The organism is Microbacterium sp. SLBN-154 (assembly GCF_006715565.1).
Lineage (GTDB): Bacteria > Actinomycetota > Actinomycetes > Actinomycetales > Microbacteriaceae > Microbacterium.
Map to the genome: position 1 here is coordinate 1 of NZ_VFNL01000001.1, position 54,204 is coordinate 54,204.

Genomic DNA, 54,204 nt, shown 5'->3' on the forward strand with positions numbered 1-54,204 from the left:
AGACGACCGTCGTCCGCGAGCGTCACGAAGTCGACCGGCCGCCGACTCCCCAGGAGGCCACCGCCCTCCTCGCGGCACGACTGGAGGCGTGGCGCGAAGGCGTGCTCGCCGATGCCGCGATCGCGGGGATCGGCCTGGCCGTCCCGGGCCTCGTCCGCGCCTCCGACGGACTGGTCCGCGACGCCCCCCACCTGCACTGGCGCGATGTCCCCCTCGGCGACCTCGTCGCCGAGGCGACGGGCCTGCTCACCCGGGTCGCCAACGACGCCAGCCTCGGGGCGATGGCCGAGCACCTCTTCGGCGCCGCCCGCGGGGTCGACGACGTCGTCTACCTCAACGGCGGCGCGAGCGGCATCGGCGGCGGACTCATCGTCGGCGGGGTCGCCGTCGGAGGCTCCGGCGGATACGCGGGCGAGTTCGGTCAGAACCGTCCGGGTATCGCCGACGGAGCAGACCGGCTCGCCGCCGACGGCGTCCTCGAGGACGAGGTCAGCAGATCGCGGCTCCTCGCGGCCGTCGGGCTCGATTCCGCCGACGAGCCGACACTCGCCTCCGCGCTCGCCGATCCGCCCGATCCCGGCAGCCGCGCCGCCGTCTCCGCCGAGGTCGAGCGGCAGCGCCGCATCCTGTCCACCGCTCTCGCCAACGCCGTGAACGTCCTGAATCCCTCCGTGGTCGTGCTCGGCGGGTTCCTGGCGACCATCGCCGACGTGGACGTCGACGACCTTCTCGCGCGCGTGCGCGCCCAGGCGATGCCGGCCGCGACGGAAGACCTGCAGCTGCGCCTGGCCTCGCTCGCCGAGGATCGGCTGCTCATCGGCGCGGCCGAGGTCGTCTTCGACGGGCTCCTGGCCGATCCTTCGAGCGTTCCCGAGCTCCCCGAGCCCGCCGCTTTCGGCGCCGAGGTCACCGCGGCGGCGCCGTCGTCCCCCTGACCACCAACCGCGTCGCGAGCCCCACGTGCGTGGCGTCGAGCGTCTCGCCGTTCATCAGCGCGACGAGCATGCCGGCGGCGGTCGCGCCGAGTCCCTGCATCGGCTGGCGCACGGTCGTCAGCGACACCGGTCCCTGCGTCGCGTCGGGGATGTCGTCGAAGCCGATCACCGACAGGTCGTCGGGGATCCGCAGTCCCATCCCGGCGGCGACGTCGATGACGCCGAGGGCGGACAGGTCGTTCGCCGCGAAGACGGCGGTCGGCGGGCGGTCCTGGCCGAGAAGGCCGCGTGCCTGCTCGCGCACGACGTCGGGCTGATACATCCCGACCCGCACCAGCGACGGGTCGTAGGCCACCCCGGCATCCGACAGCGCACGACGGTACCCGGCATCCCGCAGGATGGATGACCGGAGATCGGGGCGACCGGCGATGAAGCCGATCCGCCGGTGGCCGAGTTCGAGCAGGTACCGGGTGGCCTCGCGGGCACCCGCGAAGCTGTCGGATTCGACCGTCGGCAGGTCGGCTCGACCGGTGTGGGGGTCGACGGCGACGATCGGCACCTCGGCGCTCGCGCCGACCACGGTAGGGGTGACCATGATGACCCCGTCGATGAGGGTTCCGCTCAGCCGGCTGAGGGAGCGGCGCTCCCACCCTTCGCCGTTCTGCTGACGCGAACCGCTGTAGGCCAGGAGGTCGTAGTGCGAGTCGCGAAGGGCTCGCCCCACGCCCTTCATGATCTCGGCGCTGAACGGCTCGAAGTCGGCCACGAGCACCCCGATCACGCCGGTCCTGCGTGATCGCATGCTCGAGGCGACCAGGCTCGACTCGTAGCCGAGCTCGGCGACGACCTGCAGGACGCGCTCGACGGTGTCGGGGGCGACGCCGTAGCGACCGTTCACGGCTTTCGACACCGTCGCCGCCGAGACGCCCGCCGCGCGGGCGACGTCGGTGATGGTCGGACGGGATCCCATGGGGGGATGCTAGCGCCATTGAAACTGTTTTCGAAAACGTTTGACACTTTTCCTTCCGTTACGAAGACTGGACGCCGTCCGGGTCCCGACAGCAGCCCGGATTTCGCAGCACCTCGAGGACCGAGAGTGCACCTCAAGGAAGAGAACAGGTGAATCACATGAAAGCCAGCAGAATCACAGCGGGCGCAGTGTCACTGCTCGCCGGCGCGCTCGTGTTGAGCGCATGCGCCGGTGGAGGCGGAGGCGAGTCCGCTGACGGCAGCGTGCAGATGACCCTCTGGCAGAACTCCACCACCGGCCCCGGCCAGGAGTTCTGGGCGAACGCCATCGAGGCGTTCGAGGAGGAGAACCCCGGCGTCACCATCGAGATGCAGTCGGTGCAGAACGAAGACCTCGACGGTCTGCTGCAGACGGCGCTGAACGCCGGCGACCCGCCGGACATCTTCCTCCAGCGCGGCGGCGGCAAGCTCGCCGACATGGTCAACGCCGGCCAGCTGAAGGACCTCACCGATCTGATCTCCGACGACGTCCGCGCCGAGATTCCCGAGGGCGCGTTCGCCGCCGAGACCTACCAGGACTCGGTGTGGGCGATGCCGCTCTCCGTTCTGCCCGGTGGCTTCTTCTACAGCGAAGACGCGTTCGCCGCGGCCGGGATCGAGGAGACCCCCACCTCGATCGACGAGCTCGAATCGGCCGTCGAGGCGCTCAAGGAGACCGGCATCGCGCCGATCGCCCTCGGTGCCCAGGACGCGTGGCCGGCCGCTCACTGGTACTACTTCTTCGCCCTCCGCGAGTGCAGCCCCGAGGTGATCGAAGAGACCGGCGACTCGAAGGACTTCAGCGACGAGTGCTGGACGCGCGCCGCCGAGAACCTCCAGGACTTCGCCTCGATCGAGCCCTTCAACGAAGGCTTCCTCACCACGCCCGCCCAGCAGGGCGCCGGCTCGTCGGCGGGCCTCGTGGCCAACCGTCAGGCCGCGATGGAGCTCATGGGCGCCTGGAACCCGGGTGTCATCGCCTCGCTCACGCCGGACGAGCAGCCGCTGCCCGACCTGGCGTGGTTCCCGTTCCCCGAGATCGAGGGTGGCGAGGGCGAGCCCGGATCGATGATGGGCGGTGTGGACGGCTACTCCTGCGCCGAGCAGGCTCCCGACGAGTGCGCCGACTTCCTGAACTTCGTCGCCAGCGCCGACCAGCAGAAGCTGTACTACGAGGCCTTCCAGTCGCCGCCGGTCAACACCGTCGCCCAGGAAGAGGTCACCGAGCCCTACCTGCTGTCGATCCTCGAGGCCTACAACAACGCCCCGTTCGCGTCGCAGTGGCTCGACACCGTCCTCGGTCAGAACGTCGGCAACGCGCTGAACGTCGCGGTCGTCGACATGCTCGCGGGCAACAGCGACCCCGAGCAGTTCATCCAGTCGGTCAACACGGCGGGTGCGCAGGGCTGACATGACCGTTCGCGAGATGTCCACCACGGACTCCGATCTCGCGCAGCACGACGGGGGCGGCGCCACGCCGCCCCCGTCCGTGCGGCGGGACAAGGGTCGTCCGCGCAGCCTGGGCTGGTCCGGCCGGCTCGAAGTCCTCCTCATGGTGGGCCCCGCCGTCGCCTTCTTCGTCGGCTTCGTCATCCTCCCCGTGGTGATGGCGGCCTACTACGGATTCTTCCGCTGGTCGGGGTTCGGCCCCGCCACCGACTTCGTCGGCCTGCAGAACTACTTCGTCATCTTCAGTGACCCGAACTTCCAGGCGGCGCTCGGGCACAACGCCTTCATCGTCGTCGCCTCCCTGGTGATGCAGGGCCCGGTGGCACTGCTGCTGGCGCTGCTGCTGAACCGCAAGATGCGCGGTCAGTCCGTCATCCGGGTGCTGATCTTCGTCCCCTACGTCATCGCCGAGGTCGTGGTCGGCACCGGCTTCAGCCTCCTGCTGGCCACGCGCGGGGCGCTGAACGGCTTCCTGGAGAACGCCGGGCTCGGGTTCCTCGCGGCGGACTGGCTCTCCGACCCGGCGATCGCGATCTGGACCCTGATGGCGATCCTCACCTGGAAGTACGTCGGCTTCGCCGTCATCCTCTTCCTCGCGGGTCTGCAGTCGATTCCGGAAGAGCTGTACGAGGCCGCCGCGATCGACGGGGCGTCGTACTGGCAGATCCAGCGGCGGATCACCCTGCCGCTGCTCGGACCCACCGTCCGCATCTGGGCGTTCCTGTCGATCATCGGCGCGCTGCAGCTGTTCGACCTCGTCTACATCATCTGGGGTCAGTACGTCGCGTCGGTCGCCGGCACCAACACCATGGCCATCTACATGGTCGCCACGGGCCGCAACGCCGGGAACTTCGGCTACGGCAACGCCGTCGCCGTCGTCATCTTCCTCATCTCGCTGGCCGTCGCCCTGGTCTATCAGCGCTACGTGCTGCGACGCGACACCGCCGGCGCGATCACCGAAAGGGGTGCCGGATGAGCACCATGACCATCACCACCCGCGTCGCCGGGCGACGCAGCAAGGGTGCGCCGGCGAAGAAGCTTCCCTGGGGCCCGCCGAGCGTCTACTTCATCGCCCTCGTCGTGATCGGGATGATGCTCGGCCCGGTGCTGTACATCATCATCGGAGGGTTCCGCAGCAACTCCGAGATCACCGTCAACCCGGCGGGGCTTCCCACCGAGTGGCGCTGGGAGAACTACGCCAGCGTCCTGGCGGCCCCGCAGTTCTGGACGCAGGTGGGCAACTCCACCCTCGTGGGGCTGGCGACCACCTTCGGGGCGGTCGCGCTCGGGCTCATGGCCAGCTACGTGATCGCCCGATACAGCTTCCGCGGCCGCGGCGCGCTCTACGCCCTGTTCGCGGCAGGGCTGATGTTCCCCATCACCGTCGCGATCACGCCTCTCTACATCGTGATCCGCAACCTCGGCCTGATGAACAGCCTTCCGGGCGTCATCCTGCCCCAGATCGCGTTCGCGCTCCCGGTGACGATCATCATCCTGGTGCCGTTCCTGCGTGCCATCCCCGACGAGATCCAGGAAGCCGCCTACATCGACGGATGCGGGCGACTGTCGTTCTTCTGGCGGATGGTGCTGCCGCTGTCGATCCCCGGCGTCATCACGGTGGCGATCCTGGCGTTCATCGGCAGCTGGAACGCTTATCTGCTCCCCCTGTTCATCCTGAACAACGAGGCGGCCTTCACCCTCCCCCTGGGTGTACAGCAGTTCTCCTCGCAGTACTCGGTCGACACCGCACGGGTGCTGGCGTTCACGTCCCTGTCGATGCTCCCCGCGCTGATCTTCTTCAGCCTGTTCGAGCGTCGCATCGTCGGCGGCCTGACCGGCGCCGTCAAGGGCTGACGCCTCCTCCCCTCGTCGACATCGAAGAAAGCAGCATCGTGACACTCCCTCCTGCCCTCTCGGCATCCGAGCGCGTCCTGGACCTCGTCCGCCGCATGACCCTTGAGGAGAAGCTCGGCCAGCTCGTCGGCTTCTGGATCGATCAGGGTGATGAGGTGGTGGCCCCGCTCGCGGGCGAGATGAAGACCTCGACCCGGTTCGAGGATGCCGTCGTGCACGGCATCGGGCACTTCACGCGGGTCTACGGCACCCGCCCGGTCGATCCCATCGCCCGGGCGGAGTGGCTGTGGAACGAGCAGCGTCGGCTGCAGCGTGAGACCCGGCTGGGCATCCCCGCGCTCGTGCACGAGGAGTGTCTCACCGGACTCGCCGCATGGCAGGCCGCGACGTTCCCCACCCCGCTCGCGTGGGGCGCGGCATTCGACCCCGACCTCGTGGCAGAGATGGGCCGCCTCATCGGCGGGTCGATGCGGGAGCTCGGCATCCACCAGGGACTCGCGCCGGTGCTCGATGTCATCCGCGACCCGCGATGGGGCCGGGTCGACGAATGCATCGCCGAAGACCCCTACGTCGTGGGCACGATCGGCACCGCGTACGTGCGGGGACTGCAGGATGCGGGGGTGCACGCCACCCTGAAGCACTTCGTCGGCTACTCCGGCTCGCAGGCCGGTCGCAACCACGCGCCCGTGCACGCGGGCCCCCGCGAGATGGCCGATGTCTTCCTGCCGCCGTTCGAGATGGCGGTGCGTGACGGCGGAGTGCGTTCGGTGATGAACTCCTACGCCGAGATCGACGGCGTGCCCGTCGCCGCCTCCTCCGAATACCTCACCGAGCTGCTGCGCGACCGGTGGGGCTTCGACGGCGTGGTCGTCGCGGACTACTTCGCGGTGGCCTTCCTCCACACCATGCACCAGATCGCCGCCGACCTCGGCGAGGCGGCGCAGCTCGCGCTCGAGGCCGGAATCGACGTCGAGCTCCCCACGCTCGACGCCTACCCCGCGCTCATCGAGCGCGTGCGCTCCGGCCTCCTCGACGAGGCGGTGATCGATCGGGCGGTGACGCGGGTCCTCACGCAGAAGGAGGAGCTGGGTCTGCTCGACGCCGATTTCGACACCCCGCCCCGGCAGATCGACCTCGACAGCCCCGCCCACCGCCGAGTGGCGCGCCGGCTCGCCGAGGAGAGCACGGTGCTGTTGACCAACGACGGGATGCTGCCGCTCGGCCCCGGCGCGCGCCGGATCGCGGTCCTCGGGCCCAACGCCGACAGCGCGGAAGCCCTCATGGGCTGCTACTCGTTCGCCAATCACGTTCTCGCGCACCACCCGGGAACGGCGATGGGTTTCGAGATCCCCACGGTGCTCGAGGCACTGCGCACCGCGCTCCCCGACGCGCACATCTCCCACGAGCCCGGGTGCGACGTCGAGGGGGACGACCGGTCGCGGATCGCGTCGGCGGTCGATCTGGCAGCGGCGAGCGACGTCGCGGTCATCGTCGTCGGCGACCGCGCGGGCCTGTTCGGCCGCGGCACGGTCGGCGAGGGCAACGATGTGGAGTCCCTCGACCTGCCGGGCCTGCAGCGAGAGCTCGTCGAGGCGGTCGTCGCCACCGGCACCCCGGTCGTGATGGTGCTCCTCACAGGGCGCCCCTACGCCATCGCGTGGGCGGTGGAGGGCGAGCGCTCCCCGTCCGCCGTCGTGCAGTCCTTCTTCCCCGGGGAAGAGGGCGGCGCGGCGCTCGCGGCGGTCCTCACCGGTGCGGTCAACCCGTCGGGCCGGCTGCCGGTGTCACTCCCCCGCTCGGCCGGCGCGCAGCCCTACACCTACCTGCACCCGCTCCTGGGGGGACCCTCCGATGTCACCAGCGCCGGCAATGCGCCCGTGCTGCCCTTCGGGCACGGTCTCGGCTACACCGCGTTCGCCCGCGAAGACCTCACCGCCGATCGGTCGGTGGCCGCCGGCGGGAGCTTCACGGCCACGGTCACGGTGCGCAACGCCGGCGAGCGCAGCGGCACCGACGTGGTGCAGCTGTACGCCCACGATCCGGTCGCCACGATCACCAGGCCGCAGGCCCAGCTGCTCGCCTACCAGCGGGTGACCCTCGAGCCCGGCGAAGCGGCGACGGTCACGTTCGAGGTTCCCACCCAGCGGCTCGCTTTCAGCGGACGCGACCTCACCCGGATCGTCGAACCGGGCACGATCCACCTGTGGGTGGGAGCGTCGGTCGCCGAACGCGAGACGACGGCGACGCTCGAGATCACCGGAGAGGTCCACCCCGTGGGGGCAGGCGATCCGCGGATCGCGACCGCCCGCATCACGCCTGCGGCGGCTTCCCACGGCAGGGTGCCGACCTCCGCGGCCGCCGCCGTCCGCTGACAGGCGGAACGTCGAGGCACCCACACGCGGGCGCGCGGGTATACCTCCGACGCCGGGCCGTCAACCCACTGGGCTGACGGCCCGGTTCGGCGCAGGGTGGAGCGTGAAGGAGGTTGTCATGACTTTCGCTGCACTCCCTCTTCCTGAGGAGACACCGGGCTCCACCCCCGCGGAGCCCCTCGTCCCGACGCCGGACGAACCGACCGCTCCGAACCCGGCGGAACCGAATCCGCTCCTTCCCCCCGAGCGCTCCGCCGCACCGCTCGGGCGGGGGTGACCCGCGCATGGGCACCATCTTCTACGGCGGCTCGGCGACGCCCATCCACATCGAGGACCGGGCGCTGTCGCACCTGAAGGTCGTCATCGCCACGAAGCTCCGCCGCGACGAGAGTTTCACCGTCTCGTGGCGGCACCCGGATGACGAACCGACCGGGCGCAGCACGATCTGGCTGCACCCGTCGATTCCTCTGCGTTTCGTCTTCGACGAACCTGAGCAGCCGACCATCAGCCGCGCCTGGATCGACGAGCTCGTTGGCTCGGCCAACTCGAGCGGCGGCATCACGCTGATCACCGAACACATGGACGCCTCGAACGAGAACGCCCCGGCGCACATCGCCGAGCTGCGCGCCCTCCGCTGACACACCTGTCTGCGGCCGCCTCCCGCACGCGGGCGCCCACACCGACCCGCGAGCCCTCGTCGCCACACGAGCCGTCAGAAAATGCGGTTCGGATGCCGCGGACGCAGCGTTCGTCGACGGGTCGCGGTCGATCGGGCGCGACGAGCGGCCGGGCACGACGAGCGGCCGGGCGCGACGAGCTGCGGGGCGCGACGAGCTGCGGGGCCGTCCCCGCCCTGACGCAGGAGCGTCCGCCGCGGGAGTCAGCTCAGACCGCGGGGGGCCGAACCCGGGCTCGGCGGGTTCTCTTCCTCTGCCGGCTCGGGCGAGATGCTGAGGCCGTTCGGGCCGCTCGCGGCGAGCATGAGCTCCTCGATCCAGAGGCGGTTGATGCGCGGATTCCGACTGCCGAAGAAGTGGAACTGCATCGGCACCGACGGATGCATCCAGAAGCTGCGCCGTCCGCTGCCGTCGCCGATCTCGACGTCGAACATGAACGACTCCGACCGGCGCAGCTTGTTCATCACGACGATCCGGAGGTGAGCGAGCGTCCGGTCTTCGATGTCAACGGAGTTCGCCATCGTGTCGTAGATGAACCTACCCATGATCAGATCCTAGTCAGTCCGGTGCCCGCAGCGGCGTCGACCACCCGCCGCTACAGCGGCTTGCCCCCGGTCACGGCGAGGATGGCGCCGGACGTGTACGACGCGTCATCCGAGGCGAGGTAGACATATGCGCCCGCGAGCTCCACAGGCTGGCCCGCACGCCCGAGGGGGGTGTCGGAACCGAAGGAGGTGAGCTTCTCCTCGTCGAAGCCCGTCGCAGGGATGAGCGGCGTCCAGATCGGCCCGGGAGCGACGGCGTTGACACGGATGCCCCGCTCACCGACCTCCTGCGCGAGCGCCTTCACGAACGCCACCTGCGCCGCCTTCGTCATCGCGTAGTCGATGAGCCCGGGCGAGGGTTGGAACGCCTGGACCGACGACGTGACGATGATCGACGCTCCCGCCCTCAGCCGCGGCAGGGCGGCGCGCGCGGTGAAGATCAGCGCATAGAGGTTGGTGCGGAAGACGCGATCGAACTCCTCGGTGGAGAGGGTCGCAAGACTGTCACGATCGGCCTGGTAAGCGGCGTTGAGCACGACGATGTCGAGACCGCCCATCCGCTCAACGGCCTCATCCACGATGCTCGTCGCGAACCCTTCGTCGCGCAGATCGCCGACGAGCACCGCGCCGGTGCGACCGGCGTCTTCGACGAGGGAGACAGTGCCCGCGGCATCCTCCTCCTCTTCCGGCATCGCCGTGATCACGACGTCCGCCCCCTCGCGCGCGAACGCGATGGCCACCGCCCGGCCGATGCCGGAGTCACCGCCGGTGATGAGGGCGCGTTTGCCGGCGAGCCGGCCAGAGCCCACGTAGCCGGTCTCGCCGTGGTCGGGGGCGGGCGTCATCTCATCGATGGTCCCGGGCTGCTCCTGGCCCTGGGGCGGGAATTCCTGCTCGGCGCGATCCGACATGGGGTACTCCTCGAGGTCGACGGGGGATGTCGCCTCGACGCTCGTCGCAGATGAGCGCGTGGGCGAGGGGGTTGACAGACGGATGCCGCGCGGCTCACCCGCGCGCGGGCCGACGATGCGGGATCGGCACCGGGCGGCGGGGTCCGGCGCTGCCGCACGACAGCACCTCCACGGCGGTGCGGAGGACATCGTCGAGGCAGCCGAAGTGGTGGGGTGCGCGGATACCCCGACCCCAGATCACGTCGACCCCGAACGCGACGCGCGTCACGATCGCGATCACGCCGCGGGGGTCGCCGTCGGGCAGGGCGCGATCGCAGAGCTGCCACGAGTCACCCGACACCGGCGTGAACTCGAAGAACCTTTCGCTGAGGTTGTACATGGCTTTCACCTCCCGTCGATGGTGCGCCCGGAGGGGCGGCGTCACCCAGACCCTTGACAGCGGGGATCGGACCACTTCCGCGGCTGCACCTCCCTGCCGCTACCCCGCCTCCCCGAGGCCGTCAAGCGGGTGCGAACCGAGCTCTGGCGCGCCAGGCTGGGCGACAGCCGCGGTATCGTCCATCGACGGCACCGCCCCCGGGAAGGGAACACCACATGACCACGAACCAGCCGCACGACGACGACCAGGCAGCCTCCGTGAGCCCGACGCCCGCCGGCGGCGGCGGTGCCGACTCCGGCGCGGCGCCGGCGGTCGCCCCGGAGGGCACGGGTTCCACCGACGCCGAGGCGTCCAGCCAGAACGACATCGCCGGCGTCGGCCCCCGCGGCGGCGAGTCCGACGGGGTCGGCACGCAGGACGCCCCTCTCGAGGATCAGAACGCCACGACACTGAGCGAAGAGGTGCGGGGCATCCTCGTGCAGACCCGGGCCGACATCCAACTGGGCAACGCCCGTGAAGACCAGCTGCGTGACATCCTCTCCCGTCGCCTCCGCGACGCCGGACTCGATGACGACGTCGACCTCGACGCCCTGGTCCGAGAGGTGGAGAGTCCGTCGGACGACGACACCGCTCCGGGCGTCCACCCCTGATGGACGCCGTCGAGGCGCTCGCACAGCGAGCCCAGGATCGCGGGGCACGGCTTGCCGTGGCCGAATCGCTGACCTGCGGCCTGCTCGCCTCGACGATCGGGAAGGGCGAGTCGGCGCAGGAGTGGTTCGCCGGGGGTGTGGTCTGCTATGCGCTCGATGTGAAGGAGCGCGTTCTCGGGCTCGAACCGGGTACCGACCCCTGTTCGCCCGAGTGCGCCGAGCAGCTCGCCCGCGGCGTGAGGCAGCTGATCGTCGCCGACGTCGCCGTCTCGGTGACGGGCGTGGGCGGTCCGCAGCCGTCGGACGGACACCCTGCCGGCACCGTCTATGTCGGCTGGGCGGATGACGCCGGCACCGGCCACCGGATGCTGGAGCTCGACACCGATGACCCCGGCGAGGTGCTCGAGGCGAGCGTCGACGCGGCCCTCGAGGTCTTCCTGGAGCGCCTCGCCTGACCCCGAGGGTGCACTCCCTCCCCCCGAGGGTGCACTCCCCACACCCGAGGGTGCACTCCCTCCCTCCGAGGGCGCACTCCCTCCCCCCACCCGAGGGTGCACTCCCCGCACGCAAGGGTGCACTCCCTCCCCGCGATGGGATCCTGTCGTGTCACTCATGTCATCCACTGTCCCGCCGTCGGACGGGTCGGTCGACCCCGTTGACATCCTGGTGGCGCCGGGGAAGGTCCGTCCCGTCGCGCGCGCAAGGGCGATTCCGCCGGCCAGGCGGCGCTGTATCTGTCGTCGAACGGATGCCCCGTGCACCTCGTCGTGCGCGGCGACGACCTCTCGGCGCGCATGTCGAGTTACCTCGTCGACCGCCTCACCGATGACCCGCGCGTCCAGGTTCACACCCGGTCGCACATCGTCGGTCTCGAGGGCGACCGGGGGCTGCGCAGAGTCGCGATCGACAGCGTGGGCGAAGTCGATGCGCGCGGCCTGTTCTGTTTCATCGGCGCCGACCCCGCCACGGCCTGGCTCCCCGACCTCGACCGCGACGACGACGGCTTCGTCCGCACGGGCACCGACATCACCGTGCAGTCGCTGACGCGGTGGCAGGCGATGGGGCGCGAGCCGCTCCCTTTCGAGACCTCGCTCCCGCGCATCTTCGCCGCCGGCGACGTGCGACGCGGCTCGATGAAGCGCGTGGCCGCAGCGGTCGGAGAGGGATCCAGCGCCGTCGCCTCGGTGCACCGTGCCCTGGCGGGATGACCGCGCCCCCGTTCGCCGGAGAGGGAACCCATGAGTGAGACAGCCATCGATCCGCAGGCTCCCCCGAGCGGCGACGGGTGCGTGGAGTGCCTGGCGCACGACGGTTGGTGGGTTCACCTGCGGCGGTGCGCGGCCTGCGGGCACGTGGGATGCTGCGACGATTCGCTCGGCCGTCATGCGACGGACCACTTCCGCGAGACGGGGCACCGCGTCATCCAGAGCTTCGAACCGGGCGAGGACTGGTTCTGGGACTATGTCGACGAGCGCATCGTCGACGGGCCCGCGCTCGCGCCGCCTCGCAGTCATCCCGACGACCAGCCGGCGCCCGGGCCGCGGGGTCGCGTCCCGCTGAACTGGAGGCAGATCCTGCAGGATCGATGACACGATCGCTCACGTCGCGTAGGCATCGATGAGGAGAGGACCCCGGATGCCGCGGAATGCGTCGAGCAGAAGGCCCACCGTGCGCGGGCCCGCCGTGGTGATCTGCAGGTCATAGGGACCCAGCTTCTCGAGCTTGCCGCTGCGCAGGCGCACGACCTCCCAGCCGGCCTCACGCAGGAGTCGGTCCTTGCGCCGGTCGGAGTCTTCGCGGGCGCCCACGTGCTCCAGGCCGAACCGGCCGATCGTGTCGTACTCGACGGCGATGCGCAGCTCGGGCAGGACGAGGTCGGGCCAGACCTCGCGGTGCTCGAAGAACGGGCGCGAGACGCGGACCGCGGTGTGACCTCGCGTGACCGCGAGCGCGCCGAACAGCCGTTCGTGCAGCAGCGCCTCCGCCGCCGACGCGGGCTTCGGTGCACACGCGCTGGCGAAGGAGGTGCCCGACGGCAGATCGGGGGTCTTCTCGCAGATGCGGCGGGGCCGGGTGCGGGGTCGTTGCGGACGTGACGCGCGGGCGCGGGCCGGCGCCGCGAGCGTCGGCGGGGGCGAGGGCGAGGACGGGGGCGAGGGCGAGAGCGAGGGCGGAGCGGCCTCGATGCCGGGCGCCATCAGCGTCAGTGCCGGGAAGGCACCGCGCCCCGTTGCCGCGTCGAGGCACTCGGGACACCAGGCCGACCGTCGGCGCACACGCCCGGGACGACTGCGCTGCTCGGCCGGGGTGGCGGCGAAGAGGTGTCCCGCGTCGCACTGCCACCGCAGCAGCACGTCGGCGGCCGGGGGGATCTGCGACAGCGCGATCCCGGCGTTGAGGTCGGGGTGGTACTGGCGCGCGACGGCAGGGTAGGCGGCCCACGCCTCGCGGTAGGTGCCGACCGCGTACGGCACCTCGGCGCCCCGCGAGAACTGCCGTCTCGCCCACCACAGCTCCACCCTCTCCGCCATGGCCGCGAACCTAGCGCGGGCATCCGACACGGCCGGCCGTGGTGTCGTAGACCGGACGTATCGTGTCGCCATGGGGATCAGGCGGGTGATGCCGGGGCCGTGCGTGCTGTGCGGCGCGCGTCGGGGCGATCGCCGGAACGGCGAGTGGTTCTGCTCCGTGTGCGACTGGCGGGTGGGAGATGCCCCCGATCCGGACCTTCCGTCGCCGCGGGTCGACGTCGTGTACTACCTCGGGTACGCCGAGCGGGTGAAGATCGGCACCACCCGTGAGCCCCGCGCGCGCCTCCGCGCGATCATGCACGACGAGCTGCTCGCCTTCGAACCCGGCGATCGCACCGTCGAGCGCTCACGGCACGACCTGTTCGCCCACCTGCGTGAGGGGGGCGAATGGTTCACCTCCGCGCCCGAACTCCTCGCGCACATCGGCGCCCTTCCCGGCAGCGTCGATCCGTGGGGCTCGTATGCCCGATGGGTCAGCAGCGCGCACCGGGAGCGGCTGTGACGGCCGTCATCCCGCCGCCTCCCAGACATCCCGCGCCTTGAGCGTGCGCACCGTCGTGACCGGTCGCGTGGCGAGCACCACCTTCCCGCGCGCGTGGAGCTTGCCCAGATCGGCGTAGGCCTCGGCCACGTCTCCGAGCGCATAGAGCCCCGACACCAGCAGCGTGAAGGCGCGCTTCTCGGCGAGCTGGGCCACCCGTTCCAACAGGGACGTCGCCTGGGCGACCGACTCGGGGTCGTCCTGCAACAACCGCACCTCGGCGTCGCGACGGTCTTCGCTCGAGCGGTAGCGCGAGGGCGAGACCTCCAGATCCTCGGCGAGCGCGCGACCGTCCTGCCCGAAGTTGTCGATCATCGCGGTGATGGGCTTTCCCGCGGCCTTGCGGATGCGGTCGGCGATGCCCGGCCCATAGAGCACCGGCTTGATGCCGAGCTGCCGCAGGTAATCGAAGTTGCGCTCGCCGCACGTGCCGATGACCGTCGCTCCGCGGTATCGCGCGATCTGCGCCTCGATGCTGCCGACACCGCCCGCCGCAGCCGACACCACGATGGTGTCGCCCTCGCCGATGCGCACCTGGTCGAGGATGTCGAGAGCCGTCGCTCCCGCGAGGAAGAGTCCGCCGGCGGCCTCCCACGACACGGTGCGCGGCTTCTTCACCAGAACCGACGTCGGCACCGTGATCGCCGAGGCGTGGGCTCCCGCGCGGACGTGCCCCACGACATCCGTCCCCTTCGGAAAGCCCTGGACGTCCTCTCCGACCGCGACGACCGTGCCGGCGAAGTCGCTCCCCGAGCGACGCGGGAACGGGTCGTTCGCGAACGCGTCCTCGCGGCCGCTGCGGATGAAGCCGTCGATGTGGCTGATGCCCGCGGTGATGATCTCCACGGTGACCTCGCCGCGACCCGGCGGTCGGAGCTCGGTGGTTCGCACCTCCAGGACATCGGCATCGCCTGTGCGGTCGTACTCGACCACCGTCGCTTCCGTCAGCTTCTTCGCCATGCCGGTCCCCTTCCACCATCGCCGAGCCGGGTGGCTCGGCGGACACCATCGTCCGCGTCACAGAGGTATTCGGTCCGAAGCACCAGAACGGATGCATCGTGTCCGCGAATCGCCGGAGTCGGCCCCGTTCACGCCAGTGCGTCGACCGCATCAGCGGGTTGGTCGGCGGTGAGAAACCGGATGAAGACCGCGATCCAGCCGAAGATGAGGGCGAAGACGATGATCTCGAAAGCCGTGAGGGTGAAGTAGCCGGTGACGAACAGCACCACCGAAACCAGCAACGCGACGAGGAACAGCCCTGCGGCCCGGAAGTACGCGGGGGGCAAGCCGCGCATGAGCCAACGACCTCCGGCCAGAAGGCCCAGGAACATCGCCGCCAGCCCCATCGCGCAGAGGTTGTGGACGAGCAGACTGAGATTCACCGGAACAGCCCCGACCCCCGCGAGCATGAGGCCCATGATGACGAACAGCGTCGGCACCACGCGCCAGCGCGCTCTCGGGTCGAGACCACCGGACGCGGCCACCGATGCAAGGTCGTGGGCGACGTAGACCGCGAAAGCCGTGACGAGGAGCCCGCCGACGATCAGGGTGCCGTTGAACACGACGCTCGAGAGGTGCCAGAAGGTGCCGAGGTGGCTGAAGTGGATCTCCCACCAGTCAGGGTCGGGAGTCGTGACCATGGCCGTGAGGGTCCCGACAACGACGAACGCCAGCAGCAGCGACGACATTCGCCGCGTCGTCATCCCGGAAGCGGACAGATACACGAGATAGGCGGTCATGCCCGTCGCCGTCCCCATCAGCACGGCCGACCAGAAGGGTTCGACCTGCCAGCCGATCATCCCCGCGCTGAGAACGAGAAAGACGGCGACGGCCGCCAGCGCCGCGAGTCCTGCATGCACGAGCGACACCGCCACCGCGTTGACACCGAATCGCCACGACGACAGCACCAGCCCCCGCTCGTGTCCACGGGTCTTCCGGGCACGCCAGTAGCCGACGCCCGCCGCGCAGATCGCCGTCACCGCGCAGGCTGCCGCCGAGATCCACCCGAAGGAGCCCTCACCGGCGAGGGGCCGGGGCGCCCCGAACCATCCCAGAAGGAGACCCAGCGCACCGCCGGATGCCGCGGCTGCCACGAAGGCGTAGAACGCCTCGCTCTCCACCCGCACCCGGGCGGTCGCGACGACGGGGACCATGGGCTCAGCGGCGGACGATGTCACGGCATCCCCTTCGACGAGGTGAGTGAGGTCACCGTACCGCCGCGCCGTCTCGGCCGGTAGAGTCCGGGTGCGCCGACCGCGCGGGCGATTGACGGAGGATGACGTGAGCGAGTCGTGGCCGCTTCTGGGTGACCCGCACGAGGTGACCGGGTTCATCGAGCCGATGGTGTGGGGGCGGTCGCGCTACACCGTGCTGCGGGTGCCCCCGGCCCTCGTCGCCGCCGCCGAGGACGCGGCGACGCGGCGGGTCGCCGGGCGGCTGGAGGATGTCGCGGTGAACCTGGCGCTGACCCGCGCCCCGGTGATCGACGACACCTTCGTCTGGGCGGGTTCCTCCCTGCTGCGCCGGCTGCGCCTGGAGACCGGCGACCCTGTCACGGGGTGGCTCGCGCCGGTCGACCCCGACGACGTCCCGGTGCCCGACGACCTCGCCGAGGCTCTCGATGCCGCCGGACTGCGGGAGCGATGGGATCTGCAGCCCCCGGCCGCCCGCCGCCGTCAACTCGTGCCCGTCGACGGCGCGGGCACAGCAGCCACGCGCGCCCGTCGGATCGAGGCGCTGCTGCGCTCCCTCTGAAACGTCCGCACGCATCGCCCTCGCCGGGCAGCCGGCACTCAGCCCGGGATCGCGAGGTCCATCACGGTCCGCGCCGACGGGAGCGCCCTGTCCACCCGATCGCGCAGCGGCTCGCGTGCGTCGTCCTCGAGCCAGCCGACGAAGGCGGTCCGGTACAGGGCGAACCCGATGGCCGCGAGCAGCTCTGCGTCAGCCTCGGTGTAGCCGCGCGCGGCGATCGCCGCAGCGATCTGCGGCTGCCACGCAGCCTGTTTGGCGAGCTCGCGACCGGTGAGGGCGACGTCGGTCTTGATGATCGCGTGCCGTTCGCGCAGGCGCGTCCGCTCCGGCTCCATCCTGTCGGCCAGCGCGCCGAGCGCGTGGCGCATCAGCTCCTCGGCGCGAAACGGCGGCTCGAGCGATGCGATCGCAGCGAGCAGGAGGGGAAGCAGCTCGTCCTCCTCCGTGAACAGCACCTCCTCCTTGTCGCGGAAGTGCCGGAAGAACGTGCGCGGCGTGACGCCCGCCGCCGTGGCGATCTGCTCGACCGTCGTCGCGGCGAAGCCGCGCTCGACGAAGAGCGAGATCGCGGCGTCCACGAGTCGCTCGCGGGAATCCTCTGGCCAACGCGGCATCCGCCCACTCTACCCTTGCGTCACATTGTGACATCATCTATTCTGCCGCTATGACACAGAGTGACATCACACCCACCGTTCTGCTGACCGGACCGACCCGAGGCATCGGCCACGCCATGCTCGAGCGCCTCCTCGCCCACCCCGCGCGACCTCGCCTGGTGCTCCTTGCGCGCGATCCGCGCGCGCTCGATGAGGCCGTGGCCAGGTCGCGCGATGCGGGCGCCGATGTCCGCGGCATCCTTCTCGATCTCGCCGACCTCGACTCCGTCCGCTCGGCGCTCGAGGAGATCGCCGAGCTCATCCGCACGGGAGAGCTCCCCCCGCTCGATGCGGCGATGCTCAACGCCGGCGGGCAGTTCCTCGATCGTCGTCACACGAGCGCTCAGGGGTACGAGCTGACCTTTGCGATCAACGTGATCGCCCAGCACGCCCTGCTGCGAGGACTCCAGCCGCTCCTCGGCCCCGGGGGCCACGTCGTCCTCGCCGGCTCCTCCACCCACCGCGGCAAGCGCCGGTCTTTCGGGCTCGTCCCCGACCCCGTCTGGCAGGAGCCGGCCGAGCTCGCCCTCACCGATGACACACCCCGTGGGGGGTTCCGCATCGAACGCGAGCGGGGCGGCATCGCCTACGCGACGAGCAAGCTGGCGCTCGTCACCCTCGCGCACCCGTGGGCGGCGCGATTGGGCGCCTCGGCCCAGCGCCTCAACGTCTACGACCCCGGGCTCGTCGCGGGCACGGGTCTCGTGCGCGGCATGCCCGCCTACATGGACTGGGTGTGGCGCAACGTCATGCCGGCGATGTCGGTCCTCCCGGGGGCGACGACACCGCGAGGCACCGCCCGCCACGCCGTCGCTCTCGCCCTCGGCGACCGGCACGCCGACAGGAATGACGCCTACATCGAGATCGGTCGCGAGACCCGCGCCGAGGCGGTCACGTTCGACGCCGGGCGGCAATCACGCCTGTGGTCGTGGCTCGAGGCTGCGACCGGAGCACGGGCGGACCGCGCGCAGGTCACCCCTCGCGCTGCGGACTGACGCCGTCGCCGACGCGCGACAAGAGGTCGCCGAGCACGATGAGCTCGGCCTCGGACAGCCCCGCGAAGTGCCGACGCATCTCGGCGACCACTCCGGCCTCGAAGACGTCGACCTCGGCGCGCGCGGACGGTGAGAGCCGGATGACACGTGAGCGCGCATCGGTCGGATGCGGCGCCTGCTCGACGAGACCCGACTTCCTGAGCCCGTCGACGAGTTGTGTGACCGCGCCGGCGGTGATCCCGAGGCGCTGTGCGAGCCGGCCGGGCGTGACCGGCTCTGCCGTGTGCGACAGGAGGAACATCGCCTCGAGCTGGGAGGTCGTGAGCATCAGCGAGGCGAAGGGTCGCCGCCGGGCGTCGCCGAGCAACCGCCGCGCTGACACCACCCCTTCGAGCACTCTGCCGATCGCGGTGTCGCGGTCATCCATCCTCACGCACTCACGAACGGCATCGTCCCGACGAAGGTCCGGTCGTCTACCTGCGTCAGGAGGAAATCCGCAAGATCGTCGCGGCTGATCTGCGTGCTCGCATTCACGCCGACCCAGCCGACCCGGTACGACCCGACTCCGGGCTTCTCGGTCAGCCGCGGCCCGCGCACGACGGTCCAGTCGAGCCCGGAAGCGCGCAGCACCGCGAGGTGGCCCTCGGCATCGGCGAGCACAGAACCGGAGAGGGTCTTGAGGAGGAACCGGATGACGCGATCGGCGGCCTTCGGCCTGTCGTGCTCGTCGTCGCGCAGACCTCCGCCCGAGAGGGTGACGATGCGGCTGACACCGGCCTCACGCATGGCTTCGACGATCACGCGCGTGCCGTCGGTCTGCAGGGTGGGCGGCGAGCCCTTCACCTGACCGAACAGGCTGAGGACGACGTCGGCGCCGCGCACCGTCTCGGCGACCGCGGCGGGGTCGCGGACGTCACCGGGGACGACGGTCAGGAGCGGCGAGGTGACACGGAGCGCGTGGGGGTCGCGGACGAGAGCGCGCACGGAGTGGCCGGCGGCGAGCGCACGGTCGAGGACGCGTCGCCCCGTCTTCCCCGTGGCGCCGAAGAGGGCGATCGTGGTCATGGCTTTACTTTAGTGGCTAAAGCAGATGGCGGGCGCGGTAGCGTGTGACGCGTGACGGGTGATGTGATCCTGGCTGTCGACCTCGGGGGCACGAAGGTCGAGTCCGCTCTCGTCGTCGCCGATGGAGCAGGGGCCGGCGCCGTCGTGCCGGGTTCTCGACACCGGCTGCCCACCGGACGCGCCATCGGCCCCGAAGCGCTCACCGGCGCCATCCGGTCCGTCACCACCCGGAGCCTGCAGGCTGCGCCCGCCCGCGTCTTCGGCGCCGGCGTGGGAGCCGCGGGCCCGATCGACCTCGTCCGAGGCACGATCAGCCCGCTCAACATGCCCGCGATCCACGATTTCCCCCTGCGCGACCTGGTGGAGGACACGGCCGGCGCACCCACCACCCTGCGGCTCGACGGCACGTGCATCGCGCTGGCCGAGCACTGGCTCGGAGCGACGCGCGGCGCGACCACCTCGCTCGGCATGGTCGTCTCGACCGGCGTCGGCGGTGGGCTGATCGTCGATGGCCGCCTGCTGTCGGGAACGACGGGCAACGCCGGCCACATCGGTCAGGTCCACGTCGTCGAGCCCGCCGACCACCGCACCGACCGCGAAGGGACGACCCTGGAGGAGACCGCATCCGGTCCTGCGACCGTCGCGTGGGCCCGGCGACAGGGGTGGCGGGGCGACCGGGGCGAAGACCTCGCCGCCGCCGTGGTCGCCGGCGACCCGATCGCCGAGGCCGCCACCCGGCGCTCGGCCGAGGCGGTAGGACAGGCGATCGCGAGCGTCTCGGCGCTCCTCGACCTCGACGTGGTGGCGATCGGCGGCGGATTCTCACGCGTGCGCCCCGACTACCTCGACCTCGTCGACGCCGCGGTCATCCGGTGGACCGTGCTCCCCCGCACCCGACCGATCATGGTGCGACCGTCGGGCCTGTCGACGGACGGACCGCTCCTCGGCGCCGCGGCGCTGCGCGCCCGCGCCGACCTGCTCTGACGCCCGTCGCCCCCTCCCTCTCCGCGCGCCCGCCCGGGAACCCCGCCCTTCCCTCCTTCATCCGTCGGATATGTACGCCTGAAGGCTCTGAAGGCGTACAAATACGACGGATGAACAAGAGGTAGGCGCGGCAGGATGCGGCGAGCGCGCCGCCGCGGTGCGCGGCGGCGGGCGAGCCGACCTGGGGACGCGCGATCGTGGCGCGCAACCCGACCCCTCCGACCCTTCATCCGTCGGATATGTACGCCTTGAGGTCCCAAAGGCGTACATCCGCGACGGATGAACGGGCCGCTGCCCCGTCGCGGGGCACGACGGATGAGCGGGGCGCAGCCGCGCCGCGGGGCGCGACGTCACACGTCGTAGTCGACGACCACCCTCTCAGTGGTGGGCCGCGACTGGCAGGTGAGGATGTAGCCCGCGGCGATCTCGTCGGGCTCGAGCGCGTAGTTCTCGTCCATCGTGACCGCACCGTCGACCAGGCGCGCGCGACAGGTGCCGCACACGCCCCCCGAGCACGAGTACGGCGCATCGGGCCGCACCCGCAGTGCCGCGGCGAGGACCGTCTCGCGCGCGTGGACCGGCGAGGCGACGCTCGCGCTCTGCCCGTCGAGCCGCAGGTCGATGCGATGCACCGGCTCGTCGGCCCGCGGACGCGGGGGCGGGGCGACCGCCGATGCGGAGGAACCCTCGACGCCGGTCGTGAACAGCTCGAAGCGCACGCGGTCGCGCGGCACCCCGGCATCCGTCAGTGCCGTGCGGCACCGGTCGACCAACTCCAGCGGCCCGCACAGGAACCACTCGTCCACCGTGTCGGGGAGGACGACGTGGGAGAAGATCCCGCGGATGCGCTCGTCATCGAGGCGTCCCGACAGGAGAGGCGCCGCCCGCTCCTCCCGCGAGAAGACGTGGTGCACCGCCAGCCGGGTGGGGTAGCGGTCTTTCAGGTCGGCGAGATCGTCGAGGAACATGACGTCGGCCGAGGAACGGTTGGCGTATACGAGGGTGAATCGCGACGACGTCGATCGACCGAGCACCGCGGTGGCGAGCGCCATGATCGGGGTGATGCCCGATCCTGCGGCGATCCCGGCGACGCGGGCGCCATCGAGGTCGGCGAGCGAGGAGGTGAAGGAGCCCTGCGGACTCATCACATCGATGTGCGCGCCAGGCTGGAGGCCGGTCTGCGCCCAGGTGGAGAACCGGCCGCCGACGTCGCGCTTGATCGCCACGCTGATCGACCCAGGGGTCGGCGGCCGACACAGCGAGTACGACCGTCGCAGTTCGTCGCCGTCGAGGTGCGCACGCAGAGCGACATGCTGGCCGGGGAGGAAGGCGTACTCGTCGTCGAGCTCGGGCGGCACCAGGAAGGTCACCTCGACCGCGTCGTCGGTGAGCCGGCGCACCCCGCTCACTTCAAGGGTGTGGAAGCGGGCGCGACGGCGGGATCCCCCGCCGCGGGTATTGGCGAGGAGGGTTTCGGCGACCTCGTCGGTCGCGCGGGCGGTGCTCACGGCGAGGCTCCTCAGTGCACCTTGAAGTGGTCGAACGGCTCGCCGCACTCCTGGCACTCGTACAGTGCCTTGCACGCCGTCGACCCGAATCGCGACACCTCGCGGGTGTGCAGCGTTCCGCATCGGGGGCACGCCACGCCGAGCGTGACGGGGATCGGGCCGCGCACCGCCGCCCGACCGGCGGGCGGGGCGATGCCGTAGGCCCGCAGTTTGGTCTTGCCGTCCTCGCTCATCCAGTCGGTCGTCCATGCGGGGGCGAGCGTCAGGCGCACGTCGACGCGGGCGAAGCCCGCACCGGTGAGGGCGAGCACGACGTCGTCGCGGATGGCGTCGACCGCGGGGCATCCGGAGTAGGTCGGGGTGAGCGTCACCGTCACCGTGTCGCCGTCGACCGCGACGTCGCGGAGGATGCCGAGGTCGGCGATGGTGAGCACCGGCACCTCGGGGTCGGCGACGGCGCCGGCGATACGCCGGGCGGTGTCGAGGTCCGGCGCGGCGGTGGTCTTCGGGATGTCGCGGGCGGTCACCAGGTCGCTCCCGGGTGCGCGCGGGCGAGGACCTGCATCTCGGCGAGGATCGCGCCGAGAGCGGGGAACGGGATGCCGCGGCGGCCGCCTCCGCTCGAAGGGGCCACGTCGGGGCGGTCGAGCTCGGCCTCGGCGAACACCGCGTCGAGAACCCGGTCGACCTCGTCGCGCAGCGTCGACGGCCGCACCGCGATGCCGGCGGGCCCGTCGATCGGGGGCTCGTCACGGAAGAGCTCGCCGACGTACGGCCAGATATCCGCGACGGCCACGATCATGCGGCGTCGGGACTCGTCGGTGCCGCCGGCGAGCCGGAGTGACCACTGCACGGCGTGATCGCGGTGATACTCGACCTCCTTCACCGCCTTGGCGGCGATCGCGGCCAGCGTGGCGTCGGGAGAGGACTGCAGCGCCGAGTACAGGGCGAACTGATACGTCGACGCGATCAGCTGACGGGCGATCGTGTGCGCGAAATCACCGTTCGGTTGGCAGAAGAGCCACGCGCAGCGGAACTGGATGTCGTCGCGCCAGAACGCCAGATCGTCTTCGCTCCGTCCGTCGGCAGTGCCGGCGTAGCGGAGGAGGGAACGTGCGTGGCCGAGCTGATCGAGCGCGATGTTCGCCAGCGCCACATCCTCTTCCAGCTCGGGAGCCTTCGCGACCCACTGTATGAGCTGCTGCGAGAGGATCAGGGCGTCGTCACCGAGCCACAGGGCGTACTCGGCCACATCGCGCGTGGCCGGGACGGTGTCGCCGCCGAGCAGCTCAGCGGCGAGCTCATGCTCGATCACATCCACATGCGGATGAGGCTCGGCGTGCGGGTGCGCGTCGACGGCGGTGTGAGGATCGGTCACAGGTGCGGCACCCCCTCGGAGGCGGTGTAGTACGACGCGTGGCGGAAGTTCTTCCCTGACGACGACTCGAAGAACGCTCCCTTCGCGTCGGGGTCGCTGGTGGTGATCGCCTCGGCCGGGACCACCCAGACCGATGTGCCCTCGCCCCTGCGCGTGTAGAGGTCGCGGGCGTTCCGCAGCGCCAGTTCGGCGTCGGGCGCGTGGAGCGATCCGACGTGAACGTGGCTGAGGCCCCGCCCGGAGCGGACGAACACCTCGAACATCGGCCAGCTCTCGCGGTCGGACGATCCCGGCGTCGGCATCACGCCACCGCCCGCTCGGTGGTTGAGCGAGCGGAGCGAGACGAAACCTCCGCCCGCTTCTGCGCGTACGCCGCCGCAGCCTCGCGCACCCAGGCGCCGTCGTCATGCGCGGCCTTCCGGTGGCGCAGCCGCTCGGCGTTGAGCGGGCCCCGGCCGGCGAGCACCTCGCGGAACTCGTCCCAGTCCAGCTCGCCCGTGTGCCAGCGCTGCGCCTCCTCGTCCCACCGCAGCTCGGGATCGGGCAGGGTGACACCCAGGATCTCGGCCTGCGGCACCAGCATCCCGATGAAGCGCTGACGCAGGTCGTCATTGGAGAACCGCTTGATCTTCCACGCCATCGATTGCGCCGAGTTGGGGGAGGCGTCGTCGGGCGGTCCGAACATCATCAGCGACGGCCAGTACCAGCGGTTCACCGCCTCCTGCGCCATCTGCCGCTGCTCGGCGGTGCCCTGCATGAGGGTGAGGAGGATCTCGAACCCCTGCCGCTGGTGGAACGACTCCTCCTTGCAGATGCGCACCATCGCCCGCCCGTAGGGGCCGTACGACGCGCGGCACAGGGGCACCTGGTTGCAGATCGCCGCCCCGTCGACGAGCCAGCCGATGGCGCCCATGTCGGCCCAGGTGGGTGCGGGGTAGTTGAAGATCGAGGAGTACTTCGCTTTGCCGTCGATGAGCTGCTGGGTCATCTCGTCGCGAGTGATGCCGAGGGTCTGCGCGGCGGAGTAGAGATAGAGGCCGTGGCCCGCCTCATCCTGCACCTTGGCCAGCAGGATCGCCTTGCGCTTGAGGCTCGGAGCGCGCGTGATCCAGCCGCCCTCGGGCTGCATGCCGATGATCTCCGAATGCGCGTGCTGCGAGATCTGCCGGATGAGGGTGCGCCGGTAGGCGTCGGGCATCCAGTCCCGGGGTTCGATGCGCTGATCGGCGGCGATGAGCGCATCGAAGTGCTGCTCCTCTGCGGTGAGGTCCGTCATCGTCGACTCCTTTACAGACCGCTCGTTCAGTAATTCTAGGCCGCCGCCGTCTCGACGGCAACCAGCCGCCCACACGCCCCCCCCACCCCACACCGCTCGCCTGTCGCAATCGGCCGCACCCGACCGCACAACGTGACAGGCGAACCACCCGCGCCGCCACCCCACACCGCTCGCCTGTCGCAATCGGCTACGCCCGACCGCACAACGTGACAGGCGAGCGGATGCTACGGCCGAGCGTCAGGCGTCGTCGAGGCGCCGATCGGTGCGGCGGGCGTGCCCGCGGAACTCGGCGACCACCGCGCCTTCGGCGTCGGTCACCGTGACGTCGTAGAGCCCGGTCCTCCCCCGGGTGACGCGGTGATGCGCCTCCGCGGTGAGGACGTCACCCGGCCGCGTGGAGCGGAAGAAGACGATGTCGGCGCCGACCGACACGGTGATGGGACCGTCGGGCTCGTTGCAGGCGACGGCGAAGGCGGTGTCGGCCAGGGCGAACACGACGCCGCCGTGCGTGATGGCGAAGCCGTTCGTCATGTCGTCGCGCACCGGCATCCGGATGACCGCCCGCCCCGGCTCGTCGACGATCACCTCCATGCCGAACGCGTGGAAGGTGCGGTCCTGCTCGAGCATCCGTCTCACACCGACGCCGCCTCCTTCGCGACGAGGGTCAGCACGTCGTAGGTCGCGACGATCTCGTCGCGCTGGTTGCGGATGACCGCGTCCCACCGCACCTCGCCGTACTCGTCGGTCTCGCGCGGCGTGATCTGCTTGGCGGTGAGGATGACGCGGATCTCATCGCCGGGCGACACCGGCGTGACGAAGCGCAGGTTCTCGAGGCCGTAGTTGGCGAGCACCGGCCCCGGCGCCGGGTCGACGAACAGACCCGCGGCCCACGACACCAGCAGATATCCGTGGGCGACGCGGCCGGGGAAGAACGGGTTGGCGGCCGCTGCCTGCTCGTCCATGTGGGCGTAGAAGGTGTCGCCGGTGAACCGGGCGAAGGTCTCGATGTCGTCGAGTGCGACCTCCCGGGTCTCGGACGCCACCTGGTCGCCGATCCGCAGTTCGGCGAGCGATTTGCGGAAGGGATGCGTCCCGCCCGGCTGCGACCCGGCGCCGGCGTGCCACACCCCGGTGAGCGCGGTCAGCATCTCGGGTGAGCCCTGCACGGCGGTGCGCTGCATGTGGTGGAGAACAGCGCGGATGCCGCCGAGCTCCTCCCCGCCGCCCGCGCGGCCGGGCCCGCCGTGGACCAGGTGCGGCACGGGCGCGCCGTGCCCGGTCGAGGTGCGCGCGTTCTCGCGGCTCAGGAACAGCACGCGGCCGTTGAAGGCGGCGATCCGGGTCATGAGCTCCACCGCGACATCCGGATCGTTCGTCGCGACCGACGTCACCAGCGATCCGCCACCGCGGTCGACGAGGTCGGCCGCCTCGGCGAGGGAGGCGTAGGGGAGCACGCTCGCGACGGGCCCGAACGCCTCGATCTCGTGGACGGCCGGCGCCGTCGCATCCTCGAATCCGACGAGGATGGGCGAGACGAACGCCCCCTCGGGCGCGAGGCCGACCGAGCCGTCGGCATGCACGACCTCGGGGGCGTCGAGCGACCCGAGGAGCAGACGGCCCCCGGCATCCTGCAGCGCCCGCACCTGCCGCACCACCTCGTCGCGCTGCGCGCGCGAGACCACGGGTCCCATCGTGACGCCCGCACCGCGCGGGTCGCCGATCACGACCTTCTCGGCGATCTTCTCCCCCAGTGCGGTGACGACGGCGTCGACCGACGCCGCGGGAACGATGGCCCGGCGGATCGCGGTGCACTTCTGACCCGCCTTGGTGGTCATCTCGACCAGCAGCTGGCGGACGTACGCGTCGAACTCGGGGGTCCCGGGCGCGGCGTCGGGGCCGAGCACCGAGGCGTTGATGGAGTCGGTCTCGGCGGTGAATCGCACGCCGTCGGGGGTCTGCTCGCGCAGGCGCACCGCGGTCGTCGCGCTGCCGGTGAAGCCGACGAGGTCGCCGAGGCGCAGCGCGGCGAGGATGTCGGGGACGCCGCCGCTCACCAGCTGCAGCGATCCGGCCGGGAGGCGTCCGGTCTCGGCGAGCATGCGCACCCATGCTTCGGCGATGTAGGCGGTCGGCGAGGCGGGCTTGACCACGGTGGGGACGCCCGCGAGGAATGCCGGGGCGAATTTCTCCAGCGCGCCCCACACCGGAAAGTTGAAGGCGTTGATCTGCACCGCGACCCCCGGAAGGCGCGTGTAGACATGCCGGCCCAGGAACGATCCGTCCTTCGAGAGCGGCTCGACCGGCCCGTCGACGTAGACCTTCGCGTTCGGGAGCTCGCGGCGCCCCTTCGACGAGTACGTGAACAGCACGCCGATGCCCCCGTCGACGTCGTTGAGCGAGTCGCGGCGCGTGGATCCGGCTCGCTCGGAGAGGACATAGAGCTCGTCCTTCCGCTCCTGCAGCACCAGGGCGAACTCCTTCAGCAGCACCGCCCGCTGGTGGAAGGTCAGCGCACCGAGGCTCTCCTGCCCGACGGTGCGGGCATGCTCGAGCACCGCGGCGAGGTCGAGGCCTCGGGTGCTCAACCGCACGACCGGTTCGCCGGTCGAGGCGTCGAGGATCTCCGCGGCATCCGGATCCTCCGCCGGCGCCCACCAGCCGTCGCGGATGTAGCTGGGAAGGATGTCGGTCACGGCGTGCTCCATTCGTAGAAACCGCGCCCGGTCTTGCGGCCGAGGTGGCCCTCGGCGACCATCCGGCGCAGCAGGTCGGGCGGGGCGAAGCGGTCGCCGAGGGTGGCCTGCAGCTCCTCGGCGATGGCGAGGCGGACGTCGAGTCCGACGATGTCGGTGGTGCGGAGGGGCCCTGCGGGATGACGGTAGCCGAGCTCCATGGCCGTATCGATGTCTGCCGGGCTCGCGACGCCGGTCTCGACCATGCGCATGGCCTCGAGGGCGAGGGCGAGGCCGAGGCGGCTGGAGGCGAAGCCGGGGGCGTCACGCACGACGATCGGGGTCTTGCCGATCGCCGCCACCCACCCGCGCGCGCTCTCGACGACCGCGGGTGCGGTGGTGTCGCCGACGACGATCTCGACCAGGCGCGACGCGGGTACGGGGTTGAAGAAGTGCAGCCCCAGAAAGCGGGCGGGGTCCTCCAGCGCGCCGGCGAGCGCGGCGATGCCGATCGACGAGGTGTTGGTGGCGAGCACGGCGTCGCCCGCGACGACCGCCTCGATGCGCGCGAGCGCGTCGCGCTTGAGCATCCGGTCTTCGGGCACGGCTTCGACGACGAGACCCGCGCCCGCGAAGTCGGTCACGTCGGTGGAGAGGTGGACGGATGCCGCGAGCGCCGCCTCCGAGCGGTCGGTCGCTCCGCGGCGGATCGAATCGCCGATGCTCGCGAGGATGCGACCGCGCGCCGCCTCGGCCGCCTCGGGGTCGCGCTCGACGACCGTGACCTCCGACCCGGCGAGCACGAACGCGTGGGCGATCCCGGCCCCCATCCGTCCGCCGCCGAGCACCGCGACCCGCGGTGGCGCCGCAACGGGACCGGTCGGGACGTCGGGGCGGGGCGCTGCCTCTGCGGCATCCGTCATCGGGCTCTCCGTTCGAGGAAGGCGGTCATGCGGCGGATCTTCTCCGGGCTTTCGAACAGCTCGGCCTGCAGTTCGTTCACGAGCGGGGGCTGGTCGCGCGGCTCGGCGCGGAGCACCTGCTTCGTGTAGCGGGTGGCGAGGGGATCGTTCCGCGTGATGCGGTCGGCGAGGACGTGCGCGGCGGGGAGGAGGTCGTCAGCCGGATGGAGGGCCGACACGAGCCCCCACGACAGGGCCTCCTCGGCGTCGAGGATGCGTCCGGTGAGGAGCATCTCCGCCGCGCGTGCGTCGCCCACGATCGCGGGGAGACGCCACGTCGCACCGGCGGCGGCGATGATGCCGAGGCCGGTCTCGGGGTTGCCGATCTTCAGCGTCGGCGTCGCGATGCGCAGGTCGGCGGCGTAGGCGAGCTCGGCTCCGCCCCCGAGGGCGTAGCCGTCGAGCGCCGCGATCACGGGCATCGGCAGGGCGCGGATGCGGGTGAAGACCGCCTGGTTGATCGCCCGGCGCGCGTCGGCGGCGCGGCGGTCGCGCAGCTCGGCGATGTCGGCACCCGAGGCGAACACGCCACCCGAGCCGGCGAGGAGGAGGATGCGGGGTTCACGCTCGAGCTCGGCGCAGACTGCGTGCAGCGCGTCGACGGTGGCCTGGTCGATGGCATTGCGCACCTCGGGGCGGTCGAGGGTGACGACGCTCCGGTCGCCGGCGTGCTCGACGCGCAGGGGTGGGCGGGTCATCCGGGGCCTTCCGCTTCGTCGCGAATGTGTTGCAGACCGATCGTTCAGTAATTCTGTCAGGCGGCGGTGCCGCGTGCAACGACGGGCCGGGGTCAGGTGCCCAGGGCGCCTCCCCATTTCCGGAGCACCCGGACGAGGGCATCGCGATCAGCCGCATCGAGCGAGCCGAGGAGACGGCGCTCGTTCTCCATGTGCGCGTCGAAGGCGCGGTCGATGAGAGCGCGCCCGTCGTCCGTGAGCGCGACGACCCGGCCGCGGCCATCGACGTCGCTGCCGCGGCGGCGCACGAGCCCCGCCGACTCGAGCCGATCCAACCGCTTGGAGACGGCTCCGCTCGTGACCATCGTCTGAGCGGCGAGTTCGGTCGGATTGAGCTCTCCGGAGCGACGCAGGGTGGCCAGCACATCGAACTCGCCCTCTCCGAGCCCGAACTCGCGGTACAGGCCGATGAGCTGCTCGCGTACCGCGTCGTTGACGCGCGCGAGCCGCCCGATGACCTCGATCGGCGATGTGTCGACATGCGGTCGCGCCGCGAGCCACTGGGCCCGGATGCGATCGACGTGGTCCCCGCGTGTTTCGGACATGGGTGGATTCTATCTTCCGTGGAAGCTATGATGTCTTCCGTGGAAACTAAATGGCGATGGCTGCTCGTGACGGCGGTGGCCCCGATCAGCTGGGGCGCGACGTACTACGTGACGCGGCACTTCCTCCCGGCGGACGCCCCCCTCTGGGGCGCCGCCCTGCGGGCGCTTCCCGCGGGTCTTCTCCTCCTTCTCATCGCGCGGCGTCTGCCGCGCGGCGCCTGGTGGGGGAAGGCCGTGATCCTCGGCATCCTGAACTTCGGCGCGTTCTTCGTGCTCGTCTACCTCGCCGCGCAGCTCCTGCCCACCTCGATGGCGGCATCGGTGATGGCCCTCGCGCCCGTCGTGCTGGGGATCATCGCGTGGCCGCTCCTCGGGCAGCGACCGACAGCCGCAGCGGGCGTGGCCGTGCTCGTGGGCGTCGTCGGGGCCGTCCTGCTCATCGGCGCGGCCACCGGCGGCATCGACCCCCTCGGCGCAGCGGTGTCGCTCACCGCGCTCGTGCTGTCATCGCTGGGCGCGGTCCTCACCACCCGGTGGCGCGATGACCTTCCGCTGGTGGCCACGACGTCCTGGCAGTTGATCGCGGGCGGCGCGATCCTCCTGGCCATCGCGATCGTCGTCGAGGGACCGCCCCCGGCGGTGTCGGTGAGCAGTGCGACGGCGTACGCGGCCATCGCGATCGTCGCGACGGCGCTGGCCTTCCTCTGCTGGTTCGCAGGGCTTCGCCACCTCTCCGCCTCCACCGTCGGCACCGTCGGACTCCTGAACCCGGCCACGGGGGTGATCCTCGGAGTAGCGCTCGCGGGCGAGTCGCTCACCGCGCTGCAGATCTTCGGCCTGGTGCTGATCGGGGCGGCGATCCTCCTCACGCAGCGACGTGCTCGCCGGCCCGTCCGGCGCCCCGCGGCGGACGGGCCGGCGCTCGCTGTCCCGGCGGGCGCTGTGCGAGAGTGAGCGGGTGACGAGCGACACCGCACCCGCGGGCGCGGCCCCGCGCGGGCGACGGGGACGACCGGGGAACGATCGGGAGCAGGTCCTCGCCGTCGCCGTCGCGCTCTTCATCGAGAAGGGATACGACGCGACCTCGGTCGCCGATCTCGCCGACCGCCTGGGTGTGACCAAATCGGCGCTTTACCACCACTTCTCCTCGAAGGACGAGCTGCTCGGCCTCGCCCTCGACGACGCCCTCACCGCCCTGGAGGGCGTCTTCGACCACCCGGCGGCCGAGGCGGGCGCGCAGCTCGAGCGGGTGATCCGGGGCGCCGTCGGCGTCCTCGTGCAGAAGCTCCCCGAGGTCACGCTGCTGCTGCGCGTCCGCGGCAACAGTCCGGTCGAGCACGCGGCGCTCGAGCGCCGCCGGGCGTTCGATCACCGGGTGACCGAGGTCGTCACCCGCGCCCAGGACGAGGGGATGCTGCGCCCCGACGTCGATGCGGCCGTCGCCACCCGTCTGGTGTTCGGCATGGTCAATTCGCTCACCGAGTGGTACCGCCCGGGCGGCGCACTCGATGCCGACTCGCTGGCCGACGCGGTCCTCGCGACGGCCCTCGAGGGCCTGCGTCCCCGCCACCGACGACCCGGTCAGGGCGACGTCAGCACCGCCGCGACCGAGGGCAGGGCCTCGGGCTGAAGCCGGTAGTACGCCCATGTCCCCCGTTGCGAACGCGAGAGGAAGCCCGCGGTCGTCAACACCTTCAGGTGGTGCGACACCGTCGGCTGGGCGAGACCCAGCGGTTCGATGAGGTCGCACACGCAGGCCTCCTGATCGGGCGAGGACGCCACGATCGACAGGAGCCGGAGCCTGGCCGGATCGGCGAGCGCCTTCAGCTGCGTCGCCAGACTCTCCGCGTCGCTCCGCCCCAGCGGCTCGCGCGTGAGAGGCGCGCAGCAGACCGTGGTCGGGGTGTCGATGAGCGGCAGAGCAGTGGCCATGCATCGATGCTAATCGATATTGACAACCATCGATAGACCCTTCCATACTGAATCGACGTTCATCGATACGGAAGGTTTCGGGATGACACTCCTCGACCTCGCCCCGCGCACGCGCACGACGCCGCGCCTGGCCACCCTCCCCGTCGCCATCATCGGCGCCGGCCCGATCGGGCTCGCCGCGGCGGCCCACCTGGCGGAGCGCGGCATCGCGTTCGACGTCTACGAAGCCGGGCCCGCACCCGCATCCGGCGTTCGACTCTGGGGACACACCCGCCTGTTCTCGCCGTGGCGCCACCTCATCGACCAGGCCGCGCAGCGCCTGCTCGAACGCCGCGGCTGGGCGGCTCCCGCCGACCTCGATGTCGCACCGACCGGTCACGAACTGGCCGACCGGCTGCTGGAGCCGCTCGCCGCACTCGACGAGATCGCTCCGCACGTGCACTACGGCACCCGGGTGCTCGCCGTCACCCGCGAAGGCATGGACCGCACGCGGACCGCGGGCCGCGCCGACACCCCCTTCCTCCTGCGCCTCGACCGCGGCGGTGAGATCGTCGACCTCACCGCACGCGCGGTGATCGACGCCTCGGGCACGTACACCACCCCGAACCCGCTCGCCTCCTCGGGCCTCGACCCCCTGGGCGCGGCCGAGGTGTCCGACCGCATCCTCCACGCCCTCCCCGACGTCGCCGGCCGCGATCGCGCTCGGTTCGCCGGCCGCGACGTCACGGTCGTGGGCGCCGGGCACTCCGCGGCGAACACCCTCATCGCCCTGGCGACCCTGGCCGACGAAGAGCCCGACACCCGCGTGACGTGGCTGATCCGCAACGCCGGCGCCGTCCGCGTCACCACCTCCCCCGACGACGAGCTCACCGACCGGGCCCGTCTCGGGTCGCGGGTCGACGCGCTCGTCGACAGCGGCCGCATCCGCCGCATCGACTCGTTCGAGATCTCGCGGGTCGTCGCGCACGAGGGCGGCATCCGCCTGCTGGGGACCCGCCGCGGCGAGGCCGCCCTCCACGACACCGACCTCGTCGTCGCCGCGACCGGGTTCCGACCCGACCTCGCCATGCTCCGCGAGATCCGCCTCGACCTCGACGAGATCGTCGAAGCACCTCGACGCCTCGCCCCGCTCATCGACCCGAATGTCCACACCTGCGGCACGGTCGAGCCCCACGGATTCGCCGAGCTGCGGCATCCCGAACCCGGCTTCTTCCTCGCGGGCATGAAGTCCTACGGCCGGGCGCCGACGTTCCTCCTCGCGACCGGATACGAGCAGGTGCGCTCGATCGTGGCATGGGTCGCCGGCGACATGGCCGCGGCGACAACGGTGGCCCTCACCCTGCCGTCGACCGGCGTCTGCTCGACCGACCTCGGGGGTTCGTGCTGCTGATGATCTCGGTTCGGGCGATGACGGCGGCGGACTGGCCGCGCGTGGAGGCGATCCTCGCCGAGGGCATCGCCGAGGGCGAGGCCACCTTCGAGAGCACGGTTCCCTCGTGGGAGCAGTTCGACGGCGGCAAGGTCGCGCATCCCCGCCTCGTCGCAGAACGGGACGGAAGGGTGGTCGGGTGGGTGGCCGCGTCGCGCGTCTCCGCGCGCGAGGTGTATCGGGGCGTCATCGAGCACTCGGTGTACGTCGACTCCGCGGCCCGGGGGTTCGGAATCGGCATCGCTCTGCTCGAGGAGTTCCTGGATGCCGCCGACCAGGCCGGGTTCTGGACGGTGCAGTCGAGCATCTTCCCCGAGAACGTCGCCAGCCTGCGTCTGCACGAGCGCGCCGGGTTCCGGATCGTCGGTACCCGTGAGCGGATCGCGCGGTCGACGAACGGTCCGCACGCCGGCCAGTGGCGGTCGACGGTGTTCCTCGAGCGCCGCTCGCGCCGCAACGGCCGCTGAACGTCTCTCGCGACCTCGCAGCCGCCTCCCCCGTCGCCGCTCGTCGGCGCATAGACTGCCGTCTATGAGTGCGGGGAAGGATGACGCGGGACTGGCCCTGCTGGCCGACCCGACCCGCGCCCGGATCCTGCGGATGATGCGCGACAGCGCCGACGGGCGCGTCCTCGTCGGGCGCCTGGCCGAGGCGCTGCGCCTGCGCCAGCCCACGGTCAGCCACCACATGGCCGCCCTCCACGCCGAGGGCATCGTCCGCCGGGAGAAGGACGGCAGGCGGGTCTGGTACTCCCTCGACCCGGCGCACGAGGAACGCGTGAGCGCCCTCCTGGGCCCGGCGCCGGACGCGTCGGGCGAGGCCGACCTGTCCCGCGTCATCGACGACCTGACGGCCCGCTATCGCGGGGTGTTCAGTCCCGAGACCGTGACCCGCTACGTCACCGACAGCCACCGTATGCTCACCGCGGCGGGGCGGCCGGCGCTCGAAGCCTCCCGCACGGCCGCGTTCGCGGCATCCCGGCTCGACGATCTGACCCGCATCGAGGGCCGTGCACCCGACCGACCCTCCGTCCTGTTCGTGTGTGTGCAAAACGCCGGTCGTTCGCAGATCGCGGCCGGAATCCTCCGCCAGCTCGCCGGCGACCGGGTCGTCGTCCGGACGGCGGGATCCGCCCCCGCCGCAGATGTGCGCTCCTCGATCGTCCACGCCCTCGATGAGATCGGGGTGCCGCTCGGCGGTGAGTTCCCGAAGCCCCTGAGCGACGAGGCGGTACGGGCCGCGGACTGGGTGATCACGATGGGATGCGGCGACGCCTGCCCGGTCTACCCCGGGCGCCGTTACCTCGACTGGGAGATCGAAGATCCGGTCGGCAAGCCCGCCGCCACCGTCCGACGCATCCGGGACGACATCGAGTCCCGTGTGCGCGGCCTGCTCTCCGAGCTGCCGGTGACCGCGGCCTAGGCAATTGATAGATGCTGGTCTATGCTTTTCTCAACCACGAGAAAGGGAGGACCGGATGTCCGACAAGCCCACCGTCCTGTTCGTCTGCGTCCACAACGCCGGAAGGTCGCAGATGGCGGCCGGATTCCTCCGCGAGCTGGGGGGCGATCGCGTCGAGGTGCTCTCCGCCGGGTCCGCACCTAAGGACCAGATCAACCCCGTCGCCGTCGAGGCGATGGCCGAAGAGGGCATCGACATCGCCGGGCAGCAGCCGAAGGTGCTCACCGTCGAGGCCGTGAAGGAGTCCGACGTCGTCATCACGATGGGCTGCGGCGACGCGTGCCCGATCTTCCCCGGCAAGCGCTACGAGGACTGGGAGCTCGAAGACCCGGCCGGTCAGGGCATCGACGCCGTCCGTCGCATCCGCGACGACATCCGCGGCCGGATCGAGAACCTGCTCTCCGAACTCACTCCTGCAAGCGCGTCATGAGCGTCGCATCCGGGATGAACGGGCTGCTGTCCAACGAAGCGGTCCTCCACCGCGCCGCACAGCGCCTCGCGCAGAGCTTCACCGGCATGGTGAACGAAGAGACCGTCGAACGCGTGGTGTTCGAGTCGTACGCGGCGCTCGCACGGACTGCGACGGTGTCCAGCCACCTCCCGAGCGTCACGGAGAAGTTCGCCCGCGACCGGCTGACGGCGCTCGCGCAGTCGAAGGGCCTCATCGCGAAGCCCGTTCCGGAGATCCTGTACGTCTGCGTGCAGAACTCCGGACGATCGCAGATGGCGGCGGCGCTCACCCGCCACCTGGCCGGCGAACGTGTGCACGTGCGGTCGGCAGGCTCTCAGCCGGCCGCCGAGATCAACGCGCAGGTCGTCACCGTGCTGGCCGAGATCGGCGTCGAGGTCGGCGACGAATTCCCCAAGCCCCTGACGGACGACGTCGTGCGCGCCGCCGACGCCGTCGTCACGATGGGCTGCGGCGACGCCTGCCCCCTGTACCCGGGCAAACGGTACCTCGACTGGCAGCTCGCCGACCCGGCCGACCTCGACCTGGACGACGTCCGCCGGGTGCGCGACGATGTCCGCGCGCACGTCGAGCAGCTGCTCGGCGAGCTCGTTCCCGGTCTCGCGGCGACCCCGTCGTGACCACCGAACTGCCCGACACCGCACCCGGTCCCGCTCCGACGGTCGACGGCGTGCGCCCTGCCGTAGGGCGGCGCGCGCTGGCCGAGTTCCTCGGCACGGGACTGCTGGTCGCCGTCGTCGTCGGCTCAGGCATCGCGGCGCAGCGGCTCTCGGATGACGTCGGGCTCCAGCTGCTGGAGAACTCCTTCGCCACCGCGCTCGGCCTCGGCGTCCTCATCCTGCTGTTCGCACCGGTCTCGGGCGCGCACTTCAACCCTGTGGTCTCGCTCACCGACGCCCTCCTCGGCCGCGCGGACCGCTCCGGGCTGAGCCCCCGCACACTCGGCGTGTACCTGGTGGCTCAGGCGGCCGGCGGAATCGGGGGCGCGATCCTGGCGAACGCGATGTTCGACGTCCAGACGTCGATCTCCACCACCGACCGAGCCACCCCGGCGACCCTCCTCGCAGAGGTCGTCGCGACGGCAGGGCTGGTGATGCTCATCGCAGGCCTCACCAGGACGCAACGGACCATCCCCGTGATCGCCACCTCGGTCGGTGCGTACATCGGTGCGGCGTACTGGTTCACCAGCTCGACCTCCTTCGCCAATCCGGCGGTCACCCTCGGGCGCATCTTCACCGATACGTTCGCAGGCATCGCACCGGTGTCGGCGATGTGGTTCGCCGGCGCCCAGCTCGTGGGTGCGATCGTGGCGATGGGCCTCATCGCCCTGCTCTTCCCCGCCGAACCCCGGGGCGCAACGGCATCGCACACGCGGTGATCCACCCCCGCACGGGCGACCGCGCGCACGGCGACCGACGTTGCGCCGATCGCCGTGCGAATTGTCATTGCGCGTCGAAGGGGGACGGGCCCAGCTCGTCGAGAAGCTGCGCCATCTTGGCGTAGGCCCGGTTGCGATACGCGATGAGCTCGGCGATCCGTTCCGGCTCGATGTCGCGGAACCCCGAGCCGGTCTTCGTGCCGAGCTCTCCGGCAGCGACCCGCTCCGCGAGGATCGCCGGTGTCGCGAAGCGCTCCGGGAATGTGCCCTGCAGCGAGGCGTAGCAGAAGGCGTACACGTCGAGGCCCGCCATGTCGGCGATCGCGAACGGCCCGAAGAACGGCAGGCGGAACCCGAACGTCGACCGGACGACGGCGTCGATGTCCTCCGGCGTCGCCACGCCCTCTTCGACGAGCTGGGTCGCCTCGTGGAACAGGGCGTACTGCAGACGGTTCAGCACGAACCCGGTGACATCCTTCACGCGCGCGGGCACCTTGCCCGACCCGGCGATGAGCTCCTCGGATGCCCGGATGGCCGCCTCGTCGGTCGCCGCGTGCGGGATGATCTCCACCCCGGGCACGAAGGGCGCGGGGTTGGAGAAGTGCACGCCGAGGAACCGTTCGGGTCGGGTGACGGCCTCGGCAAGGGCGGCGATGGAGATGGTCGAGGTGTTGCTGCCGATCACGGCCGCCGCCGGTGCGGCTTCCGAGATGCGTCGGAGCGTCTCGTGCTTGATCTCGATGCGTTCGGGCACCGCCTCCTCGACGAACTCGGCGTCGGCGACGGCCGCCTCGATGCTGTCGGCCGCCGAGATCCGGGAGGTGATGGTGTCGGTCGCTCCGAGCGTGAACAGACCCTGCTCCTCGAACTGGGCTGTCTCGGTGCGGATGCGCTCGAGGTTCGCCGCGGCGATCTCGGCCGTCACGTCGGAGATGACGACGTCGTGACCGCCGAGGGCGAACACCTGCGCCATCCCTCCGCCCATATAGCCGCTGCCGACGATCGCGATGCGGCTCATGCGGTCACCTCGCGGTCGTAGGCGTCGATCGCGGCGACCTTCGTCGCCGATGCGGATGCCGGGTCGAAACGGTAATCGAGCCACTCGTGGACGAGTCGCTTGGCGAGCTCCAGTCCGATCACGCGCTGCCCCATCGTCAGCACCTGGGCATTGTTGCTCAGCACGGAGCGCTCGACCGAGTAGCTGTCGTGAGCGGTGACGGCGCGCACCCCCCGCACCTTGTTCGCCGAGATCGCCACGCCGAGCCCGGTTCCGCAGATGAGGAGCGCACGATCGGCCTCCCCCTCCGCGACGCGCCGAGCGGCCTCGACCGCGACGTGGGGGTAGTCGGTGTGCTCATCGCCGCCCACGCCGACATCGGTCACCATCGCCACCCGCTCGTCTGCCTCGAGCAGCTCCTTCAGTGCGGTCTTGTACTCGTAGCCGGCGTCGTCGCTTCCGACGACGATCCGCAGGGTGTCGGTCATCACTGGTCCTTCCGGGATGTCTCGTCGTGCCCGGCGGTGCGGGCGATGGCGATGGCGATGAGGGCGAGCGAGGTCGCTCCCGCGTCGGGGTGGCCGACGCTCTTCTCTGCGAGCGGGCGGGCACGACCGAGTTTCGGGCGGAGCGCCGCCGTCTCCTCCGCCGCGGTCGACGCGGCCCCCGCCGCGGCGAGCAACGCCGCGGCGATCGAGCCCCCGGCCCGCAGGCGCTCCTCGAGCGTGCGGACGTACGGGTCGAGCGCGTCGACCATGGTCTTGTCGCCGACCGTCGCGCCGCCGCGAGAGGTGACGGCGTCGAGCGCTGCGCGGGCGGCGGCGCCCAGCGCCGCACGGTCGCCGACGTTGTCGTCGTCGAGTGCGCGCCCGACGGCCGCGAGCATCGCGCCCCACAGCGCGCCCGAGGTGCCCCCGGCCTTCTCACTCCACGCGTCTCCGGCGGTGGTGAGCATCGCGGAGAGGCCGACGGACGGATCAGCGGCGGTGGACGCGGCGTCGATGCCCGTGCGCATGCCGACACCGTGGTCGCCGTCCCCGGCGATGGCGTCGATGCGACCGAGCTCGGCTTCGTTCTCATGGATGACCGCGCGGGCGGCCTCGAGGTAGGTGAGCGCCGTCGCCGCGGCGGCACGTGACCAGTCCGATGCGGCCGCGACGTCGGCGGCGGCCACGTTTTCGGCGGCCTCCTCCTGCTCGTCGACCGGCGCGACCGGGGCGACGGCGCCCTTGCGGTACGCCGGCGTGTACGCCGGTGCGCCCCACAGCGGTTCGAGCTCATCGTCCAGCCAGAGCAGGGTTACCGATGCCCCCGCCATGTCGAGGCTCGTGACGAGTTCGCCGACCTCGGGCTCGACGACGGTCACCCCCGCGTCCCGCAGTCGCGCGGCGACATCGCCGAAGAGGACGAAGAGCTCTTCGTACTTCACCGAACCGAGGCCGTTGACGATGACCGCGGCTCGGTCGCCGCGGGGCTCGGGAACATCGGCCAGAAGCTGGTCGACGAGGATGCCGGCGAGCTCGGCGGAGCTCGTGCGCGGCACATCGCGGATGCCGGGCTCGCCGTGGATGCCGAGTCCGATCGACATCATCCCCTCCGGCACGGTGAACAGCGGTGCGTCCGCGCCCGGGAACGTGCACCCGCCGAAAGCGACGCCGAGGGTCCGGGTGCGGTGATTGGCGAGGCGCGCGAGCCGCTCCACCTCGTCGATGTCGTCACCGCGCTCCGCGGCAGCGCCTGCGACCTTGAACACGACGAAGTCGCCGGCGATGCCGCGACGCTTGTCGAGCTCGTCGATCGGGGCACTGGCGATGTCGTCGGTGCAGAGCACCGTCCGGGCGTCGATGCCCTCGGCGCGCAGGCGCTCCTCAGCCTCGCCGAAATGCAGCACGTCGCCGGCGTAGTTGCCGAAGCTGAACAGCACACCGCCGCCCCGATGGGCCGCCTTCGCCACGCGGTACGCCTGCCCCGCCGACGGCGAGGTGAAGATGTTCCCGCACACGGCACCGGCCGCGAGGCCCTGGCCGACGACCCCCGCGAACGCGGGGTAGTGGCCCGAGCCGCCGCCGACCACCACCGCGACGCTCCCCCGCGGTGCGGGCGCGGCGCGCACCACTCCCCCGTCGACAGCGCGGATGAGGCCCGGGTGGGCCGCCACGAACCCCGCGAGCGCCTGGGAGACGAACGCGGACGGGTCGTTGTGGATTCTCGTCATGCTGCACCTCTCTGTGCGTGGCCGATCTGACGCACCCGGCTGGCGCCGCGGGTGTACCCCCCGCGCTTGGGCAGCACGTGGCGTCGCAGGTAGTCGCGGTTGTCCGCGCAGACGGTCAGCCCGTCGCCGCCGTAGTTCTCGACGCAGATCACACCCTGGAACCCCTGCTCGATCGCGTACCGGAACGCTCGGCGGTAGTCGATGAGGCCGTACGCCAAGGGCGCGGGCACGGCGGTGTACATGTCGCGCGCGACATCCTCATCTCGGGCGTAGTTCTTCACATGCCAGAAGTTCGCGTAGGGAAGGGTCTTCTCCACCACCTCCCACCACGGCTCGATCGGCCGGTGGAGGCGGACGAGGTTGCCGATGTCGGGGTTGAGGCCGACATTGTCCATGCCGATGTCGGTCACGAGGCGCACCGCGGAGTCGGCCGAACCCAGGAACGTGTCCTCGTACATCTCGAGAGAGACGAGGATGCCGAGATCGGCGGCGTGACGACCGAGTTCCTGCAGGCGAGCCACCGCGGTGTCCCAGTCGGCCGGGTCGTCGCGATGACCCTCGACGGTCCAGAACCACAGCTGCGCCTGCTGCGCGGGCGTCAGCGCCTGATGGAGGCCGAAGGAGACCGTTTCGATCCCCAGCGCGGCCGCCGCGTCGAGCGTGCGGTGGCTGTAGGCCAGATTCTCCACGCCGCGATCACGATCGATGACACTGCATCGGATGGCGGAGATCGATGCCGGGACGACACCCGCCTCCGCCGCCACCGCGTCGAAGTCGGCGAGGCCGCGGGGATCGAGGTCGCCCACGCGGAGCCAGGAGTCGGTCAGGTCGATCCGATCGAAACCGGCGTCGGCGACCTCGACCAGCACCTCGCGCCAGACGTCCGGTCCCGCTTCCGCGACGGCCCGACCATCGGGGGTGCGGCCGGAGAAGGGCAGCGCTGCCGCTGCGATCGGCCAGTCAGCGGCGAGGAAGTCCGTCATCCCGCATCTCCTTCGGTGGGTTCGTGGGTGATCGCCACAACCTCGACCGGAGTGATGAGCACCGGCTCATCGACGACGCGGACGGGGCCGTCGATCGTCAGTTCGGCGATGCCCGAGGTGTCGGTAAGCGACAGACCTGCGACGAGCTCGATGCGGCCCGGTTCGACGATGCGGCGGCGGTCGAGCCCGGTGAACGAGAACCGATCGGCGTGCAGGGAGAAACGCACGGCAGCGGCGTCTCCGGGTGCGAGGTGCACCCGGGCGTATCCCACCAGCTGGCGGACGGGGCGCGTCACCTGCGCCACGGGGTCGGCGGCATAGAGCTGCACGACGGTCGCGCCGGAGCGTTCACCGGTGTTGCGCACGTCGACGGTAGCGACCACGCGACCGTCGGGGGCGATGCGATCGGTATCGAGCCGGACGTCGCCGAGCGTGAACGAGGTGTACGACAGACCGTGTCCGAAAGGGAAGGCCGGGGCGATCGAGAGGTTGCTGATGCGGTCGCCGTCCTGTCCGAGCGGCGGTGCGAGGTAGGTGTGCGGGAGGGCGTCACCGGTCCGCGGAATCTGCACCGGCAGATGCCCGCTGGGGTTGACCGCACCCGAGAGCACCCCGGCGAGCGCCGTCGCTCCCTCGATCCCGGGCATGAAGGCCTGCACGACGGCGGCCGCCCGCTCGGTGTACGCCCCGAGCGCGTAGGGGCGGCCCGACATCACGACGAGCACCACGGGCGTCTCCGTCGCCAGCATGGCCTCGACGAGCCGGCCCTGCTCACCGGGGAGGTCGAGGTCGGGCGCATCCGAGCCCTCACCCGAGGTGCCCCGGCCGAACATGCCGGCACGATCGCCCACGACGGCGATGACCACATCAGCGGATGCCGCGGCGTCGGCGGCGCGCGCGAACGCGGCGTCGTCGGCGGGGTCGGTGAGGGGGACGCCCTCCTCGACACGCACGTCGGCGTGCGGGAACGCGCGTCGAAGCGCCTCGGGGATCGTGACGGTGTCGACGCCCAGACCCATCTCGGGGTGCCGGGGCATCACGTGGATCGGGTAAGAGTAGGCGCCCATCATGGCGCGCGGGTCGTCTGCGATGGGACCGACCACGGCGATCCGACGCACCGAGGACTCCAGGGGAAGGACTCCCCGGCCGTTGTCGAGCAGGATGATGGATTCCTCCGCCAGCCGACGCGCGATGTCGCGATTGCGCGGACTGTCGAGATCGACGTCGACCGGCTCGGGCGGCGCCCACCCGGCGTCGAGGAGGCCGAGCTCGAGCTTCTGGTGCAGCAGGCGGCGCACGGCGGTGTCGATGTCTGTCGCCGTGCGGGCGGGGTCGGGGTCATCGTCGTGGAGGAGCCGGTAGGCGGCGATGTCGGGGAGCTCGACGTCGATGCCCGCGTGGAGCGCGAGCCGACCGGCATCCGCCATCGATTCGGCGACCTGATGCTTCGATTTCAGGAACGCCACCGCCCAGTAGTCCGACACGACGGTGCCGGTGAAACCCCACTCGTCGCGGAGCAGGTCGGTCAGCAGCCACCGGTCGGCGGCCGCCGGCACGCGATCGAGCTCGGTGTACGAGTTCATGACGCTGGCCGCCCCGCCGACCCGGACGGCCATCTCGAAGGGCGGGAGGACGAGGTCGCGCAGCTCCCGCTCGCCGAGCGAGACCGGGGCGTGGTTGCGCCCACCGCGGGAGGTGGCGTGGCCGGCGAAGTGCTTGAGCGTCGCGATGATGCCGCTGTGCTGCAGGCCCTGGACATACGCGGTCGCGAGCGTCCCGACGACGTAGGGGTCTTCGCCCAGGGTCTCCTCCACCCGGCCCCACCGGTAGTCGGTGACCACGTCGAGCACGGGGGAAAGACCGTGGTGTGCACCGACCGCGCGCATGTCGGCACCGATCGCGGCTGCCATCTCGCGGACGAGATCGGCATCGAAGGTCGCCGCCCACGCCATCGAGGCGGGATAGACCGTCGCACCGAAAGTCGTGAAACCGGTCAGGCACTCCTCGTGCACGACCGCGGGGATTCCCAGGCGCGTGCTCTCCCGCAGGTGACGCTGGGCGTCCTGCACCTTCTGCATACCCTCCCGCGCGCTCACGGGCGTGACCCCGAACACCCGGGTGAGATGGCCGATCCCGTCGCGCACCGCTTCGACGAACGGCGGCCGGCCGCGCGACAGCACATCCTGCATCGGTGCGATGAGCTGCGTCGAATCACGCGTGTCGGCCCAGTAGCCGCCGAGCTGGGCGACCTTCTCGTCGTCGGTCATCGCGGCGAGCAGCGCCTCGACCCTCGCCGACGGGTCGACGGACGGATCAGACCAGGAGGGCCGATCGGCCCGGCTCAGCGTCCCAGGTGGGACATCCGTCACATCCGTCATCCTTGACTCCCGCATTTGTCGTTCGATACAACAATTGGTCAGCCTAGGTTACCGCGTATCTGTACAACGTTGTGAAGACAATGCGTCGGTCATCCTCGGCGCGTAGCGTGGAGGCGTGGCGAATTCAGCACCGCGTGCGCGGCGCACCGAGCGATCGACCGTCCAGCGCTGGGCAGCATTCTCATCAGACCCCGCCGGTGGCAACCCCGCCGGGGTCGTGCTGCATGCGGATGGGATGACCGAAGACGAGATGCTCCACGTCGCGGCGGAGGTCGGCTTCTCCGAGACCGCCTTCGTGACCCGCGGCGACCAGGATGGGCTGTCGATCCGCTACTTCTCCCCTCTCGCCGAAGTGCCCTTCTGCGGCCACGCGTCGGTGGCGACAGCGGCGGCTCTGGCCGAGGTCCGCGGTGCCGGCGGGTATTTCTTCGCCACCCCCGTGGGACAGGTCGAGATTGCCGTGGCCGACGCCGACGGAGGGCGCATCGTACGCTTCACCAGCGTCGACCCCTTCGTCGAGGGCCTCCCCGCCGACACACGGACGCGCATCCTCTCGGTCCTGCATCTGGATCCGGCCGACCTCGACCCCGCGTACGCGCCGGCGCTGGCGTACGCGGGCAACCGGCATCCGCTTCTCGTCGTGCGCTCTCGCGCCGCCCTGGATCGCATGGCATTCGACCCCGCGGCCGCGCGTGCCCTGATGGATGCCGAGGGCTGGCCGGCCACGATCATCGTCGCCTGGCCGGAGGCCCCCGACCGGTGGCACGTGCGCAATGTCTTCCCCGTAGGGAAGATCAGCGAAGACCCCGCGACAGGAGCCGGCGCCGCAGCCCTCGGCGGGTACCTGCGGGAGACGCGGGCGGTGACACCCCCGCAGCGCATCCGGATCTTCCAGGGATCGCACGTGGGACGACCCAGCGAGCTGACCGTGGACATCCCCGCCACGGGTGGGATCGTCGTGTCCGGCTCGGCGGTCCGCCTGCCCGACCCCGCGACCCCCGCCTGATCCCTTACGCCTCCGGGCGACGATCGTCCAGTGCTTTACCCGGCGTTCCGCACACGCCAAGGTGGGATGGTGCCTTCTGCAGACGATCTCGGCGCCTGGGTGGCGCAGCAACGCTGGTACGCGGGGAAAAGCCACGAGCCCCGCTTCCGGCTCCTCGACACCCAGTCGACGCCTCACGCGACCCGGTACCTGCTGATGGATGACGCCGGCGCTCGACCGGTGCTCTACCACGTGCCCGTCTCGAGCGTGCCGACGGCCCCCGACACCCCCGCGCTCATCGCGCGGACAGGCGAGGGCTGCGAGATCGATGCGACGCAGCATCCGCCGTTCGCGACCGCGACCCTTGAAGCCATGGGGGTCGACGTCAGCCGCGTGACCGGCAGCCGTGTGCTCACCGGTGAGCAGTCGAACACCTCGATCGTCTTCGATGAGGACGGTCAGCCCACCATCATCCTGAAGCTGTTCCGCACCCTGCACGACGGGGAGAATCCGGATGTCACGGTGCAGCGCGCCCTGAGCGCCGCCGGGTCGCCCTTCGTTCCGAAGTTCCTCGGCAGCGTCGACGCCGAGTGGCCCGACAGCGGAATGATCGAGGGGGTCGCCCGCGGAACGCTCGGTTTCGCGCAGGAGTTCCTCCCGGGCGTCCGCGACGGGTGGGCCATCGCGCTCGAAGCGGCGCGTGAAGGGCGCGACTTCACCGACGCCGCGCGCGATCTGGGCACAGCCGTCGCTGGAGTGCACGGAGCGCTTGGCGACGCTCTCGGCACTGCCGACGGCGGTCCGGAAGCGGTTCTGGCAGCCGGCGTCACGTGGCGCCGCCGTCTGTCGATTGCCGTGAACGAGGTGCCCGCCGTCGCTGACCGCGCCGAAGCGATCGAGGCGGTCTACGACGCCGCGCTCGCCCGCCCCTGGCCGAGGCTGCAGCGGATCCACGGCGATCTGCACCTGGGCCAGGTGCTTGCCGTCCCCGGCGCCGGGTGGCGCATCGTCGACTTCGAGGGCGAGCCCCTGCGGCCCATGCACGAGCGCGCCGTGCCCGACCTGCCCTTGCGCGACGTCGCGGGCATGCTCCGTTCCTTCGATTACGCGGGCGCGGTCGGCGGAGCAGCGGATGCTGCGGGGTGGGCCGCTGCCTGCCGCGCCGCCTTCGTCGAGGCCTATGCCGGCGCGGACGGATCGGTGGGCCTGGACCCGGTGATCCTGCGTGCGCTCGTCCTCGACAAGGCCGTGTACGAATCCATCTACGAGGCGCGCAACCGCCCCACCTGGCTGCCGGTGCCGCTGGCCGGCATCGACGCCGCGCTCGCGGGCTGAGGGCCCGGCCGCGTCATCCGATCAGAGCCTCATCCGATCAGGCCCTCGTCCTCGTCGGGCTCACCGGGCTCGAGGAGGAGGAACACCGCGCCGTAGGCGGGCAGCGACACGGTGAAGCTCTGCAGGTCGTCGACGTGGCCGATCACCTCGCCGCTCGCGGCGTCGCGCACCTCCGACCGCCGCACGAGCTGCTTGGAGCGCACTGTTCCCTCGACCGGTTCACCGGCGAAGTTCAGCACCGTCACCTGCAGCGGCGCATCGGGGTCATGCGCGCCGTCGTCGAGACGGTGCACGAGCACGAGCATCCCGTGGTGGGCGACCTCGGGTACATCGACCTGCGTCGCGGTGGCGATGCCGTGCCGGCGACGCAGCTCGATGATCTGCGACAGCCGCGAGGCGAAGGACTCCTCGTCGGTGAACTGCGCCGGGAGCGATCCGTACAGCGAGCGACCGCGGGGCATACCGGCCGCGGAGCGGGTCGCCTGCGGATCGACGTCGAGGAGGTCGTGCGCGCCCCGCTCGATCCAGCGCGTGTCGCCGGAGGAGATGAGGTCGGCGACCTGGGCGGCCGGGACCGTCAGCATGCCGACGAGGTCCCAGCCCGAGAGGGCGAAGACCCCGGGCTGCCAGGCGTTGTAGGCGCACAGCAGCAGGTGGGCGTCGCGGATCGCGGGGATGTCGGCGTCGGTGATGTCATCGAGCCGCGTCGCGCCGCGGGCGGCGGCGATGAGCGAGGTCGTCGTGCAGGCGATGCCGTTCTGGGTGAAGACGCGGTTGAAGTCGGCGGTGCCGGTGAGGCTCTCGGTGAGCTCGGCGCGGACAATCTCGGCGAGCTCGCTGCCGCTCACCTCCCGCCCGCGGAACCGATACTCCTCATCGGCGTGCCGGGTGGCCCAGTGGACGAGCTCGTAGGTGAGCTCATCGTGGTTCTGCAGGCCGTGCACCAGCTGCACCGGCTGCACCCCGAGCTCGAGGGAAGACGTGAGGGCGAGGCGCAGGAAGTCGGTGCGCCCCGTCGCCAGGGCGTGGTGGTAGCCCGGGCGTCCGATGAAGTCGTAGGAGAGGTCGGCGCCCACCGCGCCGGTGTCGCGGATGTCTTCGATGGTGAGGTTCAGCTCTTGGAAGGTGAACCCGCCGACTTTGCGCACCATGCCGGCGATGATGTGATTCGCCGCGTGCGAGAGGGGGTGACCCTCCGACCAGGCGGGGAGTCCCTCGGTGCTCTTCTCCACGCCGAGGAAGCCGTTGGCGTCCAGGCGCAGGGCGCTCGTGCCGAGCTCGCCGAGCGAGTGCAGGGCGTCGCCGATCACGAGGCGCATGCCCGCGAAGGTCGGGTCGAGCCAGTTGATCGAGGGCTGGCCCTGCTTGAAGTAGTGCAGGTACACCCAGCGGCGGGTGACGCCGTCCGGCCCGAGCACCGGCGCCGTCGCGCTCCAGTTGGTCTCCTTCACCCCCGGGGTGTAGAAGATGACGCGCTGCAGCGCACCGATGATGTAGCCGCGCTCGGCGAGCTCGTGCTCGGTCGCGGGGTCGAGGTTGACGCTGTCGACGTCGCCCGGGACGTCGGGGAGGAGCGCCCAGTCCTCCTCGAGGATCTCGACCATGTGGTAGATGCCGGGGTAGTCCTTGAACCCCATCTCGGCGAGGCGGAAGTCGGCGCCCTTCCCGGTGTGACCGGGCACGATGTCGTCGATGATGCTGCCGCCGTGGGTGTCGGCGGTGTCGCAGAGCGCGCGGAACTCGTCCTCGGTGCCGAATGCCGAGTCGATCGCCGTGCTGATGCGGTCGAAGTGGCCGTCGACGCTCGGGGTCTCGAGCCACCCGGCGATGCCCCCGGCGCGCTTGACCGGACCGGTGTGAATGGCGGTGATACCCACCCGTTCGAACGCCGACCACAGGGCGTCGTCGCCGAGAGCGGCGAGGAACGACTGGCCGGGCCGCGTGATGAGCGAGATCGGATAGGCGGTGAACCACACATCGCTGGTCGCGATGGCGCGGCGCGCATCGGGGCGGGCGTAGGGATTACGCCACATCGACGGCTGCCCCGACAGCTGCCGGGCCAGCACGTCGGCATCCTTCAGCATCGACTGGCGCACCAGCCACTCGACGTACGACGGGTTCGTGCCGTTCGCCGTGCGGGGGTCGGTCGTGACCCGGCGCACGCGGCCGCCGCCGCGCAGGTGGTCGCGGGGCCGCAGCCGGCGCGGACGGGCGGGGTACCGCTGCTCGTCGTAGCTGATCTCGGGGGTCTCGGGATCGGAGGTGTCGTCGTTGAGTTCTTGGAGGAGGGGGAGGTCGATAGGGCCGGTGTAGAGCTCCTCCGGCCGATACTCGTCGCGCGCCATCCTTCGACCGTACGTACTCGACGACTCGGATGCGACCCCTGGCGTGTCGTGCTGTTGACGGGTAGGGGCCGCCACCGCCCCCGCGCCCCCGCGTCGAAACCGACCTCCCCCGTCGAAACCGATCGTGACGCGATGGGTATCGACGGCGGACGTGGGTTACGGCGCTGCGCGCGGCCTGCACGCTGCGCGCGGCCTGCACGTGGCGCGCGGGTCAGCGCACCGCGGCGGTCACCGTCGCGAGGTGGGTGAGGACGTCGTAGCTGACCGATCCCAGGACGAAGCGGCGGAACGCGCCGCGGCCGTGAGTGCCGACGACGACCAGCCGCGCTGTCGCCGCGTGGCGGTTGATCATCTCTGCCGGGTAGCCGCGCTCCGCGCGCGCGACGATCTCGAGGTCGGGATAGCGACTGCGGAGCCCCGCGAGGGCGATCGACAGCGTCTCCTCCGTGAGCGCCTGCATGTTCTGCAGGTACTGCTCGGGGTACGTGCCGCGGTTGCCCGGCGCGGGAAGCGGCACCCACGCGCCGACGGCGATGAGCGGCTCGCCGAGACGGTCGGCTTCGGCGGCCGCCCAGGCGACGGCGTGCTCGGAGGTCTCAGAGCCGTCGACGCCGACGACCACTCCGCGGCGCTCACCGAGATCGAAATCGGGGACGACGACCACCGGGCACGGCGCGGCCGAGACGATGCGGAAGCCGTGCGGGCCGCGCGTGGCTCCGGCCCGGGGGCCGCGGTGGTCGCTGCCGATCACCAGCAGCGCGGCGCCCTCGGCGGCGGCGATGAGCTTCTCGGTCGGGTTACCGCGTTCGACGACCACCTCGACCTCGACTCCGGCGGCGCGCAGACCCGCCGCGGTCGCTTCGGCCCGCTCCCGCATCTCGGTGAGAAGCCGGTCGACGAGGGTATCCTCGCCGACGACACCCACCGCGCCGCCCAGGATCGACACCAGCCTCAGCCGCTGTCGTCGATCGCGGGCGCGGGACGCCGCCCACGCCACCGCGCGGTCGGCCACGGGCGCGTCGGTCACACCGACCGCGATCACCTCGGACATCGTCGTCTCCTCTTCTTGTTGCTCATCCCCTCCCTCCCCGCGAAGCGGGATGGTCAGGACAGGAGTTTCGCCTTCGCGGCGGTGAACTCCTCGTCGGTGAGCACGCCGCTCTGCTTGAGCGCGGCGAGCTGCTGCAGACGGGCGATCATGTCATCGCCTCCGCCGGCGGCCGGAGCGGATGCCACGGGGGCGGCCTGCGGCATCTGTGCGGCGACCGCGGCCTGCGCCGCCGCATCGAGCTGCGCCTGCTGCTGCGCGGCCTGGTACTGCTCCTGCTCGTACTGCGCCTGCGCCTTGCGCTCCCGCGAGCCCTGCATCGAGCCGCTCACGGCCGAGGCGGTTCCCGCGACCACGGCGGTGCGCGCGGCGAGGCCCAGCAGGCCCGGACGTCCCATGCGTCGGAACGGCATGTCAGTTCTCCTCTGCGTCGATCATGTCGGCCACGGCGTTGACGACCGGGGCGGGGATGCGCTCGGCCGTGAGCACCGTGCCGCCGCTCTGCGCGACCTTCTCGGCGAGGGCTCGCACGTACGTCATCTCGAGTGCCACGAGCACGGCCGAGCTGCCGGGCGCGATGAGCTCGGCGAGTTCATCGATGTCCTCCGACGCGGTCAGGCCCGCCGCGAACAGCTCGATGCCCTCGATGCCGAGGGCGTTCTGCTCCTCCACCTCGATCATCTCGATGTCGCCTTCGGCGGACTTGCGCAGGACGACCAGATCGAGCAGGCGCACGACGCCGGACTCGATGATCTCGCGCAGCGCCGCCACGGCGTCGGGGTGCGGCCGATCGCTGTCGAAGCCGACCAGATACAGCTCCACCGGCCCGTACCGGAACTCGACCATCGGGTGTCCTCTCTCGTCGCGCCGGGGCGCGCGGCACTCAGCGACACACGGCCCTCGGGATCACCGCCATCCTCTCGCGGAGCGGGTGCCGGGCGCCATCCTCAGATTCCGAGAGCTGCGTCGACGCCGCCTGAGAGAACGGGGAGTGATCTGCGCTCGCGGAGCCCGCGGCATCCCTCCGAGGGCAGGATGTATGCATGCGTATCGACAAGCTTGCGATCTCGAGCCCCGACATCCCCGACCTGGGAGACGTTCCCGAGCGCTTCTCCGCCGACGGCGGCAACGATGTGCCGCGGTTGGAGATCACCGGGGTGCCGGAGGGCACTCGCGAGGTGGTCGTGATCTCGCACGACCCCGACGCGCCGCTGCCGAACGGCTTCACGCACTGGGTGCTCTACGGCCTGCCGCCGGTGGACCAGACCGTCGACACCGCCGCCGCGACCACGGGCCCCAACGGCGCGGGAAAGACCGGATGGTACGGACCGCAGCCTCCGCAGGGACACGGCCGTCACCACTACTACTTCTGGGTGTACGCGCTCGACCGTGAGGTGACCGGCACCCCCAGTCGTGAGGAGTTCCTGCGCGACTACGCCGACGCCGTCATCGAGCAGAACCGGTTCGTGGGGCACTTCCAGCGCTGAGGCGGCTCAGCCCCGCGCGATGAGGGCCGAAACCGCGGCGAGACCTTCGTCGTCGTCGAAGTCGTCGCCGATCGCCACGGTGGCGACCCCCGCGTCGAGGAAGTCCTGGGCGACGCGGACGGTCATCCCACCCGTCACGACGAATCGTTGATCGGGGAAGGGCCCGCGCATCGCGCGAATCCAAGAGGCCCCCAGCACCGAGGCGGGGAACGCCTTCACCCAGTGGAGGCCGAGACGTCGCGCAGCGAGGATCTCGGAGGCCGTCGCGACACCCGGAAGGTGGGGAAGGGACCGTTCGGCGCTGGCGCGCACCACGTCGGGATCGAGTCCGGGCGAGACGGTGTACGCCGCGCCAGCCCGCTGCACCTCGTCGAGCTGCTCGACGGAGGCGACCGTGCCGGCTCCGACCTCGAGCCCGCGTTCGCTGGCGGCATCGATCACAGCCCGGAGCGTCGGCATCGCGTCGCGACTCTGGACGGGGATCTCGACGTTGCGCACACCCGCGTCCCAGGCGCGGGTCGCGCGGGCGACCGCGCGCGCAGGATCGAGGTTTCGGAACACGCCCATGATCGGCTGGTCTGCGAGGGCCGACGCGAAGTAGGCGTCGGTCGGAGAAGCAGGGGTCACGTCGCAGTCCTTTCGGGAGAGTCCGTCGCGGGGGCGAAGGGCGCAGGGCTGTGGCCCGGCCGCACGTCGTCGCGGCTGCCGATCGTCCAGGCTGCCGACGCGTGCCCGCGCAACAGGCGATCTCGCGGCGCCTCCCCGCGGATCAACCCCGCGAGGTAGCCGCCCGCGAAGGCGTCCCCAGCGCCGATGAGTTCCACCGGTGAGGCGGCGGGGGTGGCGACGAAGGTGGTCGTCGGGGCAGGCCCGCGCCGCGACAGCTCAGAGGCCCCAACGGCGCCGTCCTTCACCACGACGAGGGGGACGGAGTCGAGCAGGTCGAAGACGTCCGTCGCCGTGGGTGTGCCCCACAACTCCTGCGCTTCGTCGAGTCCGACGAAGACCAGGTCGGCCTCGCGCGCGATCCCCGCGAGCGGCTCGGCCGCCTGCGCGACCGGCCAGAGTCGGGCCCGGAAGTTCACATCGAACGACACCGAGACGCCATGATTCCGGCATCCGGCGATGAGCGCGCCCACCATCTCGGCGGCGCTGTCGGAGATCGCCGCAGTGATGCCCGAGACGTGCACCCAGTCGACACGGTCGAGGGGGAAGCGCGCGACGTCGGCCGGCGACAGGTGCGATGCGGCCGAGTTCGCGCGGTAGTAGTGCATCACCGATCCGCCGTCGGGGAGCGTGTCCTTCACGTACATGCCGGTCACGTGCTCCGGATCCACGAGCACGCTCGAGACGTCCACCCCACCCCGATCGAGGTCTGCCCTCACCTTGCGCCCGAAGGGATCCGCGCCCACCCGTGACGCCCACGCGACCGAGATGCCCTGTGCCGCCAGGTGCAGGGCGACGTTGCCCTCGGCGCCGCCGGTGTGAACGGCCAGCCGGGGCGGCTCGGCGTCGGAGGCGAGGTCGCCGAGCGGTAGCGCGACCGCCAGCCCCTCCCCCACGCAGAGGACCTCGAAGCCGTCGCCGCGCGCGATGTTCATACGAGCGGCTCGTCGTGGATCGCGGAACTGAGGGCGGTGCCGTTGAGGTCGAGGTAGAGCTGGCGCTCGGTCACCGACAGCGTCACGGTGTTGCGCCGAGCCAGCGCCGCGACGGCGGCGTCGATGAAGCCCGGGTCGAAGCTGTGCAGCACGATGTCCTCGGCGCGGTGGATCGTCTTGCCCGCCACTCCCGCCCGCACCTTCGCCGGATCACGGTGGGTGTACACGGTGGTGCGGTCGGCGAGCTTGCTGCCGAAGTGCAGCCGCCCGGCGTCGGGCGCCCCGACTTCGATCCACGCCGTGATGCGGCCAGTGGCGTCGCGGATCAGCACGGCGGGTTCCTCGGTGGACGAGATCCCTCCGCTGAAGGCGACGCCCTCTTCGTACTCGAGCAGGTAGGCCAGGACCCGGGTGACCATGTACGCGTCGGTCTCGGACGGATGCCGCGCTGCGCGCACCGTCACCTTGTCGTAGACACCGCGATCCACATCCGCCAGCTGCACCTCGAAGGTGTGCATCACTGCGCCGGCGGCCATGGTCGTCAAGCCTACGGGCAGGCAGTCCTCATGCGCGTGGGTACGGCCACGGCTCGCAGGAAACGAATCGCGACACGCGCGTGTCAAGGCCCGGCGCACGGCGCAATGTGAAATCCCACCGTGCGTCCGCGGCAATTCTCGCCGCGCGCTCGTTGAGTGCGGGCGCAGATGTGAGCCCCTGCCACCCGCCGCTCTCGATTCGTTCCACAAGCACCGAAAGCGCCGCGGCCCGTTCGGCAAGGGTGGCATTCACGTGACCGGCACTGTGCACGTAGCCCACCCGTACCAGGTCCCGCGACCCTGCCCGGCTCGCAGCTGCGAGATAGGCGTTCTCTTCCGCAACCGATGCGTCCGGATCGCCGAGCGACTTGAGCACGAAGACGGGGCACCGGACACGCCCCTCCACGACCGCGCCGCGGGTCGCGGAATCCACGGCCGCGGACGATGCGGCGACGCGCGGCGCGTCGGCCAGAGCCTGCAGATCGTCGGCAAGGGATAGGCCCGCCTCGTCGTAGAGCACTTGAACCCGCCCCGAAGCGCCCGATATCTGCAGACTCTGCGCGTAGTCCACGTGGACATTGTCGATGACGACGCCTCCGACGAGCTCCTCCACGAGCGCGCGGAACCCATATGCCGGGCCGATCGTCGAAGCCATCCCTGAGATGAGATGATCGGCCTCCTGGAGCGGATCGTCCGCGGGCGGCTCCGCGCGGGTGGGGTCAGACCAGACGGGGACGGCGCCGATGGATGCGGCGAGGGCTAACCGAGCTACCCCTGAGGCATTTCGCCGCGCGGCCGCGATGACGGCCGCCAGCCGGGTGAGCTGCTCCGCCACAGAAGGCGCGTCAGCCAACACGATGGGCGCTTCCGGGGCGAGGAGCTGAGACACGACGAAGGCCATGTCGAACCCGCGGTTGAACGTGGCCAACAGCCCCGCCCCGCCCCCATCCATCGGAAGCGCCCCTGCAAAGGAGTCGGGATCCTGCTCCACGAGGATGCGCGCGAGGAGTCCTCCCATCGACGCACCGAGCACGATCTCGCCCGCGGGCGGTGCTCCGAATCTCTCGCGGAAGAGGGCCGTGGCCTCGCGGTGATTCGCGATCCCGCGTTCGATGTCCCACCCACGGACATCACGCGTGTGGCGGACCGATGCGAAGCCGTGGACCGCCAACCACGACTGGAAGGCGCGGTCGATCTCGTCATCGAACAGATCCGGCTGCGACACCAGGTAGCCGTTCCACGCGCGCGGATGCATGAGTTCGCACGCCGATCCGTCGGTCAGCTCGATATCCTCCGTCGCGGCACTGTTCATGCGGTCATCCTCTTCCTTCCCGACATCGGGACGCCGGCGTCTTCCGCGCTGGTCATGCCCGACGGTCCCAGCGACGGTGCGGGCGCACGTGGGGGCGGGGCCGCACGTCCGCGAAGACCGGAGCGGGGAGATCGAGGCCGTGCTCCTCGGCGATGGCCGCCGATCGCGCATTCATGGCCTCCGCAGCGACATCCGCAGGCGCACCCGACGACACCCGCGCCAGCACGGCGTCGATGCCCGCGGCGATATCGGCCGCGGTCAGACCTCCGCAATGGCCGGGAGCATGGACGTAGGCCTGTTGGAGCAGGTCCGCGCGCCCTGTATCGGCGACGACGTCGGCGTAGGCCGCCGACTGCGACAGTGTCGGCGCGAAGTCCCCTGTCGTGGCGATGCTCAGGATGGGAACGCCGATGTCGCCTGTCGGGGTGAGGTTGCGTTCCATGTACGCGACGGCCTCGTCCACCGCCACGATACGCGGGGCATTCGCAAGAAGCTCCAGATCGTCGGCGAGTTCGAGCCCCGCCCTCTCGTACGCGGCCTCGACGCCCGTTTTCAGGCCGGACACGTGGAGCTGCTCGGAGTAATCGATGCCCGCGTTCCACGAGAAGTTCCCACCCGCACGGCGTTCGAGGTCTCGGCGAGGTGAGAAGGCGACATACGGGAGAACGGCAGCCTGGTTCTCGAGCATCGTGCTGAGATCTCCCGCGCCGGGTTCAGGGCCGGGTTCGACGGATCCGAACATGTTGTCGACCGTCCAGGTCGGTATCTGCGCGAGGGCGGCAGCGAGCGCCACCCGTGCCACACCTTCCGGGCTGCGGCGGGCCCGCTGGATCTGCTCGCGGCCCAGGGCGAGACGGTCCATGTCGGGGATCGTGACATCCACGAGCTCCACCGCCTGGTCCGGTGCACTCAGCATCGCGAGCGCGAAGGCG

61 protein-coding genes (1 of these 61 only partly in view) are annotated in these 54,204 nt (G+C 71.0%); 26 read left to right on the forward strand and 35 right to left on the reverse strand.

The window, feature by feature from the left end:
- Positions 1-935: ROK family protein (locus tag FBY40_RS00005; protein WP_141935327.1), on the forward strand; the 935-nt coding region annotated here is incomplete at its 5' end.
- On the opposite strand, the gene FBY40_RS00010 is transcribed toward FBY40_RS00005, so the two are convergent.
- Positions 907-1,905 carry a LacI family DNA-binding transcriptional regulator gene (locus tag FBY40_RS00010; protein ID WP_141935328.1) on the reverse strand — a complete coding sequence of 333 codons (999 nt, stop codon included), beginning with the start codon at positions 1,903-1,905 and terminating at the stop codon, positions 907-909. The genes FBY40_RS00005 and FBY40_RS00010 overlap by 29 nt on opposite strands.
- A gap of 158 nt (positions 1,906-2,063) precedes the next feature.
- Here FBY40_RS00010 and FBY40_RS00015 point away from each other — a divergent pair, with 158 nt between their 5' ends.
- The 6 genes from FBY40_RS00015 to FBY40_RS00035 all read left to right on the forward strand — a co-directional run bounded on the left by FBY40_RS00015 (position 2,064) and on the right by FBY40_RS00035 (position 8,256).
- The gene (locus FBY40_RS00015) at positions 2,064-3,353 is read left to right on the forward strand and encodes an ABC transporter substrate-binding protein (RefSeq protein ID WP_141935329.1); all 1,290 of its coding nucleotides are present in this window, start codon (positions 2,064-2,066) and stop codon (positions 3,351-3,353) included.
- A gap of 1 nt (position 3,354) precedes the next feature.
- A complete protein-coding gene (locus FBY40_RS00020; protein WP_141935330.1) occupies positions 3,355-4,368 on the forward strand; it encodes a carbohydrate ABC transporter permease in 1,014 nt (337 codons plus the stop codon).
- On the forward strand, positions 4,365-5,246 hold the full coding sequence (locus tag FBY40_RS00025) for a carbohydrate ABC transporter permease (RefSeq protein ID WP_442922847.1): 882 nt from the start codon (positions 4,365-4,367) through the stop codon (positions 5,244-5,246). The genes FBY40_RS00020 and FBY40_RS00025 overlap by 4 nt, the downstream gene beginning before the upstream one ends.
- A gap of 95 nt (positions 5,247-5,341) precedes the next feature.
- Entirely contained in the window at positions 5,342-7,618 is a 2,277-nt protein-coding gene (locus FBY40_RS00030; protein WP_141939940.1) for a glycoside hydrolase family 3 N-terminal domain-containing protein, read from the forward strand.
- 118 nt (positions 7,619-7,736) lie between these two features.
- A complete protein-coding gene (locus FBY40_RS17230) occupies positions 7,737-7,895 on the forward strand; it encodes a hypothetical protein (RefSeq protein ID WP_160141298.1) in 159 nt (52 codons plus the stop codon).
- A gap of 7 nt (positions 7,896-7,902) precedes the next feature.
- On the forward strand, positions 7,903-8,256 hold the full coding sequence (locus FBY40_RS00035; RefSeq protein ID WP_141935331.1) for a DUF7882 family protein: 354 nt from the start codon (positions 7,903-7,905) through the stop codon (positions 8,254-8,256).
- Between the two features lie 242 nt (positions 8,257-8,498).
- On the opposite strand, the gene FBY40_RS00040 is transcribed toward FBY40_RS00035, so the two are convergent.
- The 3 genes from FBY40_RS00040 to FBY40_RS00050 all read right to left on the reverse strand — a co-directional run bounded on the left by FBY40_RS00040 (position 8,499) and on the right by FBY40_RS00050 (position 10,130).
- Entirely contained in the window at positions 8,499-8,840 is a 342-nt protein-coding gene (locus tag FBY40_RS00040; RefSeq protein ID WP_124292297.1) for a DUF7882 family protein, read from the reverse strand.
- A 50-nt stretch (positions 8,841-8,890) separates the two neighbouring features.
- A complete protein-coding gene (locus FBY40_RS00045) occupies positions 8,891-9,751 on the reverse strand; it encodes an SDR family oxidoreductase (protein WP_141935332.1) in 861 nt (286 codons plus the stop codon).
- 94 nt (positions 9,752-9,845) lie between these two features.
- Positions 9,846-10,130: a hypothetical protein gene (locus tag FBY40_RS00050; RefSeq protein WP_160141299.1), complete on the reverse strand. Its 285-nt coding sequence runs from the start codon at positions 10,128-10,130 to the stop codon at positions 9,846-9,848.
- Between the two features lie 215 nt (positions 10,131-10,345).
- Between FBY40_RS00050 and FBY40_RS00055 the strand changes: the two genes are divergently transcribed.
- The 4 genes from FBY40_RS00055 (at position 10,346) to FBY40_RS00070 (ending at position 12,369) form a co-directional block, all read left to right on the forward strand.
- A complete protein-coding gene (locus tag FBY40_RS00055; protein WP_141935334.1) occupies positions 10,346-10,780 on the forward strand; it encodes a hypothetical protein in 435 nt (144 codons plus the stop codon).
- Positions 10,780-11,235: a CinA family protein gene (locus FBY40_RS00060; RefSeq protein WP_141935335.1), complete on the forward strand. Its 456-nt coding sequence runs from the start codon at positions 10,780-10,782 to the stop codon at positions 11,233-11,235. The genes FBY40_RS00055 and FBY40_RS00060 overlap by 1 nt, the downstream gene beginning before the upstream one ends.
- Positions 11,236-11,508: 273 nt before the next feature.
- Positions 11,509-11,988, forward strand: coding sequence for an NAD(P)/FAD-dependent oxidoreductase (locus FBY40_RS00065; RefSeq protein WP_268815542.1), 480 nt, complete (start codon positions 11,509-11,511; stop codon positions 11,986-11,988).
- Positions 11,989-12,018: 30 nt separating this feature from the next.
- Positions 12,019-12,369, forward strand: a complete 351-nt coding sequence (locus tag FBY40_RS00070) for a UBP-type zinc finger domain-containing protein (protein ID WP_141935336.1) — start codon at positions 12,019-12,021, stop codon at positions 12,367-12,369.
- 9 nt (positions 12,370-12,378) lie between these two features.
- On the opposite strand, the gene FBY40_RS00075 is transcribed toward FBY40_RS00070, so the two are convergent.
- Entirely contained in the window at positions 12,379-13,311 is a 933-nt protein-coding gene (locus FBY40_RS00075) for a zinc-ribbon domain-containing protein (RefSeq protein ID WP_141935337.1), read from the reverse strand.
- A gap of 70 nt (positions 13,312-13,381) precedes the next feature.
- On the opposite strand from FBY40_RS00075, the gene FBY40_RS00080 reads away from it, so the two are divergent.
- On the forward strand, positions 13,382-13,813 hold the full coding sequence (locus tag FBY40_RS00080; RefSeq protein ID WP_141935338.1) for a GIY-YIG nuclease family protein: 432 nt from the start codon (positions 13,382-13,384) through the stop codon (positions 13,811-13,813).
- A gap of 6 nt (positions 13,814-13,819) precedes the next feature.
- On the opposite strand, the gene FBY40_RS00085 is transcribed toward FBY40_RS00080, so the two are convergent.
- Together FBY40_RS00085 and FBY40_RS17235 are read right to left on the reverse strand one after the other, a co-directional pair.
- A complete protein-coding gene (locus FBY40_RS00085; RefSeq protein WP_141935339.1) occupies positions 13,820-14,812 on the reverse strand; it encodes an NADP-dependent oxidoreductase in 993 nt (330 codons plus the stop codon).
- Between the two features lie 128 nt (positions 14,813-14,940).
- A complete protein-coding gene (locus FBY40_RS17235) occupies positions 14,941-16,029 on the reverse strand; it encodes a hypothetical protein (protein ID WP_160141300.1) in 1,089 nt (362 codons plus the stop codon).
- A gap of 103 nt (positions 16,030-16,132) precedes the next feature.
- On the opposite strand from FBY40_RS17235, the gene FBY40_RS00095 reads away from it, so the two are divergent.
- Positions 16,133-16,606 (forward strand): YdeI/OmpD-associated family protein, encoded by a 474-nt coding sequence (locus FBY40_RS00095; RefSeq protein WP_141935340.1) that lies wholly within the window; start codon positions 16,133-16,135, stop codon positions 16,604-16,606.
- Between the two features lie 38 nt (positions 16,607-16,644).
- Here FBY40_RS00095 and FBY40_RS00100 read toward each other — a convergent pair whose 3' ends face one another.
- Positions 16,645-17,220, reverse strand: coding sequence for a TetR family transcriptional regulator (locus FBY40_RS00100; RefSeq protein WP_141935341.1), 576 nt, complete (start codon positions 17,218-17,220; stop codon positions 16,645-16,647).
- Between the two features lie 50 nt (positions 17,221-17,270).
- Here FBY40_RS00100 and FBY40_RS00105 point away from each other — a divergent pair, with 50 nt between their 5' ends.
- Complete coding sequence (locus FBY40_RS00105; RefSeq protein WP_141935342.1) at positions 17,271-18,254, forward strand: SDR family NAD(P)-dependent oxidoreductase; 984 nt, start codon at positions 17,271-17,273, stop codon at positions 18,252-18,254.
- Here the strand turns inward: FBY40_RS00105 and FBY40_RS00110 are convergent.
- Positions 18,232-18,681 carry a MarR family winged helix-turn-helix transcriptional regulator gene (locus FBY40_RS00110; protein ID WP_141935343.1) on the reverse strand — a complete coding sequence of 150 codons (450 nt, stop codon included), beginning with the start codon at positions 18,679-18,681 and terminating at the stop codon, positions 18,232-18,234. The two genes, FBY40_RS00105 and FBY40_RS00110, sit on opposite strands and share 23 nt — an antisense overlap.
- Positions 18,682-18,683: 2 nt before the next feature.
- A complete protein-coding gene (locus FBY40_RS00115) occupies positions 18,684-19,319 on the reverse strand; it encodes an NAD(P)-dependent oxidoreductase (protein ID WP_141935344.1) in 636 nt (211 codons plus the stop codon).
- Positions 19,320-19,370: 51 nt separating this feature from the next.
- Between FBY40_RS00115 and FBY40_RS00120 the strand changes: the two genes are divergently transcribed.
- Complete coding sequence (locus FBY40_RS00120; protein ID WP_141935345.1) at positions 19,371-20,303, forward strand: ROK family protein; 933 nt, start codon at positions 19,371-19,373, stop codon at positions 20,301-20,303.
- Positions 20,304-20,653: 350 nt separating this feature from the next.
- Here FBY40_RS00120 and paaE read toward each other — a convergent pair whose 3' ends face one another.
- From paaE to FBY40_RS00170, 10 genes are all read right to left on the reverse strand, one after another.
- Complete coding sequence (gene paaE, locus FBY40_RS00125) at positions 20,654-21,811, reverse strand: 1,2-phenylacetyl-CoA epoxidase subunit PaaE (protein WP_235014382.1); 1,158 nt, start codon at positions 21,809-21,811, stop codon at positions 20,654-20,656.
- A gap of 11 nt (positions 21,812-21,822) precedes the next feature.
- Complete coding sequence (gene paaD / locus FBY40_RS00130) at positions 21,823-22,338, reverse strand: 1,2-phenylacetyl-CoA epoxidase subunit PaaD (protein WP_235014385.1); 516 nt, start codon at positions 22,336-22,338, stop codon at positions 21,823-21,825.
- On the reverse strand, positions 22,335-23,189 hold the full coding sequence (paaC, locus tag FBY40_RS00135) for a 1,2-phenylacetyl-CoA epoxidase subunit PaaC (RefSeq protein ID WP_141935347.1): 855 nt from the start codon (positions 23,187-23,189) through the stop codon (positions 22,335-22,337). The genes paaD and paaC overlap by 4 nt, the downstream gene beginning before the upstream one ends.
- Positions 23,186-23,491, reverse strand: coding sequence for a 1,2-phenylacetyl-CoA epoxidase subunit PaaB (gene paaB / locus FBY40_RS00140; protein WP_141935348.1), 306 nt, complete (start codon positions 23,489-23,491; stop codon positions 23,186-23,188). The genes paaC and paaB overlap by 4 nt, the downstream gene beginning before the upstream one ends.
- On the reverse strand, positions 23,491-24,465 hold the full coding sequence (paaA, locus tag FBY40_RS00145; RefSeq protein WP_141935349.1) for a 1,2-phenylacetyl-CoA epoxidase subunit PaaA: 975 nt from the start codon (positions 24,463-24,465) through the stop codon (positions 23,491-23,493). The genes paaB and paaA overlap by 1 nt, the downstream gene beginning before the upstream one ends.
- Before the next feature lie 237 nt (positions 24,466-24,702).
- Positions 24,703-25,092: a hydroxyphenylacetyl-CoA thioesterase PaaI gene (paaI, locus tag FBY40_RS00150; protein WP_141939942.1), complete on the reverse strand. Its 390-nt coding sequence runs from the start codon at positions 25,090-25,092 to the stop codon at positions 24,703-24,705.
- A gap of 5 nt (positions 25,093-25,097) precedes the next feature.
- Entirely contained in the window at positions 25,098-27,170 is a 2,073-nt protein-coding gene (gene paaZ, locus FBY40_RS00155) for a phenylacetic acid degradation bifunctional protein PaaZ (RefSeq protein WP_141935350.1), read from the reverse strand.
- A complete protein-coding gene (locus FBY40_RS00160) occupies positions 27,155-28,060 on the reverse strand; it encodes a 3-hydroxyacyl-CoA dehydrogenase family protein (RefSeq protein ID WP_141935351.1) in 906 nt (301 codons plus the stop codon). Before FBY40_RS00160 ends, paaZ begins: the two co-directional genes overlap by 16 nt.
- Positions 28,057-28,797: an enoyl-CoA hydratase/isomerase family protein gene (locus tag FBY40_RS00165; protein ID WP_141935353.1), complete on the reverse strand. Its 741-nt coding sequence runs from the start codon at positions 28,795-28,797 to the stop codon at positions 28,057-28,059. Before FBY40_RS00165 ends, FBY40_RS00160 begins: the two co-directional genes overlap by 4 nt.
- Positions 28,798-28,889: 92 nt before the next feature.
- Positions 28,890-29,381, reverse strand: a complete 492-nt coding sequence (locus FBY40_RS00170) for a MarR family winged helix-turn-helix transcriptional regulator (protein WP_141935355.1) — start codon at positions 29,379-29,381, stop codon at positions 28,890-28,892.
- Positions 29,382-29,411: 30 nt separating this feature from the next.
- On the opposite strand from FBY40_RS00170, the gene FBY40_RS00175 reads away from it, so the two are divergent.
- Both FBY40_RS00175 and FBY40_RS00180 read left to right on the forward strand, forming a co-directional pair.
- Positions 29,412-30,335, forward strand: coding sequence for a DMT family transporter (locus FBY40_RS00175; RefSeq protein WP_141935357.1), 924 nt, complete (start codon positions 29,412-29,414; stop codon positions 30,333-30,335).
- A gap of 4 nt (positions 30,336-30,339) precedes the next feature.
- The gene (locus FBY40_RS00180) at positions 30,340-31,011 is read left to right on the forward strand and encodes a TetR/AcrR family transcriptional regulator (protein WP_141935359.1); all 672 of its coding nucleotides are present in this window, start codon (positions 30,340-30,342) and stop codon (positions 31,009-31,011) included.
- Here the strand turns inward: FBY40_RS00180 and FBY40_RS00185 are convergent.
- The gene (locus FBY40_RS00185) at positions 30,963-31,313 is read right to left on the reverse strand and encodes an ArsR/SmtB family transcription factor (protein ID WP_141935360.1); all 351 of its coding nucleotides are present in this window, start codon (positions 31,311-31,313) and stop codon (positions 30,963-30,965) included. The genes FBY40_RS00180 and FBY40_RS00185 overlap by 49 nt on opposite strands.
- A gap of 82 nt (positions 31,314-31,395) precedes the next feature.
- On the opposite strand from FBY40_RS00185, the gene FBY40_RS00190 reads away from it, so the two are divergent.
- The 6 genes from FBY40_RS00190 (at position 31,396) to FBY40_RS00215 (ending at position 36,050) form a co-directional block, all read left to right on the forward strand.
- Positions 31,396-32,703, forward strand: coding sequence for an NAD(P)-binding domain-containing protein (locus FBY40_RS00190; RefSeq protein ID WP_141935362.1), 1,308 nt, complete (start codon positions 31,396-31,398; stop codon positions 32,701-32,703).
- A gap of 17 nt (positions 32,704-32,720) precedes the next feature.
- A complete protein-coding gene (locus FBY40_RS00195; RefSeq protein ID WP_235014392.1) occupies positions 32,721-33,209 on the forward strand; it encodes a GNAT family N-acetyltransferase in 489 nt (162 codons plus the stop codon).
- A gap of 64 nt (positions 33,210-33,273) precedes the next feature.
- Positions 33,274-34,164, forward strand: coding sequence for a metalloregulator ArsR/SmtB family transcription factor (locus FBY40_RS00200; RefSeq protein WP_141935365.1), 891 nt, complete (start codon positions 33,274-33,276; stop codon positions 34,162-34,164).
- A gap of 55 nt (positions 34,165-34,219) precedes the next feature.
- Positions 34,220-34,633, forward strand: coding sequence for an arsenate reductase ArsC (locus FBY40_RS00205; RefSeq protein WP_141935367.1), 414 nt, complete (start codon positions 34,220-34,222; stop codon positions 34,631-34,633).
- Positions 34,630-35,292 carry an arsenate reductase/protein-tyrosine-phosphatase family protein gene (locus tag FBY40_RS00210; RefSeq protein WP_141935369.1) on the forward strand — a complete coding sequence of 221 codons (663 nt, stop codon included), beginning with the start codon at positions 34,630-34,632 and terminating at the stop codon, positions 35,290-35,292. The genes FBY40_RS00205 and FBY40_RS00210 overlap by 4 nt, the downstream gene beginning before the upstream one ends.
- 50 nt (positions 35,293-35,342) lie before the next feature.
- Positions 35,343-36,050 carry an aquaporin gene (locus FBY40_RS00215; RefSeq protein ID WP_200830015.1) on the forward strand — a complete coding sequence of 236 codons (708 nt, stop codon included), beginning with the start codon at positions 35,343-35,345 and terminating at the stop codon, positions 36,048-36,050.
- A gap of 64 nt (positions 36,051-36,114) precedes the next feature.
- Here the strand turns inward: FBY40_RS00215 and FBY40_RS00220 are convergent, their stop codons facing one another.
- The 5 genes from FBY40_RS00220 to FBY40_RS00240 are packed head-to-tail and all read right to left on the reverse strand — an operon-like array spanning position 36,115 to position 42,623.
- Complete coding sequence (locus FBY40_RS00220) at positions 36,115-37,068, reverse strand: 3-hydroxyacyl-CoA dehydrogenase family protein (RefSeq protein WP_141935373.1); 954 nt, start codon at positions 37,066-37,068, stop codon at positions 36,115-36,117.
- Positions 37,065-37,535 carry a ribose-5-phosphate isomerase gene (locus FBY40_RS00225; protein ID WP_141935374.1) on the reverse strand — a complete coding sequence of 157 codons (471 nt, stop codon included), beginning with the start codon at positions 37,533-37,535 and terminating at the stop codon, positions 37,065-37,067. Before FBY40_RS00225 ends, FBY40_RS00220 begins: the two co-directional genes overlap by 4 nt.
- A complete protein-coding gene (locus tag FBY40_RS00230; protein ID WP_141935376.1) occupies positions 37,535-39,262 on the reverse strand; it encodes a dihydroxyacetone kinase family protein in 1,728 nt (575 codons plus the stop codon). The genes FBY40_RS00225 and FBY40_RS00230 overlap by 1 nt, the downstream gene beginning before the upstream one ends.
- Positions 39,259-40,245: a sugar phosphate isomerase/epimerase family protein gene (locus FBY40_RS00235; protein WP_141935378.1), complete on the reverse strand. Its 987-nt coding sequence runs from the start codon at positions 40,243-40,245 to the stop codon at positions 39,259-39,261. Before FBY40_RS00235 ends, FBY40_RS00230 begins: the two co-directional genes overlap by 4 nt.
- Entirely contained in the window at positions 40,242-42,623 is a 2,382-nt protein-coding gene (locus FBY40_RS00240) for a glycoside hydrolase family 3 N-terminal domain-containing protein (protein ID WP_141935380.1), read from the reverse strand. The genes FBY40_RS00235 and FBY40_RS00240 overlap by 4 nt, the downstream gene beginning before the upstream one ends.
- 115 nt (positions 42,624-42,738) lie before the next feature.
- Between FBY40_RS00240 and FBY40_RS00245 the strand changes: the two genes are divergently transcribed.
- Positions 42,739-43,629, forward strand: a complete 891-nt coding sequence (locus FBY40_RS00245) for a PhzF family phenazine biosynthesis protein (protein ID WP_141935382.1) — start codon at positions 42,739-42,741, stop codon at positions 43,627-43,629.
- Between the two features lie 69 nt (positions 43,630-43,698).
- Positions 43,699-44,943 (forward strand): phosphotransferase, encoded by a 1,245-nt coding sequence (locus FBY40_RS00250; RefSeq protein WP_141935385.1) that lies wholly within the window; start codon positions 43,699-43,701, stop codon positions 44,941-44,943.
- Positions 44,944-44,972: 29 nt separating this feature from the next.
- On the opposite strand, the gene treS is transcribed toward FBY40_RS00250, so the two are convergent.
- The 4 genes from treS to FBY40_RS00270 all read right to left on the reverse strand — a co-directional run bounded on the left by treS (position 44,973) and on the right by FBY40_RS00270 (position 49,182).
- Positions 44,973-47,288, reverse strand: a complete 2,316-nt coding sequence (gene treS / locus FBY40_RS00255) for a maltose alpha-D-glucosyltransferase (protein WP_141935386.1) — start codon at positions 47,286-47,288, stop codon at positions 44,973-44,975.
- 211 nt (positions 47,289-47,499) lie between these two features.
- On the reverse strand, positions 47,500-48,339 hold the full coding sequence (locus FBY40_RS00260) for a universal stress protein (protein ID WP_141935388.1): 840 nt from the start codon (positions 48,337-48,339) through the stop codon (positions 47,500-47,502).
- A 53-nt stretch (positions 48,340-48,392) separates the two neighbouring features.
- Positions 48,393-48,749, reverse strand: a complete 357-nt coding sequence (locus FBY40_RS00265) for an SHOCT domain-containing protein (RefSeq protein WP_141935390.1) — start codon at positions 48,747-48,749, stop codon at positions 48,393-48,395.
- A gap of 1 nt (position 48,750) precedes the next feature.
- Complete coding sequence (locus FBY40_RS00270) at positions 48,751-49,182, reverse strand: DUF6325 family protein (RefSeq protein WP_141935392.1); 432 nt, start codon at positions 49,180-49,182, stop codon at positions 48,751-48,753.
- 197 nt (positions 49,183-49,379) lie between these two features.
- On the opposite strand from FBY40_RS00270, the gene FBY40_RS00275 reads away from it, so the two are divergent.
- Entirely contained in the window at positions 49,380-49,823 is a 444-nt protein-coding gene (locus FBY40_RS00275) for a YbhB/YbcL family Raf kinase inhibitor-like protein (RefSeq protein WP_141935394.1), read from the forward strand.
- 6 nt (positions 49,824-49,829) lie between these two features.
- Here the strand turns inward: FBY40_RS00275 and FBY40_RS00280 are convergent, their stop codons facing one another.
- The 5 genes in view from FBY40_RS00280 to FBY40_RS00300 are tightly spaced (at most 52 nt apart) and all read right to left on the reverse strand, a layout consistent with a single transcriptional unit that may run on beyond the window.
- Positions 49,830-50,450: a bifunctional 4-hydroxy-2-oxoglutarate aldolase/2-dehydro-3-deoxy-phosphogluconate aldolase gene (locus FBY40_RS00280; protein WP_235014394.1), complete on the reverse strand. Its 621-nt coding sequence runs from the start codon at positions 50,448-50,450 to the stop codon at positions 49,830-49,832.
- Positions 50,447-51,424 carry a sugar kinase gene (locus FBY40_RS00285; RefSeq protein ID WP_141935396.1) on the reverse strand — a complete coding sequence of 326 codons (978 nt, stop codon included), beginning with the start codon at positions 51,422-51,424 and terminating at the stop codon, positions 50,447-50,449. Before FBY40_RS00285 ends, FBY40_RS00280 begins: the two co-directional genes overlap by 4 nt.
- The gene (locus tag FBY40_RS00290) at positions 51,421-51,960 is read right to left on the reverse strand and encodes a YaeQ family protein (RefSeq protein WP_141935398.1); all 540 of its coding nucleotides are present in this window, start codon (positions 51,958-51,960) and stop codon (positions 51,421-51,423) included. Before FBY40_RS00290 ends, FBY40_RS00285 begins: the two co-directional genes overlap by 4 nt.
- 28 nt (positions 51,961-51,988) lie before the next feature.
- Entirely contained in the window at positions 51,989-53,272 is a 1,284-nt protein-coding gene (locus tag FBY40_RS00295) for a hypothetical protein (protein ID WP_141935399.1), read from the reverse strand.
- Between the two features lie 52 nt (positions 53,273-53,324).
- Positions 53,325-54,204, reverse strand: partial view of an alpha/beta fold hydrolase gene (locus FBY40_RS00300; RefSeq protein WP_141935401.1) — the 3' portion only. The gene runs 440 nt beyond the window's last position; the window shows 880 of its 1,320 coding nt (coding positions 441-1,320); the start codon falls outside the window, past its right edge; its stop codon occupies positions 53,325-53,327.

Coding starts and splice junctions, on each gene's coding strand:
- FBY40_RS00010 (WP_141935328.1), bottom strand. CDS start 1,905: ATGGGATCCCGTCCGACCATCACCGACGTCGCCCGCGCGGCGGGCGTC.
- FBY40_RS00015 (WP_141935329.1), top strand. CDS start 2,064: ATGAAAGCCAGCAGAATCACAGCGGGCGCAGTGTCACTGCTCGCCGGC.
- FBY40_RS00020 (WP_141935330.1), top strand. CDS start 3,355: ATGACCGTTCGCGAGATGTCCACCACGGACTCCGATCTCGCGCAGCAC.
- FBY40_RS00025 (WP_442922847.1), top strand. CDS start 4,365: ATGAGCACCATGACCATCACCACCCGCGTCGCCGGGCGACGCAGCAAG.
- FBY40_RS00030 (WP_141939940.1), top strand. CDS start 5,342: ATGACCCTTGAGGAGAAGCTCGGCCAGCTCGTCGGCTTCTGGATCGAT.
- FBY40_RS17230 (WP_160141298.1), top strand. CDS start 7,737: ATGACTTTCGCTGCACTCCCTCTTCCTGAGGAGACACCGGGCTCCACC.
- FBY40_RS00035 (WP_141935331.1), top strand. CDS start 7,903: ATGGGCACCATCTTCTACGGCGGCTCGGCGACGCCCATCCACATCGAG.
- FBY40_RS00040 (WP_124292297.1), bottom strand. CDS start 8,840: ATGGGTAGGTTCATCTACGACACGATGGCGAACTCCGTTGACATCGAA.
- FBY40_RS00045 (WP_141935332.1), bottom strand. CDS start 9,751: ATGTCGGATCGCGCCGAGCAGGAATTCCCGCCCCAGGGCCAGGAGCAG.
- FBY40_RS00050 (WP_160141299.1), bottom strand. CDS start 10,130: ATGTACAACCTCAGCGAAAGGTTCTTCGAGTTCACGCCGGTGTCGGGT.
- FBY40_RS00055 (WP_141935334.1), top strand. CDS start 10,346: ATGACCACGAACCAGCCGCACGACGACGACCAGGCAGCCTCCGTGAGC.
- FBY40_RS00060 (WP_141935335.1), top strand. CDS start 10,780: ATGGACGCCGTCGAGGCGCTCGCACAGCGAGCCCAGGATCGCGGGGCA.
- FBY40_RS00070 (WP_141935336.1), top strand. CDS start 12,019: ATGAGTGAGACAGCCATCGATCCGCAGGCTCCCCCGAGCGGCGACGGG.
- FBY40_RS00075 (WP_141935337.1), bottom strand. CDS start 13,311: ATGGCGGAGAGGGTGGAGCTGTGGTGGGCGAGACGGCAGTTCTCGCGG.
- FBY40_RS00080 (WP_141935338.1), top strand. CDS start 13,382: ATGGGGATCAGGCGGGTGATGCCGGGGCCGTGCGTGCTGTGCGGCGCG.
- FBY40_RS00085 (WP_141935339.1), bottom strand. CDS start 14,812: ATGGCGAAGAAGCTGACGGAAGCGACGGTGGTCGAGTACGACCGCACA.
- FBY40_RS00100 (WP_141935341.1), bottom strand. CDS start 17,220: ATGCCGCGTTGGCCAGAGGATTCCCGCGAGCGACTCGTGGACGCCGCG.
- FBY40_RS00105 (WP_141935342.1), top strand. CDS start 17,271: ATGACACAGAGTGACATCACACCCACCGTTCTGCTGACCGGACCGACC.
- FBY40_RS00110 (WP_141935343.1), bottom strand. CDS start 18,681: ATGGATGACCGCGACACCGCGATCGGCAGAGTGCTCGAAGGGGTGGTG.
- FBY40_RS00115 (WP_141935344.1), bottom strand. CDS start 19,319: ATGACCACGATCGCCCTCTTCGGCGCCACGGGGAAGACGGGGCGACGC.
- paaB (WP_141935348.1), bottom strand. CDS start 23,491: ATGCCGACGCCGGGATCGTCCGACCGCGAGAGCTGGCCGATGTTCGAG.
- paaA (WP_141935349.1), bottom strand. CDS start 24,465: ATGACGGACCTCACCGCAGAGGAGCAGCACTTCGATGCGCTCATCGCC.
- paaI (WP_141939942.1), bottom strand. CDS start 25,092: ATGCTCGAGCAGGACCGCACCTTCCACGCGTTCGGCATGGAGGTGATC.
- paaZ (WP_141935350.1), bottom strand. CDS start 27,170: ATGGAGCACGCCGTGACCGACATCCTTCCCAGCTACATCCGCGACGGC.
- FBY40_RS00160 (WP_141935351.1), bottom strand. CDS start 28,060: ATGACGGATGCCGCAGAGGCAGCGCCCCGCCCCGACGTCCCGACCGGT.
- FBY40_RS00165 (WP_141935353.1), bottom strand. CDS start 28,797: ATGACCCGCCCACCCCTGCGCGTCGAGCACGCCGGCGACCGGAGCGTC.
- FBY40_RS00170 (WP_141935355.1), bottom strand. CDS start 29,381: ATGTCCGAAACACGCGGGGACCACGTCGATCGCATCCGGGCCCAGTGG.
- FBY40_RS00175 (WP_141935357.1), top strand. CDS start 29,412: ATGTCTTCCGTGGAAACTAAATGGCGATGGCTGCTCGTGACGGCGGTG.
- FBY40_RS00185 (WP_141935360.1), bottom strand. CDS start 31,313: ATGGCCACTGCTCTGCCGCTCATCGACACCCCGACCACGGTCTGCTGC.
- FBY40_RS00190 (WP_141935362.1), top strand. CDS start 31,396: ATGACACTCCTCGACCTCGCCCCGCGCACGCGCACGACGCCGCGCCTG.
- FBY40_RS00195 (WP_235014392.1), top strand. CDS start 32,721: ATGACGGCGGCGGACTGGCCGCGCGTGGAGGCGATCCTCGCCGAGGGC.
- FBY40_RS00200 (WP_141935365.1), top strand. CDS start 33,274: ATGAGTGCGGGGAAGGATGACGCGGGACTGGCCCTGCTGGCCGACCCG.
- FBY40_RS00205 (WP_141935367.1), top strand. CDS start 34,220: ATGTCCGACAAGCCCACCGTCCTGTTCGTCTGCGTCCACAACGCCGGA.
- FBY40_RS00210 (WP_141935369.1), top strand. CDS start 34,630: ATGAGCGTCGCATCCGGGATGAACGGGCTGCTGTCCAACGAAGCGGTC.
- FBY40_RS00220 (WP_141935373.1), bottom strand. CDS start 37,068: ATGAGCCGCATCGCGATCGTCGGCAGCGGCTATATGGGCGGAGGGATG.
- FBY40_RS00225 (WP_141935374.1), bottom strand. CDS start 37,535: ATGACCGACACCCTGCGGATCGTCGTCGGAAGCGACGACGCCGGCTAC.
- FBY40_RS00230 (WP_141935376.1), bottom strand. CDS start 39,262: ATGACGAGAATCCACAACGACCCGTCCGCGTTCGTCTCCCAGGCGCTC.
- FBY40_RS00235 (WP_141935378.1), bottom strand. CDS start 40,245: ATGACGGACTTCCTCGCCGCTGACTGGCCGATCGCAGCGGCAGCGCTG.
- FBY40_RS00240 (WP_141935380.1), bottom strand. CDS start 42,623: ATGACGGATGTGACGGATGTCCCACCTGGGACGCTGAGCCGGGCCGAT.
- treS (WP_141935386.1), bottom strand. CDS start 47,288: ATGGCGCGCGACGAGTATCGGCCGGAGGAGCTCTACACCGGCCCTATC.
- FBY40_RS00260 (WP_141935388.1), bottom strand. CDS start 48,339: ATGTCCGAGGTGATCGCGGTCGGTGTGACCGACGCGCCCGTGGCCGAC.
- FBY40_RS00265 (WP_141935390.1), bottom strand. CDS start 48,749: ATGCCGTTCCGACGCATGGGACGTCCGGGCCTGCTGGGCCTCGCCGCG.
- FBY40_RS00270 (WP_141935392.1), bottom strand. CDS start 49,182: ATGGTCGAGTTCCGGTACGGGCCGGTGGAGCTGTATCTGGTCGGCTTC.
- FBY40_RS00275 (WP_141935394.1), top strand. CDS start 49,380: ATGCGTATCGACAAGCTTGCGATCTCGAGCCCCGACATCCCCGACCTG.
- FBY40_RS00285 (WP_141935396.1), bottom strand. CDS start 51,424: ATGAACATCGCGCGCGGCGACGGCTTCGAGGTCCTCTGCGTGGGGGAG.
- FBY40_RS00290 (WP_141935398.1), bottom strand. CDS start 51,960: ATGGCCGCCGGCGCAGTGATGCACACCTTCGAGGTGCAGCTGGCGGAT.
- FBY40_RS00295 (WP_141935399.1), bottom strand. CDS start 53,272: ATGAACAGTGCCGCGACGGAGGATATCGAGCTGACCGACGGATCGGCG.